The sequence below is a fragment of the Methanococcoides seepicolus genome (assembly GCF_023684405.1).
In the GTDB taxonomy this organism is placed as follows: Archaea; Halobacteriota; Methanosarcinia; order Methanosarcinales; family Methanosarcinaceae; genus Methanococcoides; species Methanococcoides seepicolus.
On record NZ_JAGSOI010000003.1, the window covers coordinates 1 to 57316 of the forward strand.

At 44.1% G+C, this 57316-nt stretch carries 62 protein-coding genes (1 of these 62 cut by a window edge); 29 read left to right on the forward strand and 33 right to left on the reverse strand.

The window, feature by feature from the left end; translation table 11 throughout:
• Nucleotides 1-1209, forward strand: a 1209-nt coding sequence (locus KDK67_RS01085) for a ferrous iron transporter B (protein WP_250866997.1), incomplete at its 5' end; no start/stop codon positions are given.
• Nucleotides 1210-1282: 73 nt separating this feature from the next.
• A complete protein-coding gene (locus tag KDK67_RS01090; RefSeq protein WP_250866998.1) occupies nt 1283-1501 on the forward strand; it encodes a hypothetical protein in 219 nt (72 codons plus the stop codon).
• Nucleotides 1502-1511: 10 nt separating this feature from the next.
• Here KDK67_RS01090 and KDK67_RS01095 read toward each other — a convergent pair whose 3' ends face one another.
• The 7 genes from KDK67_RS01095 to KDK67_RS01125 all read right to left on the reverse strand — a co-directional run bounded on the left by KDK67_RS01095 (nt 1512) and on the right by KDK67_RS01125 (nt 6633).
• Nucleotides 1512-2297 carry a C15orf41 family protein gene (locus KDK67_RS01095; protein WP_250866999.1) on the reverse strand — a complete coding sequence of 262 codons (786 nt, stop codon included), beginning with the start codon at nt 2295-2297 and terminating at the stop codon, nt 1512-1514.
• 2 nt (nt 2298-2299) lie between these two features.
• Nucleotides 2300-2932 (reverse strand): endonuclease III domain-containing protein, encoded by a 633-nt coding sequence (locus KDK67_RS01100; protein WP_250867000.1) that lies wholly within the window; start codon nt 2930-2932, stop codon nt 2300-2302.
• 122 nt (nt 2933-3054) lie between these two features.
• Nucleotides 3055-3537 carry a hypothetical protein gene (locus KDK67_RS01105; protein ID WP_250867001.1) on the reverse strand — a complete coding sequence of 161 codons (483 nt, stop codon included), beginning with the start codon at nt 3535-3537 and terminating at the stop codon, nt 3055-3057.
• A gap of 29 nt (nt 3538-3566) precedes the next feature.
• Nucleotides 3567-4415 carry a ribose-phosphate diphosphokinase gene (locus KDK67_RS01110; protein WP_250867002.1) on the reverse strand — a complete coding sequence of 283 codons (849 nt, stop codon included), beginning with the start codon at nt 4413-4415 and terminating at the stop codon, nt 3567-3569.
• An 82-nt stretch (nt 4416-4497) separates the two neighbouring features.
• Nucleotides 4498-4977, reverse strand: coding sequence for a cyclic pyranopterin monophosphate synthase MoaC (moaC, locus tag KDK67_RS01115; protein ID WP_420846914.1), 480 nt, complete (start codon nt 4975-4977; stop codon nt 4498-4500).
• A 17-nt stretch (nt 4978-4994) separates the two neighbouring features.
• Nucleotides 4995-5174 carry a hypothetical protein gene (locus KDK67_RS01120; protein WP_250867004.1) on the reverse strand — a complete coding sequence of 60 codons (180 nt, stop codon included), beginning with the start codon at nt 5172-5174 and terminating at the stop codon, nt 4995-4997.
• A gap of 13 nt (nt 5175-5187) precedes the next feature.
• Nucleotides 5188-6633: an NAD(P)H-hydrate dehydratase gene (locus KDK67_RS01125; RefSeq protein WP_250867090.1), complete on the reverse strand. Its 1446-nt coding sequence runs from the start codon at nt 6631-6633 to the stop codon at nt 5188-5190.
• 197 nt (nt 6634-6830) lie between these two features.
• On the opposite strand from KDK67_RS01125, the gene KDK67_RS01130 reads away from it, so the two are divergent.
• Genes KDK67_RS01130 through KDK67_RS01140 form a run of 3 tightly spaced genes read left to right on the forward strand, consistent with a single transcriptional unit; the run spans nt 6831 to nt 10355 of the window.
• Entirely contained in the window at nt 6831-8279 is a 1449-nt protein-coding gene (locus KDK67_RS01130) for a DHH family phosphoesterase (RefSeq protein ID WP_250867091.1), read from the forward strand.
• A 24-nt stretch (nt 8280-8303) separates the two neighbouring features.
• A complete protein-coding gene (locus KDK67_RS01135) occupies nt 8304-9014 on the forward strand; it encodes a YkgJ family cysteine cluster protein (RefSeq protein ID WP_250867005.1) in 711 nt (236 codons plus the stop codon).
• A gap of 54 nt (nt 9015-9068) precedes the next feature.
• Entirely contained in the window at nt 9069-10355 is a 1287-nt protein-coding gene (locus KDK67_RS01140; RefSeq protein WP_250867006.1) for a 3-isopropylmalate dehydratase large subunit, read from the forward strand.
• A 175-nt stretch (nt 10356-10530) separates the two neighbouring features.
• Here KDK67_RS01140 and KDK67_RS01145 read toward each other — a convergent pair whose 3' ends face one another.
• Complete coding sequence (locus KDK67_RS01145; protein ID WP_250867007.1) at nt 10531-10935, reverse strand: CBS domain-containing protein; 405 nt, start codon at nt 10933-10935, stop codon at nt 10531-10533.
• A 268-nt stretch (nt 10936-11203) separates the two neighbouring features.
• Here KDK67_RS01145 and hisE point away from each other — a divergent pair, with 268 nt between their 5' ends.
• A complete protein-coding gene (gene hisE / locus KDK67_RS01150; protein ID WP_250867008.1) occupies nt 11204-11503 on the forward strand; it encodes a phosphoribosyl-ATP diphosphatase in 300 nt (99 codons plus the stop codon).
• Nucleotides 11504-11510: 7 nt separating this feature from the next.
• On the opposite strand, the gene KDK67_RS01155 is transcribed toward hisE, so the two are convergent.
• Nucleotides 11511-12386: a CBS domain-containing protein gene (locus KDK67_RS01155; RefSeq protein ID WP_250867009.1), complete on the reverse strand. Its 876-nt coding sequence runs from the start codon at nt 12384-12386 to the stop codon at nt 11511-11513.
• A 177-nt stretch (nt 12387-12563) separates the two neighbouring features.
• Between KDK67_RS01155 and KDK67_RS01160 the strand changes: the two genes are divergently transcribed.
• Nucleotides 12564-13646, forward strand: coding sequence for an NOG1 family protein (locus KDK67_RS01160; RefSeq protein ID WP_250867010.1), 1083 nt, complete (start codon nt 12564-12566; stop codon nt 13644-13646).
• Nucleotides 13647-13690: 44 nt separating this feature from the next.
• On the opposite strand, the gene KDK67_RS01165 is transcribed toward KDK67_RS01160, so the two are convergent.
• The 12 genes from KDK67_RS01165 to KDK67_RS01220 form a co-directional block, all read right to left on the reverse strand.
• Entirely contained in the window at nt 13691-14803 is a 1113-nt protein-coding gene (locus KDK67_RS01165; RefSeq protein WP_250867011.1) for a pyridoxal phosphate-dependent aminotransferase, read from the reverse strand.
• A gap of 12 nt (nt 14804-14815) precedes the next feature.
• Nucleotides 14816-15424 carry a 6-phospho-3-hexuloisomerase gene (hxlB, locus tag KDK67_RS01170; protein WP_250867012.1) on the reverse strand — a complete coding sequence of 203 codons (609 nt, stop codon included), beginning with the start codon at nt 15422-15424 and terminating at the stop codon, nt 14816-14818.
• Between the two features lie 15 nt (nt 15425-15439).
• A complete protein-coding gene (locus tag KDK67_RS01175) occupies nt 15440-15955 on the reverse strand; it encodes a hypothetical protein (RefSeq protein ID WP_250867013.1) in 516 nt (171 codons plus the stop codon).
• Nucleotides 15956-15973: 18 nt separating this feature from the next.
• Nucleotides 15974-16333, reverse strand: coding sequence for a DUF2073 domain-containing protein (locus tag KDK67_RS01180; protein ID WP_250867014.1), 360 nt, complete (start codon nt 16331-16333; stop codon nt 15974-15976).
• Nucleotides 16334-16338: 5 nt separating this feature from the next.
• Entirely contained in the window at nt 16339-16962 is a 624-nt protein-coding gene (locus tag KDK67_RS01185) for an Era-like GTP-binding protein (RefSeq protein ID WP_250867015.1), read from the reverse strand.
• 141 nt (nt 16963-17103) lie between these two features.
• Nucleotides 17104-18117: a phosphate uptake regulator PhoU gene (locus tag KDK67_RS01190; RefSeq protein ID WP_250867016.1), complete on the reverse strand. Its 1014-nt coding sequence runs from the start codon at nt 18115-18117 to the stop codon at nt 17104-17106.
• 98 nt (nt 18118-18215) lie between these two features.
• Complete coding sequence (locus KDK67_RS01195) at nt 18216-18872, reverse strand: protein-L-isoaspartate O-methyltransferase (RefSeq protein WP_250867017.1); 657 nt, start codon at nt 18870-18872, stop codon at nt 18216-18218.
• Nucleotides 18824-19471 carry an HVO_0476 family zinc finger protein gene (locus tag KDK67_RS01200; protein ID WP_250867018.1) on the reverse strand — a complete coding sequence of 216 codons (648 nt, stop codon included), beginning with the start codon at nt 19469-19471 and terminating at the stop codon, nt 18824-18826. Before KDK67_RS01200 ends, KDK67_RS01195 begins: the two co-directional genes overlap by 49 nt.
• A gap of 53 nt (nt 19472-19524) precedes the next feature.
• Nucleotides 19525-20394, reverse strand: coding sequence for an agmatinase (speB, locus tag KDK67_RS01205; RefSeq protein ID WP_250867019.1), 870 nt, complete (start codon nt 20392-20394; stop codon nt 19525-19527).
• A gap of 15 nt (nt 20395-20409) precedes the next feature.
• Nucleotides 20410-20793 (reverse strand): translation initiation factor IF-5A, encoded by a 384-nt coding sequence (locus KDK67_RS01210; protein ID WP_250867020.1) that lies wholly within the window; start codon nt 20791-20793, stop codon nt 20410-20412.
• 171 nt (nt 20794-20964) lie between these two features.
• Nucleotides 20965-21660 carry a matrixin family metalloprotease gene (locus KDK67_RS01215; RefSeq protein WP_250867021.1) on the reverse strand — a complete coding sequence of 232 codons (696 nt, stop codon included), beginning with the start codon at nt 21658-21660 and terminating at the stop codon, nt 20965-20967.
• 19 nt (nt 21661-21679) lie between these two features.
• On the reverse strand, nt 21680-23080 hold the full coding sequence (locus tag KDK67_RS01220; protein WP_250867022.1) for a sensor histidine kinase: 1401 nt from the start codon (nt 23078-23080) through the stop codon (nt 21680-21682).
• Nucleotides 23081-23223: 143 nt separating this feature from the next.
• Between KDK67_RS01220 and KDK67_RS01225 the strand changes: the two genes are divergently transcribed.
• From KDK67_RS01225 to KDK67_RS01270, 10 genes are all read left to right on the forward strand, one after another.
• Nucleotides 23224-24000, forward strand: coding sequence for a thermonuclease family protein (locus tag KDK67_RS01225; protein WP_250867023.1), 777 nt, complete (start codon nt 23224-23226; stop codon nt 23998-24000).
• 88 nt (nt 24001-24088) lie between these two features.
• Nucleotides 24089-24889 (forward strand): HAD family hydrolase, encoded by an 801-nt coding sequence (locus tag KDK67_RS01230; protein ID WP_250867024.1) that lies wholly within the window; start codon nt 24089-24091, stop codon nt 24887-24889.
• A 265-nt stretch (nt 24890-25154) separates the two neighbouring features.
• Entirely contained in the window at nt 25155-26771 is a 1617-nt protein-coding gene (atwA, locus tag KDK67_RS01235) for a methyl coenzyme M reductase system, component A2 (protein WP_250867025.1), read from the forward strand.
• Between the two features lie 29 nt (nt 26772-26800).
• Complete coding sequence (gene mmp3 / locus KDK67_RS01240; protein WP_250867026.1) at nt 26801-28372, forward strand: methyl-coenzyme M reductase-associated protein Mmp3; 1572 nt, start codon at nt 26801-26803, stop codon at nt 28370-28372.
• Nucleotides 28365-28799: a methanogenesis marker 6 protein gene (locus KDK67_RS01245; RefSeq protein ID WP_250867027.1), complete on the forward strand. Its 435-nt coding sequence runs from the start codon at nt 28365-28367 to the stop codon at nt 28797-28799. Before mmp3 ends, KDK67_RS01245 begins: the two co-directional genes overlap by 8 nt.
• Before the next feature lie 9 nt (nt 28800-28808).
• The gene (locus tag KDK67_RS01250; RefSeq protein ID WP_250867028.1) at nt 28809-29264 is read left to right on the forward strand and encodes a methanogenesis marker 5 protein; all 456 of its coding nucleotides are present in this window, start codon (nt 28809-28811) and stop codon (nt 29262-29264) included.
• Entirely contained in the window at nt 29261-30505 is a 1245-nt protein-coding gene (locus KDK67_RS01255; RefSeq protein ID WP_250867029.1) for a methanogenesis marker 15 protein, read from the forward strand. The genes KDK67_RS01250 and KDK67_RS01255 overlap by 4 nt, the downstream gene beginning before the upstream one ends.
• 5 nt (nt 30506-30510) lie before the next feature.
• A complete protein-coding gene (locus KDK67_RS01260) occupies nt 30511-31104 on the forward strand; it encodes a methanogenesis marker 17 protein (RefSeq protein ID WP_250867030.1) in 594 nt (197 codons plus the stop codon).
• Complete coding sequence (locus tag KDK67_RS01265; protein ID WP_250867031.1) at nt 31104-32036, forward strand: methanogenesis marker 7 protein; 933 nt, start codon at nt 31104-31106, stop codon at nt 32034-32036. Before KDK67_RS01260 ends, KDK67_RS01265 begins: the two co-directional genes overlap by 1 nt.
• Before the next feature lie 27 nt (nt 32037-32063).
• Nucleotides 32064-32513, forward strand: coding sequence for a carboxymuconolactone decarboxylase family protein (locus tag KDK67_RS01270; RefSeq protein WP_250867032.1), 450 nt, complete (start codon nt 32064-32066; stop codon nt 32511-32513).
• A 120-nt stretch (nt 32514-32633) separates the two neighbouring features.
• On the opposite strand, the gene KDK67_RS01275 is transcribed toward KDK67_RS01270, so the two are convergent.
• Complete coding sequence (locus tag KDK67_RS01275) at nt 32634-33512, reverse strand: presenilin family intramembrane aspartyl protease PSH (RefSeq protein ID WP_250867033.1); 879 nt, start codon at nt 33510-33512, stop codon at nt 32634-32636.
• A gap of 163 nt (nt 33513-33675) precedes the next feature.
• On the opposite strand from KDK67_RS01275, the gene KDK67_RS01280 reads away from it, so the two are divergent.
• The 3 genes from KDK67_RS01280 (at nt 33676) to fen (ending at nt 35503) form a co-directional block, all read left to right on the forward strand.
• Complete coding sequence (locus KDK67_RS01280) at nt 33676-34002, forward strand: hypothetical protein (RefSeq protein ID WP_338101220.1); 327 nt, start codon at nt 33676-33678, stop codon at nt 34000-34002.
• A gap of 151 nt (nt 34003-34153) precedes the next feature.
• Nucleotides 34154-34468, forward strand: a complete 315-nt coding sequence (locus KDK67_RS01285) for a hypothetical protein (RefSeq protein ID WP_250867034.1) — start codon at nt 34154-34156, stop codon at nt 34466-34468.
• 18 nt (nt 34469-34486) lie between these two features.
• Nucleotides 34487-35503 carry a flap endonuclease-1 gene (gene fen, locus KDK67_RS01290; RefSeq protein WP_250867035.1) on the forward strand — a complete coding sequence of 339 codons (1017 nt, stop codon included), beginning with the start codon at nt 34487-34489 and terminating at the stop codon, nt 35501-35503.
• Here fen and gpmI read toward each other — a convergent pair.
• The 6 genes from gpmI to KDK67_RS01320 all read right to left on the reverse strand — a co-directional run bounded on the left by gpmI (nt 35500) and on the right by KDK67_RS01320 (nt 42584).
• Nucleotides 35500-37056, reverse strand: coding sequence for a 2,3-bisphosphoglycerate-independent phosphoglycerate mutase (gpmI, locus tag KDK67_RS01295; protein WP_250867036.1), 1557 nt, complete (start codon nt 37054-37056; stop codon nt 35500-35502). The two genes, fen and gpmI, sit on opposite strands and share 4 nt — an antisense overlap.
• A 126-nt stretch (nt 37057-37182) precedes the next feature.
• Nucleotides 37183-38427 (reverse strand): ABC transporter permease, encoded by a 1245-nt coding sequence (locus tag KDK67_RS01300; protein WP_250867037.1) that lies wholly within the window; start codon nt 38425-38427, stop codon nt 37183-37185.
• Nucleotides 38424-39725 carry a COG1361 S-layer family protein gene (locus KDK67_RS01305; RefSeq protein WP_250867038.1) on the reverse strand — a complete coding sequence of 434 codons (1302 nt, stop codon included), beginning with the start codon at nt 39723-39725 and terminating at the stop codon, nt 38424-38426. The genes KDK67_RS01300 and KDK67_RS01305 overlap by 4 nt, the downstream gene beginning before the upstream one ends.
• A 1-nt stretch (nt 39726) precedes the next feature.
• Nucleotides 39727-40464, reverse strand: a complete 738-nt coding sequence (locus tag KDK67_RS01310) for an ABC transporter ATP-binding protein (RefSeq protein ID WP_250867039.1) — start codon at nt 40462-40464, stop codon at nt 39727-39729.
• Nucleotides 40465-40861: 397 nt separating this feature from the next.
• Entirely contained in the window at nt 40862-41653 is a 792-nt protein-coding gene (locus KDK67_RS01315; protein WP_250867040.1) for a helix-turn-helix transcriptional regulator, read from the reverse strand.
• 7 nt (nt 41654-41660) lie between these two features.
• Nucleotides 41661-42584 carry a hypothetical protein gene (locus KDK67_RS01320; protein ID WP_250867041.1) on the reverse strand — a complete coding sequence of 308 codons (924 nt, stop codon included), beginning with the start codon at nt 42582-42584 and terminating at the stop codon, nt 41661-41663.
• A 467-nt stretch (nt 42585-43051) separates the two neighbouring features.
• On the opposite strand from KDK67_RS01320, the gene KDK67_RS01325 reads away from it, so the two are divergent.
• The 3 genes from KDK67_RS01325 (at nt 43052) to KDK67_RS01335 (ending at nt 45267) form a co-directional block, all read left to right on the forward strand.
• Nucleotides 43052-43636, forward strand: a complete 585-nt coding sequence (locus tag KDK67_RS01325; protein WP_250867042.1) for a hypothetical protein — start codon at nt 43052-43054, stop codon at nt 43634-43636.
• A 123-nt stretch (nt 43637-43759) separates the two neighbouring features.
• Complete coding sequence (locus KDK67_RS01330) at nt 43760-44362, forward strand: hypothetical protein (RefSeq protein ID WP_250867043.1); 603 nt, start codon at nt 43760-43762, stop codon at nt 44360-44362.
• 56 nt (nt 44363-44418) lie between these two features.
• On the forward strand, nt 44419-45267 hold the full coding sequence (locus tag KDK67_RS01335; protein ID WP_250867044.1) for a class I SAM-dependent methyltransferase: 849 nt from the start codon (nt 44419-44421) through the stop codon (nt 45265-45267).
• Nucleotides 45268-45274: 7 nt separating this feature from the next.
• On the opposite strand, the gene KDK67_RS01340 is transcribed toward KDK67_RS01335, so the two are convergent.
• Entirely contained in the window at nt 45275-46642 is a 1368-nt protein-coding gene (locus tag KDK67_RS01340; RefSeq protein ID WP_250867045.1) for an MATE family efflux transporter, read from the reverse strand.
• A gap of 180 nt (nt 46643-46822) precedes the next feature.
• On the opposite strand from KDK67_RS01340, the gene KDK67_RS01345 reads away from it, so the two are divergent.
• Nucleotides 46823-47746, forward strand: coding sequence for a UbiA family prenyltransferase (locus KDK67_RS01345; protein ID WP_250867046.1), 924 nt, complete (start codon nt 46823-46825; stop codon nt 47744-47746).
• Between the two features lie 16 nt (nt 47747-47762).
• Here KDK67_RS01345 and KDK67_RS01350 read toward each other — a convergent pair whose 3' ends face one another.
• The 4 genes from KDK67_RS01350 to KDK67_RS01365 form a co-directional block, all read right to left on the reverse strand.
• On the reverse strand, nt 47763-48548 hold the full coding sequence (locus tag KDK67_RS01350) for a helix-turn-helix transcriptional regulator (RefSeq protein WP_250867047.1): 786 nt from the start codon (nt 48546-48548) through the stop codon (nt 47763-47765).
• Nucleotides 48549-48842: 294 nt separating this feature from the next.
• The gene (purH, locus tag KDK67_RS01355; protein WP_250867048.1) at nt 48843-50459 is read right to left on the reverse strand and encodes a bifunctional phosphoribosylaminoimidazolecarboxamide formyltransferase/IMP cyclohydrolase; all 1617 of its coding nucleotides are present in this window, start codon (nt 50457-50459) and stop codon (nt 48843-48845) included.
• A gap of 75 nt (nt 50460-50534) precedes the next feature.
• The gene (locus KDK67_RS01360) at nt 50535-52436 is read right to left on the reverse strand and encodes a phosphoadenosine phosphosulfate reductase domain-containing protein (RefSeq protein ID WP_250867049.1); all 1902 of its coding nucleotides are present in this window, start codon (nt 52434-52436) and stop codon (nt 50535-50537) included.
• Between the two features lie 52 nt (nt 52437-52488).
• Nucleotides 52489-53307 carry a CRISPR-associated protein Cas4 gene (locus tag KDK67_RS01365; RefSeq protein ID WP_250867050.1) on the reverse strand — a complete coding sequence of 273 codons (819 nt, stop codon included), beginning with the start codon at nt 53305-53307 and terminating at the stop codon, nt 52489-52491.
• 122 nt (nt 53308-53429) lie between these two features.
• On the opposite strand from KDK67_RS01365, the gene KDK67_RS01370 reads away from it, so the two are divergent.
• The 5 genes in view from KDK67_RS01370 to cyaB are tightly spaced (at most 56 nt apart) and all read left to right on the forward strand, a layout consistent with a single transcriptional unit that may run on beyond the window.
• Nucleotides 53430-54170 (forward strand): helix-turn-helix domain-containing protein, encoded by a 741-nt coding sequence (locus KDK67_RS01370; RefSeq protein ID WP_250867051.1) that lies wholly within the window; start codon nt 53430-53432, stop codon nt 54168-54170.
• 56 nt (nt 54171-54226) lie between these two features.
• On the forward strand, nt 54227-55276 hold the full coding sequence (locus KDK67_RS01375) for a hydroxymethylglutaryl-CoA synthase (protein ID WP_250867052.1): 1050 nt from the start codon (nt 54227-54229) through the stop codon (nt 55274-55276).
• A 10-nt stretch (nt 55277-55286) separates the two neighbouring features.
• A complete protein-coding gene (locus KDK67_RS01380) occupies nt 55287-56459 on the forward strand; it encodes an acetyl-CoA acetyltransferase (protein WP_250867053.1) in 1173 nt (390 codons plus the stop codon).
• Between the two features lie 6 nt (nt 56460-56465).
• On the forward strand, nt 56466-56867 hold the full coding sequence (locus tag KDK67_RS01385; protein ID WP_250867054.1) for a Zn-ribbon domain-containing OB-fold protein: 402 nt from the start codon (nt 56466-56468) through the stop codon (nt 56865-56867).
• A protein-coding gene (gene cyaB, locus KDK67_RS01390; protein ID WP_250867055.1) for a class IV adenylate cyclase crosses the window boundary here: on the forward strand, nt 56854-57316 show its 5' portion. It continues 53 nt past the right edge of the window; 463 of the gene's 516 nt are visible here — the first part of the coding sequence; its start codon is at nt 56854-56856; its stop codon lies beyond the right edge, outside the window. The genes KDK67_RS01385 and cyaB overlap by 14 nt, the downstream gene beginning before the upstream one ends.

A 57316-nucleotide genomic window follows, 5' to 3' on the forward strand; every position in this document is an offset into this window, starting at 1 on the left:
ATGTCCATTTCGGATACCATCGTGCGTGACCTTTACGGTGAAGCAGGTTATATCGTTGACAGGCTGACCACTCAGGTCGAACATAAGGTCACATTTAAAGAAAGGATCGATTCAGTACTCACTTCAGAATATGTGGGTATTACCGGACTTGTTGCTGCACTTCTATTGACGTTCTTTGTAGTTTTTACTGTGGGCGGTTTTCTCGAAGAGGGCATCGTTTCTCTGTTCGAGATATTTCTTATCTCTCCTGCAGAAAATCTGCTTGCAGGTTCACACCCTGTTCTCAGTAACGTTATCATCTATTCTCTTCTGGGGGTCGAGGCAGGGTTCGCTATCGCTATTCCCTACATTGCGGTGTTCTACGTGATACTGTCACTGTTCGAGGATTCCGGTTATTTGACAAGGGCAGCTTTCCTGCTTGATAACTGGACGCACAAGGTAGGGCTTCACGGCAGGGCCATCATTCCTCTGGTACTTGGTATGGGTTGTAATGTCCCGGCAATAATGTCTACACGCACCCTGAATACGATCCGTGAGAAAAGGATAGCATCTGTGCTGATAGCACTGACCCCATGTTCTGCAAGGACCGTGATCATAATTGGACTTGTGGGCACCTTTGTGGGATATTGGGCAGCTATTTCCATCTACGTGCTTGAGCTTGTGATCATCTTTGCTACCGGCTGGGTGCTCGGCAAAGGGCTTTCGGGAGAAAAGACCGGTCTTATAATGGAAATGGCCCCATTACGCAAGCCAGACCCAAGGGCTACTTTCCAGAAGACCTGGTTGCGTGTCCGTGAGTTCATGTATATTGCGTTTCCGTTGCTCGTAGCTGGAAGTGCATTACTTGGTCTGATCGATTCCCTTGGTGTTCTGGATGTGTTCCAGAATGCAGTGGAGCCGATCTCAGTAGGGATCTTTGGATTACCGGCATTTGCAGCAACTGCGCTTATCTTCGGTATCCTCAGGAAAGAAATGGCGTTGCAGATACTGGCGGTGCTTGCCGGAACTGCAAATTTTGCCATGGTACTCACGCCATTGCAAATGTACTCTTTCGCGGTCATTAGCACCATCTATATCCCATGCATTGCAACCATTGCAATACTAAAGCACGAGCTTGGATGGAAAGACACAACTGTGATATCTCTTTTCACCATTACACTCGCACTGGTCATCGGTGCATTGATAAACATGATCGGAATGAACTTTTAAGGCTTACATTTTGCATGTATCTATAATATTTACATCTCGGTAGGTTTTAATAGTACAAAACAAACTTATCTATATGACCCGTATCACAGCCACTACTGAAAAGCCAGCAATATCCGCGCTGATGGACATTTTCGAGATGAGCAACCTGCGTGCGCCGGGGTTCGACGAAGTATCTGACATGCTTGAGATGATGGGTACGCATGCCTCAATAATGGATGGTGCCGTGTCATATGAGGAAGAAGAGGTTGCCCACGTTCATACACTGAGCATCATGGACGTAAAAAGAAAGTGAGTTATTTTGTTCAAAGGGTCGAACTCAGAAGTTCGTCTATTTCTGCATCAATTTTTGCATCCAGGTCCATGTAAAAAGTGTGGTCACGTATAAGGTTGCCTTCAAATTCTATGGTATCAAGGTGGCCGTACCAGTAGATCACCATTCCTGTGCCATAGTCCCTTTCATAATGCTGGAACTGCTTTTTAAAATAGTAGGTGTGCTCCTTTTCATCCCCGAACATTGCCTTACTTTCTATCCACTCGATCTCAGTGCCATCAACATAGAGGGTCTTGTCAAGAAAAAAATCAGGTGTCTTCTGCATTCCTAGTTCTCTCAGGTCTTCTTCAGTGCTGTAACCTAACTTGTAGTGGTCAAGCCATTTGCCTATAATGTCCTCTCCCATCTTCCCTTTTACAACCTGAAGTGCATGGGCTTTGGGGGAGAAGAAATGGTCAGAGTTGGTCGCATCTTCTATTTCGATCGCAAGTCTTCTGTTGTCCAGTGTGGACAGATTCTTGAGGACATGCTTTTTAGAGTAACCCAGTTCCTTGATGATCACACTTGCCATTAAAGTAGCTGGGACATCATTATTCTGTGCCAGCGTATTGATGGTCATGCCCTTTTCCCAGAGGTATCGGAAGTTCTTTGCTTTATTCTGAAGCTGCCCCATCTTCCTTTTGACCTTTGAGACCGTTTTCTGATTGAGGATCGCTGCAATGACCCCTGTGCTTTCTTCAAATTCAATAGCTAATATATCTACATCTTCAAGGGTGTTCGCCCGCTGATATATCTGGAGGTAGGTCTCTTTTTCCATTTTCAGTCCTCTCCTTTTGATCCTTTGGTCAGTACACAGTCGTCACACTGTTTCTTTCCGCAGTAGCTCTTAGCATACTCCACTATCAATGCGTGGTATTCCTTATATAGCGACACATCTTCAGGAAGGTTCTTTTCAAACATCTCCTGAAGTTGCATATAATTGCCTTCAATACCGATACATTTCATGATGCGTGTCGTGTAAGCATCGATCACGAACTTCGGTTTATCAGCAGCGTAAAGAACAATACTATCAGCAGTCTCATTTCCCACACCATTGAGGGAAAGCATGAGGTTGCGCAACTGGGTTGTCGGCAAGGAAAATACATTATCTATTCCTTCCCTGGCAAAGAAGCCTGCAATACCTTTCAGACGTTTTGCTTTCTGTCGGTAAAAACCGCAACATCTGACAAGTTCTTCAATAAGTTCCAGTTCAGCTCTCGCAAGTTTTTCAGGTTCTATCAGATCATATTTCTTCAGACCTTCTATGGCCTTCTCGACATTGGTCCATTTTGTCTGTTGTGTCAGTATTGTGCCGATCACAACTTCAAAAGGAGTGTCAGCAGGCCACCATTGAAGATGTCCTATCTTTTCGAGGAGTGCCTCGTAGATATCACTGACATGTTCGTTTTTCATCTCATTTTATAGATGTTCTCCTATTATATAATCATTAAAGCTCTCTTCAATAAAGGCATAATGGAGGAAATATCCCTGTGAGATGAAGTTAATAATGAAGAAAAAATTAAGGTGGTAGATGTTTATTTCCAAAAATCCTTCTCATAATCTTCGGAAATATCTCCCAAGTCCATCATCTTGCTTAGCTTATCCTTTTTGTCGGCATCTTCTTTCGAAGGTGTGATCTCCCTGACCATTTCGGTTTTTGGGTCAGAAACATGTGATTCGATCACTGTGGTATTCTCTGATTCCATCACAATGGTTTCTCTTATCTCACTAATATGAGGGGCCATCTCTTTCTTCTCTTCAATGGTCTCTTTTTCTATAGTGAAAAGTTCTGGCGTATGCCTGTCGATCGTTGCTTCAGAGATACTCCCAAGTCGTCTGCGAGTCTCTTCCGCATAGGTGTCGCGAGTAGTTCCTATCTGATCGCTTTGTTTGTGAGTCCCGCGGTATCCGATGGAACAGTTCTCCTCGCCTGTACGCCAGTCTATGTGGTAGAGGTAGCATTGCTCTTTCTTACATCGGTGCTCGTTGTCCTGTGGGCATATATCGGGTAACGCCATGGTAAACCACTTCGGTATGATTATATTTCTCAGATGTTCTTCAGGAAATCAGCGATAAGCGGAGCAACACTGATGCTGCTTTGTGCTTTTTCAAGAGTGTCCGATGCGATGATCTCATGGACGCCAGCATTGTAAAGCCTTAAGACACCGTTCTTGGTAAGCACAGGATGCACGCATGCGATGTAAACATCTTTGGCGCCCTGGCTACGAAGCAGTTTTATGGACTCTGCCATAGTGCCTCCTGTGGCAATCATATCGTCTATGAGAATGATCTCTTTCCCTGTGACATCGATGTTCTTCGTCTTGATAGTTACAGTGTCCCCGGAATGTCTGGTCTTTTCAAGGTAATCGTACTCGATCCCTACATCCGCTGCGGCACTTTCTGCAAGGGCAATAGCTCCTTTGTCAGGTGCGATGATAAGCGGATCTTCCAGACCCAGTGATCTGATGTAATTCCCTATCAAATGGGATGCGTCAAGGTCAAAGGAATCCGCATTGAAATGTTCTAGTACGCTCTTCTCATGAATATTGACCGTGATGACCCTGTCAGCATGGATAGTCCGTGCAATAGCACGTGCACTGATAGCTTCTCCAGACCTGAACGCCTTATCCTGTCTTGCATAACCCATGTAAGGTATAACCACTGTGATCGTGGGTGCATCCTCACAGGCATCGATAAGCTGTAACAGAGATACAAGGTCTGCGTCTGTGGGTGTGCTCTGTATAATGGTCACATCATCGACAATATCTTCGAGTATCCTTGTATAGACCTCTCCGTCGGGGAAACGGTTGAATTCGCAAAGGGTTGGTTCCATATTTAGTTCTCTTGCCACACGTGATGCAAGTAACTGTGATGCAGGTCCTGCTATGATCTTCAAATGATGTACCTCTCTTGTCTCGTTTTGTAGTAATCGAATTATCAGCCAATGAACTTTCCTATCTACATTGAACCATTAAAAGTCATTGGTTTGTAATGATCTCTTTCACTTTCCTTACAACATGGATGTTCTCAATTGCAGTTGATGGGTAATTGCCGGTATTGTCCTTTTCAGCAGACTTTACCATGTCCCATACCGTGAGAAGTGCAACTGAAACCCCTGTAAGTGCTTCCATTTCAACACCTGTTCTGCCCACGGACCTTACTTCAACATTGGCAGTAACATCACCTTCGCCGATCTCAAATTCCACATCTACGGAAGTTATCGGTATCTGGTGGCACATCGGAATCAGGTCCGGCGTTCTCTTTACTGCAAGTATGGCAGCGGTCCTCGCTGTGGCAAGGACGTTTCCTTTTTCCACACTTCCACTGCGTATCTTCTCGGCAGTTTCTCCATGAAGTTTTATTTTTCCGGAAGCTGTCGCATACCTGACAACCGTGTCTTTGTTACTTATGTCGACCATGTAAGCACGGTCATCTTTAATGTGACTGAATTCCTGCATTAACATTTCTCCAATATTTAATCGATACGCACCTGTTTCCTCTGGTCATAATCAAGAATTGCATCCTGCATTTTTGACATGAGTTCCCGTGCTTCAGGGATCGAGAGCTTGACAATTTCCTCGTCCTCTCCATGACTTACTACTACACGAAGCCGGTTCCTTTCGATATCGACTATTATTTTTCTTTCTGTATCCATATTCCCACTCCCTTTATTTCATTACTTCTGTTATCATATCAATAATATCTGTTGCAAGCAACCCGTGCCCCCACCTTTCAAAAGCAAGGTCTCCGGCTACTCCATTGATATAAGCTGCACCACATGCCGCATCCATCGCAGGCGCAATTGCAAAAAGAGCCCCTGTTATTCCGGCAAGAACATCTCCTGTGCCGCCGACCGTCATTCCCGGATTTCCGGTATGATTGATGGCGACCCGCTCTCCGTTGCTTATGTGGTCCTCTTTACCCTTAAGCAGGACAGTTACATTGTTCTTCTTTGAGAACTCAAGTGCGTCCTCTTTACCATTTCCGCCCAGTGCAGTAAATTCTCCTGCATGTGGCGTGATGATCATCTCAATGTCTTCTGGCACAGGAAGGGCTATCCCGTAAAGTCCGTCTGCATCGACAACCACTTTTTTGCAAAGGGGAACGATCTTCGAGACAGTATCTTTCGTCCGCTCGTCCCTTCCGAGTCCCATTCCCATGACCACTACGTCATGGCCTTCTATGAGTTTGGCAACGGTGTCAATATCCTTCTCACACAGGATATTGGAAGAAAGAGCTTTCACAATGATGTTCGGTGAGAAGGAAGCTATGATGTCTGCAACATTTGCAGGGGCTGCCACTGTCACTATGTCTGCACCGGTACGCAATGCTGCCATGGCAGTGAGTGCAGGAGCACCGGAGTAAGGCCCGCCTCCGATAATGAGCATCCTTCCATGTTGCCCTTTGTGGCTATCCCTGGATCTTGTTCGGAATGCAGCGATATCCCCTTTTCCAACGTATGTCTCAGCATCCTCACAAACTCCTATGTTGATGACCTTGACCTCGGATGTGTATTCTTTAGCATGGTCTGATGCCAGTCCCTTTTTCATCCTGTGAAAAGTGAGAGTAATATCCGCACGTACCGATCTATCGAATTTCCCTCCCTCGGGATCGAATCCTGAAGGTACATCAACAGCAACTACCGGGACCTTTGAATCGTTGATAAGGTCTATCACTGTTGCTTCAGTTTCCCTTAACTTTCCGGTGATGCCTGTTCCCAGTAATGCATCCACTATCAGGTCTGCGTCGTCAAGCCATCTAGTTGCTTTAAGCTGTTGGGGATCTGTTATCTCAATGAACCCCTCAATTCTACAATGTTCAAGAAGAGCGAAATTGTGCATTGAATCCTGGGTCCTTATTCCCGAAGCCGATCCAATGAGTGCAATATTGACTGTAATTGCAGGGTCGTATACCAGATGTCTGGCAGCAACAAAAGCATCGCCTCCGTTATTCCCCCTTCCTGCAACGATGAGCACATTTCCTTTTTGAATGCGTTCCTTCACTTCATGGGCAATGGCAGCTCCGGCATTTTCCATAAGCTGGAGTCCTTTTAATCCCAAGTGCTCGCAATTCTCATCGATCGTTTTCATTCTTGAAGTTGTGATCCCCTTCATGTTCTTCATATATTCTTCTGTTTGCATCGTATTTAGTTCTATCAATCTGGTTATTTTGACTTCAATGAGTACGGATTGGGTATGTCTTCATTTCCGGTGGAAGCGTTCATGTATATATACGTTTTCCGAAAGACGCTTAATAGCGAACAATTAATTATAGCTTACGAGGAGGTATCAATATACCCACTTTGAAAGAAATAGATGTCCCGGACAAGAAGTGGCAAAATCCCACTTATCTGATCTTGGGAAGTGGCAGTATCGGTTTTGCTGTCGCAAAGGAGCTCCGTGAGCTCGATAAAGACCTTATAATCGTTGATAAGGATTCGCAAAAAGTTGAAACGTTACGCGAAGATGCGTATGAGGCCATTGCAGGGGATATTTCTGACCCTGAGGTCTACAAACAATTGAACCTCAAAGAGCTTACAGGCGTTCTTGTTCTTAGTTCTGACAATGAGGCCAACAAAAAGGCACTTGAGATAATACCCACTTTGGGTATAAATGATGCTTATTGTGTGGCAAGGGCATCTGATGCCATCAATCTGCAGGAGATGGAAGCTCTCGGTGCAGACCTTGTGTTGATGCCATCCCGATTGGTTGCAAAATCGCTTGCAAGATCGCTTGGACGTGCAGAGGTTGTTCACCGTGGGAACAAGCTGTCCCAATGGTTCAAGGATATGTCCGGCAATGCACTTGCTATCGTAGTTCATGACAATCCCGATCCGGATGCTATTTCCAGTGCACTTGCACTGCAAAAGATCGCGGATTCATTTGATGTTAAGTCCTCTATATTGTATCATGGTGAGATCGGACATCAGGAGAACAAGGCATTCGTGAATCTACTGGGTATCGACCTTAACAGAATGGAAGAGCATAGCCTTTCTGATTTTTCTGATATCGCAATGGTGGATTGTGCGGTTCCGGGAGCTAATAATATGTTATCTCCTGGAATGCATCTCGGTATCGTTCTGGACCATCATCCACTGGGGGACTCGGATATCGATGCTGATTTTGTGGATATTCGTCCTAATGTGGGAGCATCTGCAACGATCCTTACCAAATATCTGCAGGAATTGAACATCGAGATCGAACAGGTTCTTGCAACTGCTTTGCTTTACGGTATCAGGACCGATACCTTGGATTTCAAGAGGAATACCGATTCAGCAGATCTTTCTGCAGCTGCTTACCTTTACCCATTGGCGGACCATGAAATACTTGACCAGCTCGAACGCCCTTCAATGTCGATCGAGACGCTTGATATTCTGGGAAAGGCTATTCTTAACAAGCAGGTCATTGGTAGCTATCTGTTGTCGAACGTTGGTGTCATAAGGGACCGCGATGCCCTTCCGCAGGCATCGGATTACCTTCTCAGCCTTGAAGGCATCTCCACGTCTATTGTTTTCGGTGTGTCCGATGACCGTATCTTCATCTCAGGTCGAAGCAATGACATCAGGATAAATCTCGGGGAGGTCCTTAGGCGTGCGTTCGGAGAAAAGGCTGCTGGAGGTCACTCCAATGCAGCAGGGGCCCAGATCCCGCTTGGTGTGTTCAGTGATATAAAGGATAGGCAGACACTTCTCAGACTTGTCAATGAGGCGGTTGTTAAGAAATTCCTTAACGCGGTCGGTGTTGATGAGAATACGGAATGAGCTTGAATAATTTGTAGGCTGATCATGTTCTCGGATTATAGGCAGCGTCTTGTCAATGAACTCAAAGAAGAGCTTGAAGCTGCCGAAAATATTTCTTGTGAAGATCTGGCATCGCAGATACGTAGTATCGGTTTTACCTGTTCCATGTGTGGTAAATGCTGTAGGCGTTCCTGTGGGGACAATCGCGTTTTTTTGACATCTTCTGACATTCGTTCATTGCAGGACTGCTCCCTTGACGATGCGGTCTTCCCAATGTTGCCTGATATGTCTGATGTTTCTTTTGCAGATGCTGTGAATGAGTATTCACATGAGTTAGAAGTGGACTCTCAGGGCCGGTATCATACGTTTGGATGGATGCTGAAAAGGAAGGCGAATGGCAATTGTTCTTTTATTGGTGAGGATGGTAGCAACAGGTGTGGCATCTATGGTAGCAGGCCGATGCTTTGTGGGACCTATCCTTTCTATGTCGAGTGTGGCAAGTTGCTGACCTCTGAATGTGAGGGGTTGGGAAAGCCTATTTCCGATGAGGATGCTGTTTTGCTCGCAAAGGGCCTGCTGGACAGGTATGTTACTGAGCTGAAAGATACTGTTCTCCTTTATGAGAAATTCGAGGCCAATGATGCCTCTTCTCATACTATCGCCATCTCTAAGGGTTCTTCAGATGTCGATGAGGTCCTTTTTATTGTGCACGATCATAATGGGAACTCGGAGTTTGCAATTAAATTGAATAAGTGAAGCTGCTAATCGATTGTTTTATTTATAAGGTACTCATTAAATGCAGTGATTACCATGTCCAATACTAATGATCATCCAATGACGATCTCTGAGAAGATCTTTTCAAAAGCTTCAGGAAAAACGGTTAAAGCCGGGGATTTCGTACTTGCGAACATCGACCGTGCAATGACTCACGATATCACTGGTCCCCTTGCAGTAGATGGTTTTTATGACATCATGCGTGACAAGGAAGAGAAAAAGGTGTGGGACCCAAGCAAGATCGTGATAGTCTTTGACCATCAGGTTCCTGCTGATTCTCTCAATGCTTCTGCAAACCATATCATGCTCAGGAAGTTTGCAAAGGAACAGGGAATTCTGAACTATGATGTCTATGAGGGCGTATGCCATCAGGTCATGCCTGAAATGGGTCATGTAAGGCCTGGTGACCTTATTGTGGGGTCTGATTCCCATACTTGTGCATACGGGTCTCTTGGTGCATTCTCTACAGGTGTCGGTTCTACTGATATGGCAGCGGTGTTTGCATCAGGTAAGCTCTGGTTCAGGGTCCCTGAGACCATCAGGTTCGAAGCCAATGGAAAGCTTCCAAAACACGTCTATTCAAAGGACCTTATACTGCACATGATAGGTGATGTCGGTGCAGAAGGTGCAAGATATATGGCTGCTGAGTATGCGGGTTCCACCATTGAAGGCCTTACGATGTCCGAGCGTATGACCATTTCCAATATGGCAATTGAAATGGGCGGTAAAGCAGGTATCATTGAAGCTGACAAGACCACAGAGGCATATCTTAAGGAGCGCATTCCTGACTATGAGTTCGATCCATACTGGAAGTCCGATGAGGATGCCGAATATGCTGAGTTCCATGATTATGATGTTTCCGATCTTGAGCCACAGGTGGCATGTCCTCACAACGTGGACAATGTAAAACCGGTCTCTGAAGTGGAAGGTACAAAGGTCGATCAGGTATTCGTAGGTTCATGTACCAACGGTCGCTTTGAGGACATCAAGATCGTGGCTGAGATGATGGGTGACGAGCCTGTTGCAAAGGATGTACGTCTTTTGATCATCCCTGCATCAAGGACCGAGTATATGAAAGTGCTGCGTGCAGGATACGTGGAGCAGTTCATGGAAGCCGGTGCAATTGTGGAATCACCATGCTGTGGACCATGTATGGGCGGTTCCTTTGGTCTGCTTGGTGACGGTGAAGTGGGACTTGCAACATCCAACCGTAACTTCAGAGGAAGGGAAGGCAGCCCTGAATCATTCGTATATCTTAGTTCACCTGCAACAGCTGCAGCATCTGCACTGACCGGTGTGATAACTGACCCAAGAAATATCTGAGATATCTCTCAGTTCTTTTTTATAAGTTGACCAAAAAAGATATATTAGAATATTGATAATTGGGGGTTCGACGTTGGTATAAACCAACAACAATTCCGTCATATTGTGTTCGGATTACACACCAACGTCAATACACCTTATTTTATTTCTTCATTATTTTAGCGAGCTGTTTCTTTTATTTCCAGAACAGCTCTTTTATGATATCGCTGGAGCTGATGATGCCTATTGGTCTGTAGGATGCTCCAACAGTCTCTTCTGACATGACTATCAGGCGGTGTACTCTTTTATCGACCATCATGTCAGCAACATCGTGAACGGTTGCATTTGGACTGACGGTTTCAACCGAATCTGACATCAGGTCTTCCACAGATGATAGTTCCCAGTTCTTATCCTTCATCCGTCCTAAGATGTCAATATCAGATATGATCCCAAAGGTCTCACCGCCGTCCTCTATGGCCACAACTGTGGATACGTTCTGGTCAGCCATCACCTTTGCTATCTCTACCGCATTCGACTCAAAAGGTACCGTCACTACTCCCCTTGTCATTACGTCCTTAACCTGTATACTTTCTGCTATCAAGATATCTTCCTCCCTTGTGTCTAAAAACGATTTGTCTGCCAATACGGGTGGCTTCAAAAATACTACAATATTTATTTTGAGAGTTTAGCTATAAATAAACATCGGATAGTTGCATGATGTCTTCAATGGCATATTGGGGAATATTATATGTGGGAGGGGGATGATATGCGTAAATATCATTGAAATCCTTTTTAATGATGTAATCCTATTAGCTAAATAGACTGGGTACTACGATCCTAAAATTTATGTTCAATATAGAGGTTTTCCAATGACTGATGCAGATATGTCTGTTCTGAACGAAGTATTCGATGTGATAATGGACCGCAAGAACAATCCTGTGGAGGGTTCTTATGTTTGTTCTCTTCTTGATCACAGGAAAGGTATAAACAAAGTGCTCGAAAAAGTAGGTGAGGAAACTGCTGAAACGATCCTTGCTGTCAAGGATAATGACCGGGCTGAGATAATCTATGAAACCTCTGATCTGTTGTTCCATCTGCTGGTAATGCTTGCAGCTACTGACATTACTCTTGAGGATATTGCTGAAGAAATGAAAAAAAGAAGGCATTAAGGTCATATCAGTATATGACCAGTTCATGCAATACATCTGTTCTTGATATCATTCCTCTTGGAACTCCATCAATGGTTACGATAAGCCTTCCAATGTTGTGTTCATCGAACATATGAGCTGCATCACTAAGGGATGATTCGCCATCTATTGTAATGACATTCTTTGTCATTATGTCCTTTATTTTCAGGGTCATCTTCCCGCTTGCAAGGGTTTCTCCTATGTCCATGAAAGTTACTATTCCAACTATCTTTCCATTATCTTCCACTGGGGCGCCGTGTATCTTGTTCGTTATAAAGATCCGGGCAGCTTCTTGTATAGTGGAATTCGGTTCTACCGAAATGGTGTCTTTTTTAATATAATGTTTGATGGATTTCTTTGGTAGGGATACCATTTCCGTTATTTCAAAAAGAAGTAAGTTCTCAGTATCGTCCCGGCCAACTACATCTCCCCTTACTATAAGTCGGTTCACAGGGGTTGGTCCTACTTGGACTCGATCTCCACTGTTGAATGCCTTGATGTTCCCAAGCACTTTTATCCTGCCATTGCACAGGTCAGGATGCCTCACTGTTGTAAAACTGATCTCTGCAACAGTGGCACCTTTTACTATCGTTTCATTTTTGTAGATGGGAACTTCTGCTTCCTTGTCCATTGCAGTGACGTTCAGGGCTTCGTATGCATCACCGGTTGCTCTGTATCCACCTTTTGGACCCGGAACTCCCTCTACAAGTCCCAGCATTTTTAGTGATTGCATCTGATTCCTGACAGTCCCCGGATTCCTGTCTATTAACTCGGCGATCTCCTCACCTTTAACTGCTGATGCCTTCTGACGCTGAAGGTTGATCAATTCAATGATTATCTCTTTTTGAATGGGGGTTAATTCCATAAGCTCACCGTTATCTCCTAGTGGATTTATCTGAATAGGACTATATATACATGTTGTAAGAATTGCAATGAATGATAATTAATAATCTTTTTATTTAGAGGGCTATACTTCGAGGAACACTAATATATAGCTTATGCGAGTTTGAAGCTGATTATAGCTAATTATAGGTAAAAGATCATGATATTTGAGAAGATTCACACGGTTCCGACTTCGGACGAGCTTATTGATAAAGCATTTCGGAGAGCAGCGCGTGCAAAGGCAGGAAAGACGGTAAGGGATAGGGACGGTGCAATGAAAGCACATGAGTCTATGATAATGACCTCTGGGAATATCCTATCTGATAATCTTGCAAATACTGTCAGGCGTTTTCCAAACTTTGATGATCTTTCGGATTTTTATTATGAACTTACTGATATCGTAGTAGGTATCGATGACCTTCGTATCGCTCTTGGTTCTGCTGACTGGGCAAGTAACAAGATCCATGAGATCTCAAGGGAATATGTGGGTAAGATAAGAAAAAGCAAGGACCCGGTTAAGACCCGAAAAGAGGCATTTGGCCGTATGAGTTCTGTGATAGGTTCTATTAGTAAGCATCTTATTTTCCTGAACGAAGCCCGTAATATCATGAGGAAGTTCCCGGATGTACGGGAGGAACCTACAATTGTAGTCGCAGGTTATCCTAACGTTGGGAAATCAAGCTTTGTTGCAATGGTCACCGGTGCAAAGCCGGAAATAGCTTCCTATCCTTTTACGACAAAGGGTGTTCTTATCGGACATTTCGAAAGGAACCATGACAGGTATCAGGTAATTGATACTCCTGGTCTTCTTGACAGGCCGATGTCTGAAAGGAACGAGGTGGAACTTCAGGCGATCACTGCGATAAAACATCTTGATGCAGTTGTACTTTTCATTCTCGATGCAAGTGAGACATGCGGTTACGAGATCGCTGATCAGAAACGTCTTCTTGATGAAGTCGTGGCAAACTTTGAAATGCCGGTCTATGTTGTTGCGAACAAGTGTGACCATGATCTCTTCAAAATACCTGATTTCGTTGATGTGAAAATGTCAACCGCAACAGGTGAGAATCTCGATTCTATCGTCGACAGGCTAGTTGAGATGATCGAAGAGACCAAAAATGAGAAGGAAGCAAAAGAAGCGGCTGAAGAAGCAGCTAGAGAACTAAGCGAAGAAATGGCTGAAGAAGCAGCTAAATTAAGCGAAGAATTGGGTGAAGAACTCGATAAAGCCGATCTTAAATGAACTTCAAGATCTAATAAAAATGAACAGGTCCTTTATAGGACTGTTCAGAGTACTTTTTCCATTATCTGTAAAGCTCTTTTTATCTCATCCATTGATGTTGCATAAGACATTCGTATGTAGCCATCTCCGTTCTCACCAAAAGCTGTTCCTGGTACGACAACTACTCCGTTAGCTACCAGCTTAGTGGCAACTTCGGTGCTGTTCTCCACTTTTGGGAATATGTAGAATGCGCCTTTTGGGGGTTCACATTCCATTCCCAGTGCATTGACGCCTTCAACAAGGAAATCCCTGCGTCTTTTGAACTCATCGCGCATTGTATAAACAAAGTCCTGCGGGCCGGTAATGGCGGCAAGAGCTGCTTTTTGTGCAATGGAGTTCGCGCATGCCTGCACGTATTGATGGACCTTTAGCATCTGCTCGGTATATTCTTGGTTCGCAGCAGTGTATCCGACACGCCATCCGGTCATTGCATATGTCTTTGAGACCGCATTGACCGTTATGACATTGTCAGTGAACTTTGCAGGGCTGACGTGCTCTCCTTCGTAAAGGAAATGCTCGTAGACCTCATCGGAGATCAGCGTGATGTCATTATCGTCTGCTATCTCGGCATAGGCCTTGATGTCGTTTTTTGAAAGCACTCCTCCGGTGGGATTGCAAGGGGAGTTCACGATGACCGCCTTTGTTCTGGGGGTGATCTTCTCCATTACATCTTCCGGTCTCATGGTAAGACCTTCTCCCAGCGGGACTCCGATTACCTTTCCGCCCATGAAGCCTGCAAGGGCATTATAGGATACGAATCCCGGGTCGGAGATGATTATCTCATCTCCCGGATCAACGAGTGCTGCGATGGCTATTTCCAGCGCTTCGGATGCACCTGAGGTAACGATAATACCGTCAGTACTCACCTCGAAACCATTCTCTTCCCGGAACTTCTGGCTTAACGCTTCCCTTAGTTCAATGATCCCGGCACCGTACGTGTATCCGGTAAATCCTTCGTTAATGGCATCGATGGCCGCTTGCCGAATATGGTCGGGCGTATCAAAATCCGGTTGCCCAAGTCCCAGATTGACCGCATCTGAACCGGCAGCCTCGAACATCTTTCTGATACCTGATATATCAACATCGAGAACACGTTGTGCAAATCCTCTGCCGCTCATGATGTCTTCCCCTTACTCAAGTTTAGCATGACGTGACTTAAGATCGTCCTCGGATGCTCCGGTAATGGAGATAAGCTCTGCAATAACGGCATCAAGGAATACCATGGATGATATCTCAAAAGAAGTTCCCAGGGGCGTGAGATTTGAATAGTCTCCGCGCATATGCCTTTCAAGGTATCCGCCAGTATCTTCCTTTGTCCTCCCCTTGATTTCCATGGTGACATCTGAAAGATTGCCGAGTGTGGAATCGCTGTTGGATGTAATGGTGATGAGCTTTGATCCGATATCCTTTGTGATCTTTCCAAGATTGGAGATCGATTTCGTTTCTCCTGATCCGGATATTGTGACAACTACGTCTCCTGGGTGAACCGCAGGTGTAGTGGATTCTCCGACCACGTAGGACTTCAGACCAAGATGCATCAGACGCATTGCAAATGCCTTTCCTACAAGACCTGATCTTCCCGCACCCATCACGAATATGCCGTCCGCATCAAGGATGGTTGCTATCATATTTCTGATACTTTCCTTGTCAAGGTCGCTGGCAACACTTTCGAGGTGGTGTGCCATAAGCTGCATGGATGAGACCAAATGCTCACATTTTATTGAAGATACGTCTTTCATAAATATTCATTCCTTTCATGGTTTAGGGGCATCTCTGTGCTTGCCCTCATCTTTATATGTAATATCCTTTACTTTCCATCCCTCGATATTCTTGAATTCCTCAGATAATCGATCGATGTCTGAATCGTCACCGTTCCAGTAAATGTCAAGGTGCACATCATCCTTCTTCAAATCTTCGATGATGGACTCTGCCAGATGGTAAAGTGCTTTGTTACTGTAAAATGGGATGTTGAACATGGCCCGATATCCATTATGTGTCTTCGCATAGGATACCAGGATATAGCCACTACTTTCATATTCAGTGATCTTATCGAAGTCACATACGAGCTCAGTTTCATGGACCGCTGTTTTGTCTATCTTTGAGATGCTGATGAGGGTTTGCCCTACAATGACAGCGGCTGTCTGGCGTCCGTACCAGATGGATATCTTTCCATAGGTGCAGACAATGTTGACCTCATCTGTCCCCATGGCATAAGAAGACAATGAATGAGTGGCTTCTATTGCTTTTTGTTTTTTTTCAGCGTTATCCATTCGGTGTCCCACTTATGATTATTTGCTTGAGACGAGTGCACTTATCATGTCACGGTCTTTCTTCAAGGTTTTCAGCTTGTTGGCAGGCCCTATCACAGTAAGTCGGGTTCGAACTACGTTCTTCTTGAGCAGCTTTCCAAGCAATGATTTATCTGTCTGGCTCGGATAACTTTCCATCTCGATCCCTGCAAAATCATCAGGCTCGATCTGTGTCATCGTCATTTCGATAAGCGTTGCTTCTTCTTCAGGGGTAAGCCCCTTTTCAAGAACGAGGATCTTCCCATCCTTAACTTCATCAATAATAAATCGAATCTTTTCCACAGGTTGCATTTTTGCGAGTTTGTCCTCTGAGACCAGGTCCATTTGAATTCCCTGCATATCGATCACCCAAACCTTTTTGCAACTTCATCGTAGAAAGTATCGATGTTCTTTCCCTCAAGGGCAGATATGGCTACCATTGGATGCTGTGGGAATGCTTCTCTTATTGAAGTAGCTGAGGATTCCGGAAGGTCTGTCTTGTTAGCAACGATAAGTAGCGGTAAGTTCCTTGCTTCCATATTCCCAATGACCGTAACATTGACCTGGGTATATGGGTCTTCAGTTGCATCCATTACCAGTATGACCCCGTCAAGGTTCTCCAGCCACTTTACTGCTTCAATGACCCCTTCGGTTGCTTCCTTTGCCCTTCTTTTGGATTCTGCTTCGTTCATTCCCAGTTCCATGAACTCATGGAAATCGATCTTTGTTGCAAGTCCGGGTGTATCAATGATATCAAGACTTATCGATCCACCGTTTGATTGGATGGTAACTCCTTCTCGTCGTCTTGCACGGCGGGTTTCGTGAGCAATGTGGGATACTGAGCCCATGGCATCGCCTGTCCAGTCTCTGAGTATCCGGTTTGCAAGTGTGGTCTTTCCTGCATTGGGCGGACCATAAATACCGATTCGTGCATTCTTTTTGTTAAACATCCTTTTGAAGAATTTCTTAAATGATCCCATTACGCCCATAAGTTCCCTCCGATGTGATACGGGAATTCCATTCAAATATATACGTTTTGATATTACTCATGCCTTATAAATAATAGCCTGAGTACCATTATTCTAATTATGGATTATTAAATACGTCATAATAAATAATCATTCTGGATTTCATTTGTTTTGAATGAGTGCCATTGATAGATTTATTGCGAGTTCTGCAATGTTGGACCCATAATCCCCTATCCTGTCAAGACTGTCTGCCACAGTGCCAAGTGCAACAATGGATTCAGGTGACTCAAGCGTTAAAAGGGATGCATCAAGTGCATTGATCTTAACCTTTGTATCATCTGCCCTTGAGATGACCATATTTGCAAGTCCCGTGTTCTGGGTGTACAATGCCTCGATGGCATCCTCTACCATTTTACTTGAGGCTTCTGTTGAGGCCTCTATAAGGTCCATTGTTTCCGCAGGGATCTGGATCTCCAATGTCGGTACTATCGCTGCTATCTTTGCAGCGTGGTCAGCAATACGCTCAAGAGAACTTGCAGCGAGTCTCAGATCGTGATACTCATCGATCGTTGTCTCGGATGCATCGGGGACACGCTTTCCACGGAGCACTGATCTGAACTGCTTTGATATCAACAGGAATAAACGGTCAACTTCATCATCACGCTCTACTACATCAATGGCGAGGTCATCGTCCTGTGTCTTTAATGCCTGTATGGCATCCTTTAGCATGGAATTGGAGATAAGGAATATTCGGCGAACACTCTTTTTAATGGATACTTCGTTCGGGTTCAAAAGGTCCTGAATGAGTACCGTTTTTGCGGTCTCTTCGATTATCTCCGGTCCGATCAGCTTATAACAAACATTTCGGATGGTCTTCTTCTGTTCCGCCTGTATCCTGTTTGCACGAAGTTCAATAAGGTCAGACCCGGACAGGTATGCAGCAATAAGGGTGCGTATAAGCTCGTCTCCAGTGTGGCCGCTAACATCTATCACATTCTTTTTCTGGGCAGGTGTCTCACTGTCCATTGGAGCGATCGTAAGCGAACCGTCCGATCGTGGCAGAAGTGTCACCTGTGACCCGGTCTTTATTCCAGCCCCTTCAGCCCATTTTTTTGGGAGTGATACGATGTATGTGGACCCGCCCGTCTGCTGTATCTTTCTCGTTTCTATGTTCATCTCTCCTTTCTGCACATTTCTATGTAGTGCTATATACGAAGGGGCATGTATATAGTTTTATTCAGGAGATATAAATATATTTATGCATTATCCATAGTTCAAAAGCCGTATTTTCCAATAAGGGGTACAAATATGACCTCTCCCCATGTTCTATAATTGATGTTGCCTTCGTTGTCTTTCCTTACGATGACAAGGTTTTGATGCCGTGTTCCTACTGGGACCACCATTATCCCGTTGTTTGCTAACTGTTCCCTGAGCGGCTGTGGTACTTCGGGGGCTGCGGAAGTCACAGTGATGCGTTCGTATGGGGCGTGTTCAGGTAGGCCGCAGGAACCGTCATCATGTATCACAGTGACGTTTGAATATCCTGCTCTTTCAAGATTGCTTCTGGCAAGCTCGGCAAGTTCTGGAATTCGCTCTATTGTGTAGATATTCCCGTTCTTACCTACAAGTTCAGCCATCACAGCAGCATTATATCCAGATCCGCTTCCAATCTCCAGAATGGTCATACCTTCGGTAATTTCCAGAAGATCGCACATTATGGCAACCATATGAGGTGCGGAGATCGTCTGATCATGTCCGATGGGTAACGGAGTGTCTGCATAAGCAACACTTTGCATATCCTCCGGAACAAAAAGGTGTCGCGGGACCTTTTTCATGGCATTGAGCACTCGCTTGCCAGTCCCGTTCAATTCCAGTGCTCTTATTAATATCTCTTGTCCCTTTGGCTCCATGAGGTTTTCCCTTCTCCCCATCCTGTCCTGCGCTTTTCGATCGAATAGATACGTTTGATATACTTGGCAGCAACACTATCTCCCTTTCGTGATCGGAATCCGCCATCTCTGATCTTTATCTTGGTGATGTGGAACGACTTTCCGCCGGCGTTATAGTCTCCACCGACAACGAACTCAAATTCTCCCGGGACTTTCTTTTCCAGAGATGTTGAGCCGTTCCTTACCTTCAATGATATCTTTGCAGTAACCTCGTCTGTGGCACGTCCCCAGACCACATCGATCTTCTCGACTTGCTGGCGGTCCACACGGCGACCTTCGGATTCAATGGCAGTGACAATTATTGGATATACTTCGTCAGAGTGCTCATCATCGACCACAAGTTCATCATCGATATATAGCATATCCTCTGAGTCGATAGGTGCGTGAAGGGTAAATGAAATATCATCCTTGCTAACAATTATTTTTGTAATGATCGGCTTTTTCTCTTCAATTATGGTTGTGTGGACTGCTCCACATTCCTGACATTGTACGACGGGATTCTGTCCCGCTCTCATTATCTCGTGTTCTACTGGCTCTTCAGGTGAGCATACAGGACACTCGACTATTACTTCTTCGTTCATGGTATCTGAGCATATGATTGTTAGATGTGTGTATAAACTTAACCATGAACGTTTCATCTAATTGAGGCAGCATGTGCAGCGATGAACTCGCGGATATATTTTGCACCAAGTATTGCAGTCTGCCCGTTATCATATTCCGGAGAGATCTCCACCACATCAAAACCTCTGGCAATGGGTGCTAATTTCCTTATGATGTCTCTCACTTGTACCGATGAAAGTCCAAATGGTTCAGGTGTTCCCAGTCCAGGTGCAAACGCGGGGTCAAGTGCATCCATATCAAGGGAGATGTAAATATTCTCACAATCAAGATATTCATTGATCTCCTCAGTGAGTCCCTTTATCCCCTTCTCTGTAACATCTTCGGGAGTATAATAACGGACGTTGTTCTCTTTGGCATAGTCCCATTCTTCCTTTGGACCGCTTCGAATGCCTATGCTGACATAGTTCTCAGTGACCTCTTCGAGAATATGGCGGGAAACACATGCATGATTGTACTTCATTCCCTCAAACTCATCCCGAAGGTCAAAATGTGCATCCAGTACAACGATTCCGAGATCCTCTCCTGCATGTTTTGCACAGGCTTTCACACATGGCAGTGTCAGTGAGTGTTCCCCGCCCATCATTATCGGGATCTTTCCGTCATCAACGATGTTAAGGATATCGAGATAAAGCTCATCAAGGACATCGTCCACAAGAGCCCCTGCTTCGAAATTTCCTGCATCATGGGCCGGAACGTCTGATATATCAATATCAAAAAAAGAGTTATAACTTTCAAAATTTGCAGTGGCGCTCCTTATGGCATCAGGAGCCCATCTGCTTCCAGCCCTGAACGATGATGTGCGGTCAAATGGTACTCCAAATATGACATAACTGGCAGAATCGTAGTCTGCCAGTGCATCCATCATGCCGGGCTGATAGAACATAATATTCCTAAGGGTTTATCTAAGGTCTATCTTCATCTTACCCATGGCTTCAAGGTATGTGATATCTTTACCTTCAGTGACCCTGTCCTTGTAGTCTTCAGGGATGGTAAGTTCGAATGTAGCGTAGGTTTCCATGTCCATGAGCTGTGCGATGTTGCCGGAAATGGATAATACCTGTGCACTCTTACGCTCGACGATAGGTACGTAGGTCTTAGCGGAAACTGAGCTTATGATGGAACGTTTCTGGCCATCGAATATGCCAACTGCCTCTATCCTTGCTTTTGCTGATCCGTGCTTACCTGGCTTTGATTTTTGTATGCTCTTGATGACACATGGCTCATCATCGGCAAGGACGTATTTACCTTCTTTAAGTTCTTTAACCTCTACCTGCTGTTTCATTTATAATCCTCCTGTAATCGCAAAAATGTAATGTTTTTTATTAATGGATGAATGTGTGGTTATAAATCTTTATTCTATATATCAATCTAACGAACAAAGAAATTCATGGGCATGGATGTTTCAAAACTATTTAAATGCATATCCTATGGATATATTCCAATGTTCTGCAATTCACTTTTTAAAGTGTTTATCCTCAAGGCTCTTTATCTTTTTGTGATAGCGCAGCCATCCTGTTCCCAAATATCCCAGAACGCCTATGGCTATCAATACAATTGCAATTATTATCGGATACGTCTTTTCCAGAAGCAAGGGATTCACATTCTCCCTCTGTTCATACGAGGGATACATTATGTCCTTCTTGTCATTACTATGGTCAAGCCCAAGGGCATGTCCGAACTCATGTATGGCGATCTGTTCCATGTTCGCATCTCCATATTGCTGCCAGGAAAATCCTCTTTTATCGCCGACTTCCAGAACTATACTGACACGAACGAATCTGCCAGCAGCTATTTCCGGTCGGCAGTATCCTGCAACACCATCCTCTGCACCGGTGGCCTCTTCCATGGTCTCGACCCACATGACGTAAATATCTGCATTAGGGTTATCAACTATCTCGAAATCGGGGTTATAATACAGTTTACCGTTCCCTCCGTTTTCCCAATACTTCGTTGCATCCACAATTGCTGTCCGATATGTATGGCTGTAGTGGAGGGGGGTATTCACATCATCTATATACACTGTTATGGGAGAATGGTCCCAGGGTTCGTCAAAGAATCTCGGATATTCCTTTTCTCCAAGAGCTCCGAATGCAGGAGTCACAAGGGTGCATATCAGAAGAATGCTGATAATCGTAAATTTGAGCTTCATTTCATCTCACTTGGGAATGTTATCTATCTTTGAATGTGATAGTTATTTCTGTTCCATTACTTCTGTTAAGATGTACATTTCCACCGATCTGGTCCACCAGTTCGTTCACCAGTTGCATGCCTAAGGTATTTGTTTTGCCTATCTCTATCCCTTTCGGGATGCCTATCCCATCATCGGCAACAATGAAAGTGAACTGCTCTTCCTTTTTGTGGAAAGCAATGGATATGTTCCCTTTTCCTTCTGGGAATGCATATTTGAAAGAGTTCACAATAAGTTCATTAAGAATAAGCCCGAGGTGGATGGCTTTGTCAACGTTCAAAAGAATATCCTCGACATCCATACTTAGTTCAATATCTTTTCCCTGCAGGTCATTCATCTGGTACAGATAATTTGTAACGTCATTCACATAATCCCGGAAAGCAACGTTTGTCATATCTCTTGAACGGTACAGTTCTTCATGTGCAATGGATATTGAATGGACGCGGTTCCTGCTTTCTTCAAATGCATCTATCACACGGGGGTCTGTGAAATTGCTGGCCTCAAGGTCCAGCAGACTGGCGATTATCTGAAGATTGTTCTTTATACGATGGTGTATCTCTTTTTCATGTGTCTCTTCAGCCTTCGCAAGTGCTTCTTCTGCTCTCTTTTTCTCAGTAATATCTTCCCCGGAAGATAACATCCCTGTTATTTTTCCATCCTTATCTTTTAACAGGGTGTTGTGCCAATTTATGATCCTTTCTTCTCCATCCGGTCTTAGCAGTGGGGATTCAAAGTTATCAAGGCCGTCCACTTTTCCAGAGATAAAGGTGTCAAAGTCTGAGATCTCCTTTTCCCTAAATCTTTCCGGTATAAGCGTTTTGAAGAAATCAGTTCCTATAAAGTCCACTTCCTCGCAACCTATGATCTTACAACCTTTCTTGTTGATCAGCTTGAGCTTATGGTCGGGGTCTATCACTGTGAGCATGACATCGGCGGTTTCAAGATATTTTTTGGCAAGATCCTTTTCCGCGATGTTCTTATCGTAAAGCTCTTTGAGTCTCAACAGGGATTTGACCCTTGTTTTCAGTTCGATCTGATCGATCGGCTTTGTCAGGAATTCATCTGCGCCGGCTTCAAGGCCCTGGATGCGGTCCTTTCTTCTGGAAAGGGCTGAAACAATGATGATGGGTATGAATTGAGTATTCTCATTTTCTTTGAGTTTAACACACACTTCATAACCTTTCATATCCGGCATCATCACATCAAGTAGAACAAGATCTATCTCCTCTTTTTCAAGGATCTCAAGTGCTTCTTTTCCCCGGTATGCAGGAATCATCTCATAATCGGGAGAGAGGTACGCTTCCATTAGTTCTACATTTTTTTGGTCATCATCCACGACCAAAATTCTTGGTAAAGCATTTTCCTGCACTTTGGATCCCATTCCTTGAGAATTGACTTGTTTGAAGACAAATATTGTCAATCACATCCATCTTGATACTCTTCTATATAAAATGACCCATCTTTTCATTCATTTATATAATTCATTCAGAAAATGTTATAATGTTCTTCTATAGTCTTCCCTCCATGAATAAATATGTGGCTCTTCTTTTGGTCATTTTATGCCTTGTCGGATCTTCAGGTTGTGTGGGGTCGGACATCGATTCATCGGCTCATACCCTTGAGTTTGTGAATGTGACGGAGGTTATAGATGGTGATACGATCGTGATCTCTTCAGGTGAAAGAGTAAGGCTTATAGGAGTTGATACTCCTGAGGTCGGAGAACCTTATTATTCCGAAGCGAAGCAATATATGGTGCAAAGGGTCCTTGGCAAGGTAGTCGGGCTCGAAAAGGATGTTAGTGAGACCGATCATTATGGCAGACTTTTAAGGTATGTCTGGGTGGACGGTGAAATGGTGAACAAAGAACTTGTCCTTTCAGGACTTGCTTTCTCAAAGACCTATAGGCCGGATATTTATTATCAGGACATTTTTGACAGTGCGGAGATAATGGCAAAAGAGAATGGTGTCGGGCTCTGGTCGGTTCCTGCCATGGCGGAGGATGCTGTCACTATCTCATATCTGGAAGCAGGACGCTACATCGACCAGGTCGTTACAGTTGAAGGCACGATAGTACGGACCACAAAAAAAGATGATTCGGGGATAGTCTTCCTTAATTTCCATGACCCTTATGAGGGATATTTCACTGTGGTCATATGGAGTGATGACTGGGATCGTTTTTCACAGGACCCTGATATCATGTATGGGGGAAAACACGTGTTAGTGACCGGAAAGGTGATCGAGTACAAAGGAAGTCCTGAGATCATCGTTGAAGACCCTTCACAGATCGTTATCATTCAATGAAGGGGGTCCTTTTGTTCTTTAGCCTTCTTCCTCTTCTTCTTTTTTGAGAACACAAGTTTAATAATCTGGTAAGCTGAATCATATCATTATGCAAAAGAACGTAGCTGTGGTCTTTGATAGTGCTGGAACTCTACTGCATATGTATCGCGTTGCAAAGGATATGGGGACCGGTCAGATCATTACGGGCATAGATAGTACCGGACTTGTTGCACAACGAAAGGGGCGGGCACTTATCGTTCTTCATACTGAACCCAGTGTGGTATTGAGTGCCGACCATAGCATGCGTGTTAGTGATTTTATCGATGAGTATGGTATAACTATTGCTATCAGTTGTGCCAGCGATCCGTTCTCTGTTGATGAAGCCTATGATATTATTAAAGGAAGCGAACTGAGGATCTCTGATATACTTCAGGTAGTTGACAGGGTAAAAGCACGGTGTCCAAACATCTTCTATGTCGCAGCCGGGATCATAGTGGACAGGAACGATTATTCGGTCCCTTATGTATTGAGTACGGGGGGACGTTTGTTCCACGATACAAAAGATACCATCGAAAAACTTGAAGAGCGCGGGGCTGATATCTATATTGCTTCGGGTGACAGTATGCGCAATCTCGAACAGCTTGCAAAATGTCTTGCTATTCCTATGGATAGGGTATTTGATATTGCCACCACCCGTGAAAAAGAGCGGATCATCCTTGAGCTGAAAGATAAGTATGAAAAAGTTCTCATGGTGGGCGATGGGATGAATGATATTCTTGCTCTCAGGGCAGCTGATGTCGGGGTGATGACCATACAACAGGGGGATGAACGCCCGGAAAAGTTGATGAAGTCTGCAAACGTTATTATCAATTATATTAAAGAAGTAGTTGACCTCATTGACAGGGATTGAATCCTAATCATCTGGCGGTTGGTCACCTTTTGGGTCGATGGTATCTGTTTTTTAATGTTAACACTGATACGGCAATACGTTATATTTATGTACTGCATTATGTAACTCTGTGTATCTACTGAGGATAAATTCTTGGTGATGTTATGCACAAAATGAAGTTAATTCGGTTTTGATATTTATATACAAAACCATTAAGTAATATTGAAAATCAATATATCAATATATAAAAATGGGTACTTACGCTAACCATATCGGAGGAAAGCAAATGTCATTGTTCATCGAGGTCAAAGATCTAACTATCACTTACGACGGTGTTAATGTTCTGAAGAATATCAATCTTAACATCAATGAAGGTGAGGTTATTGGAATTCTGGGGCGCAGTGGTGCTGGGAAAACAATTTTGATGCACGCTCTGCGAGGTGCTGAAGAATACGAGAACATTTCCGGTTCCATCATTTATCATCTTGCGAGATGCGATAAATGTGGTCATATCGACCCGCCAAGTAAAGTAGGCAAGCCTTGCCGTCTCTGTAATCATGAGGATATGAAGGCATTTGATGCGGATTTTGTAGCTCTGTCTCAGCATGATCATGAGCGCAGGAGCGTTTCCATGAGAATTGCCATTATGTTGCAGCGTACATTCGCCCTTTATGGCGATGATCAGGTAGTTGCAAATGTGATGAACTCTCTGAAAGAGATCGGATATACAGGTCCTGATGCGATGTCAAGGGCTATGGAACTTCTTGAAGATGTCTGTCTGTCTCACAGGTTGATGCACGTTGCGCGTGATCTGAGTGGTGGGGAGAAACAAAGGGTGGTTCTTGCAAGGCAACTTGTGAGAAATCCAATGTTTTTGCTTGCGGATGAACCTACCGGCACGCTCGATCCAAGGACTGCCGATATCGTCCATGATGTTATTGAAAAGGCCGTGAAAGATTATAATATGACCATGGTCATCACATCTCACTGGTCTGAGGTCATCGAGAAGCTTGCAGATAAGGCTATCATCCTTGAAGATGGTGCGATAATCAGTGAAGGTGAGCCTTGCAAGGTTGCTAAAGAGTTCATGGGCATGGTGTCCAGCATTGAGAAGAATGTCAAAGTTCCTCTTGGTGCTCCGATAATCGATGTCAAGAACCTTGTCAAGAAATATATCTCTGTAACAAGGGGCGTTATACATGCGGTAAATGATATCTCCTTTGATGTGAAGGAAGGTGAGATATTTGGTCTTGCAGGCACAAGTGGTGCAGGAAAGACAACTACCTCCGAGATGCTCATGGGAATCGTTGCACCTACAAAAGGGGATATTCAGGTCCGTGTGGGCGATGAATGGGTGGACATGACCAAACCGGGTCCTGATAACAGGGGACGTGCCACTAAATATATGGGTATTCTGCATCAGGAATATGGGCTTTACACTCACAGGACGATCATTGACAACCTGACGGAGTCAATAGGTATCGACCTGCCTTATGAGCTTGCAGTACGCAAGGCCATTAAGACGCTTGTAACTACTGGTTTTAGCGAGGATAAGGCAAAATCCATTCTTCCAAAGATGGCAGATGATATCAGTGAAGGTGAAAGGCACAGGGTTGCTCTTGCTCAGATATTGATGAAGGAACCTAACATCATTATCATGGACGAACCTACCGGTACCATGGACCCTATCACAAAGATAGAGGTCACAAGGTCCATTCTCAAAGCACGTGAAGAAATGGGTGATACGTTCGTTATCGTATCTCACGACATGGACTTCCTGCATGAAGTATGTGACCGTGTTGCACTGATGAGAGATGCTAAGATCGTGTCGATCGGTGAGCCGGCAGAGGTGCTTTCTCAACTTACTGAAGAAGAACGTTTGCTTGTTGCTCAGGGAGCATAAGTTTAACATTTAGCTTCTTATATTATGTAATGGAGGCGATAGGCCTGAGCGGCGAGATTAGTGTAGAGGTCAATGATCATCGCATAGCAATGCCCCCAAATTCTACATTGGGGGATGCTATACAAGCATCTGAAACTCCTTATAGGGAAGGTTCTGCCATAGGTCTTCTCAAGAAAGATGAGGGCGGTAGAAGCGGTGCTATTATCGATTATGTCGTTAAGACCTCTAAAGGTGAATTTAAAATAGAACTCAATGGTGGGTCTGTATCCTCAGGGATATGGGCAGACCGTTTTAAAGATTATGAAGGTGTCAGTGTACGCTGGGATTCCAGGGATGCAATAGCTTTTGGTCCTTTCGAGGCGGATATTGTTCCTGGTAAAGGCTCAGTATCACTTGAGAAATATGATGTGATCTTCGGTGCGGGTGGTCTTGATCCCGGTAATACTCATTTGATCATCGCATTGGATGATCACTCCTCGGAATACGGTGCACCTGAAGATGGTTCCTTTGGAAAGGTGATCAGTGGTATCAATGTCCTGAAAGAACTTGGAAGCGGGGATAGTATCCTTTCCATCGAACCTGTTCTGGAGTGGGAAGAGACAGGGGAGCATATCTGTACTTCCGATCTCTCCACAGTACTTGAGGACGGATACCGTATATTCACTTATGTGGAAGTGGAGCTTAATCCGGAAACTCCTGAGGGGGCAGAACACTTTTTTGCTTTGATCCGGGATGGGACCTTCGAGGTGGACTTTGTTTCCAGCTCTTTTATTTCGGATAGTTCCTTGCACGGTGAGATGTGCAAGTATGAAGGTTTTGACCCGCGGGATAAAGGTTCAGTATGGGTAAGGACAGTAGGGTATGGTTCCGGCAAGGTCTTCATTGCCCGCGATGACCGTCCGGCAAGTGTCATGCATTCCGTTATAGGACATTTGTCGCATGGCATGGAGCTTGTGCAGATGGCGGAAGCCGGTCAGAAATTGATGGTAAAGACTGATCCGGAACCGATCTGGTTATTGGGTCTGTCTTTCAAAGCTGCAGAGGAAAAGCTTTCTGCACTTGGTATCGAGATTGTTAAGAAAGGATACGTGGAAGAAGATGCTGTTGTTGTGAAACAGGATCCCCCGCACAGCATCGATGTTATGCGACAGGGATCTGTGGAAGTTATCGGTGTTCCGGATTCAAAGCTTGTTAGCATTGAACTTTATGATGATCTGGCTCCAAAAACGCTTGATTTCTTCAGACATGCTATCGATCTCCAGTTCAAACCCGTTGGGGCATTGCCGGTCATGATGACCTACGAGAACACGTATATATTCAAGGCGGAAAAGGCTGCGGAAAAATATAAGGAGATCATGCCTGAGAACGTTCCCGTAGGCAAGGTAAATGCAGGTGATATCGGTGTCACCAACCAGGCGGCTAAAAGGCATGGTATGGTTGGTGTAAAACTGGACGATGATGATATGTTCGGTCCTACGGGTGAGAAGTTCCTGAGCACAAATATCATTGGTCATATCCTTGAACCTGAGAAACTTAAAGGGCTTAAGGATGGGGATGTTATGTACGTTATTGAAGTAAGGGGAGTGATAATTGATGGCTGAAGAAACTGAGGATAACATCACGAAGATAGTTGTCATAAGTTCGGACAGCATCCTGCCCACGGACGCAGCTATGAAGGTTTACGAATCGGAAGATTCCATCACCATCAAGGAGACCTGTTTTGGTACGATGGTGAATGGTCCGAGAGAGGCTGTGCTCAAAGTGGTCGAAACCCTTCGTTCAATGGACCGTAATCATATATTTGTAAAGGAAAGGGGCTTTAAGCCAGGCGCAGAGGTTCGATGCCGGGCGGGAAGAGGAGGCGGTCCAAGACCAGGTTTCCATTTCCTGAGGGAAGAGGTGAATATGCTTCCCATGATAGGCAGAGCATTGGACAAATATGAGGCTGGCGAACCCCTTGAAGAGCATGAGGCTCCGAAAAAACTTGATATATCGAAGTTGAAGAAGATAATTGATTCAGAATTATGAGGTGTTACATTGGCAAAAGTTATCATTTATCCTACGAACAGCCTGATACTTTCCGATATGGTGGAAAGGTTCGGACATGAACCTCTTGCTATGATGGAGAAGATCAAGGAGATAATAAACACGGTTGGTGTTGATTCCCCTCCTTTGAACATTACTCCGGAAGGCCCAAAACACGGTTTGAAATATGCTGCGGTGGAAGTGCCTGCAGGAGTTCGCGGAAGGATGTCCCTTATTGGTCCCATGATCGATCTTGCAGAAGCTGGCATAATCGTTGGCGATTCATCTATCAGTTTTGGATGTATGGGCTGTGCCCGTACCAACGAACTGACAAAGTTCCTTATCAGGGAAAAGGACATCCCCATACTTGAGATCCAGTATCCTCATACCGAGGAAGAAGGGCAGGATTTCGTTTACAAGATAGCAGAGTTCTTGAAGTCCCTGCCATCCGGGAGTGATGAAAAATGAGCGATAAAGGAGATCCGGTACTGATAGCCCTTGTTTCCTGTGGAAGTGAGTATGCTGGTGTCCAGAGCGAGCTGGAAAAAGCCGCAAGTATGTTGAATGCCAAGCTTGTTTATCCTGAGATGGATGTTGCGACCCTCGATACCATCGGTATGGAGTTCGGGTTGGAAGTGGCAAGTCCTGACCTCAGACTTATGATGGCAAGGGCGAAAGCGGTCGTTGAAGGCGTTGCAAAAGTGGACGGTGTTTTCGTGACATCATGTTTCCGTTGCGCTGAAGCTGCAATCGTGAGGAATGAGTTGAGGAGGTACATCTTCGAGAAATCCGGTTTGCCTGTGATAAGCTATTCTTTCACTGAGCGTACCACTGCCGCAACTCTGCTTACACGTCTGGAGGCTCTGACGACCATTGCTAGACGGAAACACCTGCTTGCGAGAGTGAAACAGTCCGGTATCACCGCAGGTGTCGATTCCGGTTCAACTACTACCAAAGCGGTCGTTATGAAGGACAACGAGATCGTCGGGGAGGGCTGGGTACCGACCATAAAAGTTATTGAAAGTGCAGAGACTGCATTACAGCAGGCACTTGATCAAGCTGGTCTCAAAAGAGAGGACATTCAGGCGATCGGTACTACCGGGTATGGTCGTTTCCTGATAGGCGAACATTTCAAGGCGGACCTGGTGCAGGAAGAGATCACAGTGAACTCAAAAGGAGCTGTCTACCTTGCAGATAAACAAAAAGGCAGTGCCACTGTTATTGATATTGGCGGAATGGACAATAAAGCTATTTCCGTACAGGACGGTATTCCCGGAATGTTCACCATGGGCGGTATCTGTGCCGGAGCATCAGGTCGTTTCCTTGAAATGACCGCTAAACGCCTCGGTGTGGAGATCACGGACCTTGGCGATCTTGCTATAAAAGGCATGGAGAAGAACGTTGAAATGAACAGTTACTGTATCGTTTTCGGTATTCAGTCACTGGTCAATTCGCTTGCAAAAGGTTCCTCGCCGGAAGATGTTGCAGCAGCAGCTTGTCATAGTGTTGTCGAGCAGATATTCGAGCAACAGCTGCAGGAAGTCGAGGTAAAGGAACCTCTGATCCTCGTTGGAGGTTCATCCCTTATTGCAGGGGTTCCAAAGGCCCTTGGTGACCTCCTGAAAATAGATGTCATAGTGCCACCGCATTCACAGCTTATTGGTGCTGTGGGTGCAGCCCTCCTCGCATCAGGCTATGTGTCGGAGTGATTCTCATGGAACCTCTTGAGATATTCACTGTTGAAACTACGGAACCTTCCGAGGCTGCAGCTTATGAGAGCATCCTTAAGGATATCATCTCCGAGCTTGCATTCTCCCGCACCATAGGCAGGATAAAAGTGAGGATAAGGCCGGAGGATTCGCTGTTCATGATGGTCATACTCCTTCGCAGAGGTCTTCCTCCTATTAAGGCAGGTGAGATCTCGGATACTGAGTTCGACAGGGAACACGCAAAGGTGGTCATCACTGTCAGGGATGAGAAGACCATTCCTCAGTTTCTGGACAGGCTCTGGGAACAGTTTGGAAGGCAGAACGTTATACAGCCAGAACGGAACATTATCGAGGTTGCTTCAGATCTTGAGACCGTGGATAAGTTCATCGCTGAACTTATCGTGGATGATCCTGAGAAAACGATCCGGGAAAGGCTTGCCGACATGGCCATACGTGCCACCCCGGAAGGGTTCAGGATACGTTACCATTCCCTTGATAGCGGCAAATTCGTTTTCGTGGCATCGGAGGATACGATGCAGCAGGATTGGATCGATGAGGCCAATGTTATGTTGAAAGAACTGGAAGGGGATGATTCCTGATGGCAGCAGTACTTGAACCTTATATCTATGAAGGAGGTATTCACAAACACAGTCTGATCCTTGAGCTTCTGGAAGACCTTGGCGGTTATCTCGTTCAGAAGACCTCTGCTTCAACAGAGGTCACTCTTGTTATGCTCATTCCGAAAAAGGATGTCCATCTTGTCGAGGATCTCTGCAAAAAGCTTCTTGGTAAGCTGACCTCGGCACCGCTTACTGGTACTGAAGTAGCGGTAGTGTCTCCTACACTCGCATCCCATCATCTTCCACATTCAGCATGTGATATTGCGGAATATCTCCGTCGCGGAGGGGCGAATACCAATATGATCGGGCTTGCAAGGGGAATGGGGCGAAGGGTCGCATTGTCTGCTGATTATGAGAGAAGGCTCATTAATGAGCATGATGTTGCTGTTTTCTCGTTCGGCACTTTCAAGGATTGTATCATTAACAAGAAGCCAAAGCTCTTCGAAGGCATCGAGATACCTATCGTGGTGACCGGTGGGCCTAACATCAGAACTGAGGAAATTTCCGGAGCTGACATATATGTTGGTGGCATCGGGCGTATTGCTCACAGGATGAGGAAAGGTTCTGAACTGGATGCAATGGACGTTCTGAATGAAAAGGTGGGTGAGATCGTGAATCTCAAGAGGGAAAATATCGCAAAGGACCCGCTTGCAGTTCTTCCTGCAAGGCTCATGAAAGAGGTTCAGGAACAGGTTCCTGATATTCTTAATGTGCTGACACCTGCTCCGATCACGCTTCAGCTTGACGGCATGAGGATAAAACTGCCTTATGATAGATACCATGAAGCTGTTGGAAATATCGAATTCGATGAAGGCTTCCTCCTTTCGGATGCGGCGAACATACTTCCTTCCAAGATGAAGGATTACATTCTTGTAAAGATAAAACGCAGGTCTGAGGTAGTAAATATTTAAAATATCTGTATTTAAGTGAGGATTATTATGGACATTGAGAAGATCCGAGAGATCATCGAAAAAGAGCCTGATGAGGCAGTTTCTGATGTACTGGAGGGTGTGAAGGAGCGTTACGGTGAGATCCCATATATTCTGGAGTTCATGCGTGATATGCCGGATCTCCTTCTCCCTAAGGTAATGTATGACAATTCGATCATGCGTGAATTCGAAAGGCTTGATCCGAAAACGATCGAGCTGATCTGTATAGGTGTTTCATCTGCCCTTCGGTGCGACCATTGTATGAATATGCACATCCGTGTGGCAAACAGGCTTGGGCTTACCAAGGAAGAGATCTTTGATGCTGTTCTGATCGCTGGTGCTATTTCCAATGCATCCGTACTTGCGGAAGGCACACGTGCTCTCGATGCAGAGTTCAATGGTCGGAAATGTGATGGCAACGATGATTGTGATGTTTGCAAGATCGCGAATCACGATTAAAAAAAGCATGATGATGCTGTTTTAAGCATCATCTATATTTAATTCAATTTGTTTTTTACAATTTTATCTTATTGGCATCTATATTCAATCTAGCCTATCTTATCCCAGAAGCGGGGTTCCCTAAAGAAGTGCACCTGCAAGGTATCCAAGGATCACTCCACTGTTCAGGAATGGAAGTCCTGCCTGTGGTTTTCCTTTCATGACGAATATTGTAAGCCCGATGAATCCGGTAAGTGTTCCTATTATTGCTCCAAGGGCGGGGTATGATATGAACCCTGTGTGGGCAATGAAAACGTTTGCAGATACCACCAGGACGGTTGGCATGACCGCATCCCCAAGTCCCATGAAGAACGCATCTCTTTCGCCTTCCTTTTTCATGCCGTCCTTTATGAATGAATAGTTCAGCTTTTTCGGGATGATAAAAAGTATTGGCAATCTGAGGTCCATCACACCTTCTGCAAGATCGATCATGTGCTTTGTCTTATAGACCGATATGGCATCGTATATTGCAAGAAGTGATAACAGGACGATTGCTGGCAGGATCCCAAAGGATATTCCGAATATTGAACTGGCAGCAGCTCCGATTATTATGCCGATGGTATCTATGACATACCATTCAGGGAACTTGTAAAGGACGATGCTGAGTGCAATTGCCAGTATAATTGCCAGTGTACTGCTCAATGTCTCACTTATTCCAAGCATATACAAGATCGGATAGAATCCGTAGAATATGGTGGCACCTACTGCAAGCAATATCGTTAGTTGTATTACCCATTTCATGTTACGTTTGATAGCAAGCAGTAACAGGAATGTGAATGCGAGGATGAATCCTATGTAATAGAACGAATTGGCAGTCGATTCGGGATTCTCTACGGCTTGCATTCCAAGTTCATCCATTGGGGATGCCAGCACTAATGCGAGAACCTGTACTATTAGGATCAACCCGGCCATTGCGACCATTGGAAAATAATCTTTGAATGTGTCTTTTTCGGAACTCAATATAATTCTCCCTGTGCCCAAAATATCTATGTAGTGCAAATTTGAAATATCGGCACAGTATTTAATAGTATGTAATTGTTATAATAGTTATAATAGGTGTTATCAGTTAATATATCGATGTTGTTATCGATAGGATTGCTGTACGTTTAATAAATGAGGTAAAATGATGGATCCCCGGGACATTGTATTTTCGATCGTGATGGTTGTATCTTCTTTTGTGCTGACCTATGAATGGCTTGGCAGGTTCAAACCCAACTCCGCTAATTCTTTGATCATACTTTCTGCTATTGTAATGGTAGGTGCATTAGCTGCGATGATCCTTTCTCTGGATATCAGGCTTCGGAGGATCGAAAAGACGCTGGATGATAAGGAACGTTCTCTTCGTATCAATATACAGAGCATTGAGAGTTCAATGGACAGGAAGATGAACGAAGTTATCACTGTAGTGGATGAGGCAATGGACGTAGTTAATAGGAAATCATATCGTTAATTCCCTCTCTTTTTTTCTTTGAAATAAGCAGAATCGCATTCATTGTGAACTGTTACATCAAATTCGGCCTGTCGACATCTGCCGAAACCAATATATGTGTACCAGTATATGTGGAACTTGTAATATTGCTAAGATTCAAGGGAGTGCGTATATGCGCATCAATTTAGAACCAATTGGCATAATTAAAAAGGCTGGAAAGTATTCAGAAATATTAATATATTCTGAATTTGAGCAGATCATAAAAAATCTGGTCTCAATGGTGGGAAAAGGCTCTGTTGGTGGTCAGGAGCTCCTAGTGGTGCATAAGAACTATACTAGTAGCGATGGACACCAGGTTGAGGTGACCAAGACAGAAGTAGTTGAAAGGGATGGTAATGTCCTTAAAGTTGGGAAAATGAATGCAAACGATGATTCTGTCATCGATATCAGACTTTCCATTACCGATGGTCTCTCTGGAGATCTATAATATTTACATCATTTGAACATGGGTACGGATATTGGGGATCTACTTCTTAAAGATGCGATCGAGTTAGCTGGGCTTTCAAATAAAGTAGTGGCTATCGATGCGTATAATACTCTTTATCAGTTCTTAAGTATAATCAGGCAACGTGACGGAACCCCTTTAAAGGATTCCAGCGGTCAGATCACTTCTCATCTTTCGGGTATCCTTTATAGGCTTACCAGTCTCATCGAAGCAGGTGTCAAACCTATTTTTGTCTTTGATGGTAAACCTCCTGATTTCAAATCAGATACTCTGGCAAAACGCCATGAGGTCCGGGAAAGTGCAACTGCTAAATGGGAAGATGCAAAAGCACAGGGACTTGAGGAAGAAGCCTACAAGTATGCACAGGCCTCCTCAAAAGTGACCCGTGAGATGATTGATGATTCTGTCAGACTATTGGAATTGATGGGTATCCCTTATGTGAAAGCACCATCCGAGGGGGAGGCACAGGCCTCATACATGGTCCAAAAAGGGGATGCTGATTATATCGGTTCACAGGACTATGATTCATTTCTTTTCGGCGCACCACGAGTGGTTCGAAATCTCACTATTACCGGTAAGCGAAAGCTTCCGAAAAAGAACATCTATGTGGATGTTAAACCTGAGATCTTATCCCTTGAGGATTCCCTTGGGGAACTTGGCATTACAAGACAGCAATTGATCGATATTGCTATGTGTGTAGGCACAGATTATAATACCGGTCTCGAGAACATCGGTCCGAAAAGGGCGCTTAAACTGGTGAAGGAACACGGCGATATAAAAGCTGTACTCGAAGAACTTGGAAAAGAGATCGAAGACCTTGACGCTAAAAGGGATTTCTTCATGAACCCGCCGGTAACAGATGATTATGAACTGAAATGGATCAAGCCTGACCGTGCCGGGGTAATTGATCTTCTCTGCAAAAAACATGATTTTTCAGAGGACCGGGTCAATAAAGCACTTGACCGCCTTGAAGCGAACATGGGTGGCAGTCAAAGCACTCTTGATCAGTGGTTTTAACTGTTCTTTATTAAAGGAACACCGGTCATTTCCGGTGGCTTTTCAATGCCTATTATCTTCAGTATGGTGGGTGCAACATCTGAAAGCCTTCCTTTTTGAAGTTCAACTCCCTTTTCCTGTGTCACATAGATACAGCGGACCGGATTTGGCGTATGGGCCGTGTGGCATTGCCTGTCCGTATTGTTGCAGAACTCTACCATCTTTTCGGCATTGCCATGGTCTGCCATTATCATGGCTTCGCCACCTGCTTCCTTTATTGCAGTAATTATCTTTCCTACACAATCATCAACGACCTCGACCGCTTTCACGGCCGCTTCCATTATGCCGCTATGTCCTACCATGTCCATGTTGGCAAGATTGAGTACGATCACATCATACTTTCCAGATCCTATCCTCTCTATCAGCTCTTCGGTGACCTCATAGGCACTCATTTCCGGTTTCAGGTCATAGGTTGCCACCTTTGGGGATGGGATAAGACACCTGTCCTCTCCTTCGTTCTGCTTTTCAACACCGCCATTGAAAAAGAATGTCACATGTGCATATTTTTCGGTCTCAGCTATACGCAACTGCTTAATTCCCTCTTTGCTGAGCACCTCTCCCAATGTGTTCTTCAGTTCTTCCGAAGGGAATGCTATGGGGACATCCAGCTTCTCATCGTATTCGGTCATGCATAAAAAATGCACTTTTGGATGACTTTTGCGTTCAAAATTGTCAAATTCATCATTCACGAAAGCATAGGTCAATTGCCTTGCACGGTCAGGGCGGAAATTGAAGAAAATGACCGTATCTTTTTCATTCACAGTTCCTATGGGTCTACCATTTTCATCGACGATCACCGTAGGTTTGATGAATTCATCATTCTCGTCTCTCTCATAACCTTCAGAAATGGCATCAATGGGCTCCTTTGAATAATATAATCCCTCTCCCAGGGTGATCGCATTGTATGCATCTTCGGTCCGGTCCCAGCGGTTATCCCGGTCCATGGCATAATAACGCCCTGAAACCGTGGCTATCTTTCCGACCCCCAGGTTGTTGCAGTATTCCACATGTTCCTTCATATCCTCAAGTGCCGCTCTTGGGGGAACGTCCCGGCCGTCAAGGAATGCATGGACGAATATATCGGTAATACCTTCATCCTTTGCAAATTCAATAAGTGCACGAAGATGCTTCATGTGGCTGTGAACACCTCCGTAAGAGAACAACCCCATAAGGTGTAGTGCAGAACCCTGTGCTTTTGCATTTTCAATTGCTTGCTTCAATACAGGGTTCTTGAAAAAGTCCCCGTTTCCGATATCCCGGTTGATGCGTGTAAGGTCCTGATAGACAACACGTCCTGCACCTATGTTCAAGTGTCCGACCTCTGAGTTCCCCATCTGTCCTTCAGGAAGTCCCACATCCTCTCCTGAAGCGCTGAGGAGTGTATTCGGATATGTCTCCAGCAAATCATCAAGGTTCGGGGTGTTGGCTGCACTGATGGCATTACCTTCCACTTCGGGGGAATATCCCCAGCCATCAAGTATGGTCAACAGAAAAGGTCTTTTGGTAAAATTCATGCGAAGTAGATTATCCTGATGGTTATTAAATACGCTGATTTGCAGGTAGTAAGAAAATAGTGACAAATAAAAGAGTAGTGTTCCTGCCAGTTTTTTGGCAGGGACTATGTAATGTCTACAGTCTGTTCATTCATATCTCAAAGCATCTACCGGCTTCATCTTGGATGCACTGTATGCAGGGATAACGCCGGAAATAACTCCTATCAACATTGCAAGTCCTATTCCAAGGATCATTAGTTCTGGGGACAGGCCGGTTGCTGAACTCGTGGCAGTACGTCCGATCTGCAATCCGCTCATGGGTATGACAACTCGTGAAACGATCTCTCCAAGAACGATTCCTAAAAAGCCACCTACAAAACCCACAAGTGCGGAATTCATAACGAATATCCTCATGATGTCCCTGTTCTTCGCACCAATGGCTTTCATTGTGCCGATCTCTTTTGTCTTTTCCATTACGGAAGTGAACATTGTATTTGCAATTCCCACTGCGCCTACTAAAAGAGACACTCCTGCAATTGCACCAAGGAAGAACGTCATTGATGATACCATATCAGATACTCCGTCCATCTGTGATTTTGAATCTGTTACTGAAAAATCCCTATCCTTTTCATCAACATGACGTGAGATAAGAAGGGTACTCTCTATCTCTTCAACAGCCGATTCCACGACCTCTTCATCTTCAACCTTTATCACAATTGATCCGTACACGTCCTTTTCTGCATCTTCGATAACATTTATTGCAGCATCTATCGGCATTATTACTGCATTATTGCTCTCGCCGTCTTCCAGTATTCCTACCACTCTTACAGATCTATCTTCTATGGTGATAACTCGGTTCACTCCAATTGGCTGGTCGAACAATTCATTTGCGACATTGTATCCGATCATCGCTACATACTTGTCCGATGGCTCAAGGGCACGGCCCGAATCGTAGTCCATATTAGATGTGTACTTCCATACTTGTGTATCCACGCCGGTAACTGACAGGGATGCGGTCTCTCCCGTGAATTCCACGTCGGCTTTCCCACTGATCTGGCCGTACATATACTCAATCTCTTCGATCGATCGGAGTGCCATTATATCCTTATCTGTAAGCTCGTCTTCATCAATAGTAGCAGTAGTACCTCCGCCTCCGCCTCTGCCTGGTCCCATTGAGGACTGAGCACCGGAATAACCGGGAGTGACGGTGATTATCGTAAGGTCCATATCCTCAAAGCTGCTCTCAACACTTTCCGTCATTGCATCTCCAAGAGCAACTATACTAACCACTGATGCAACACCTATGACGATGCCAATGATAGTCAGCCAACTTCTGATCTTACTGTGCAGAAGGATGTTGGTCGCAAGTTTAAGAGATGTTTTGTACCTCATTGTTCCCTTTCCTTGTCCTTTCTCTTTTTATATACTGCAGCAGCTCCTACAACGATTGCGGCGAGGATCAGAAGGTATGTAGTAGTGCTGGTCCCACTACTTGCATTCCTGTTCTTGGCGTATGCCACATCATTTTCTCCAGTTGCACCCGAGGTAAATGAAATATCAACGTTTTTCTCAACTGAAAGCCTCTGACCCGTTGAATCAGTATATTCGATAATGGCTGTCAGTTCATTACCTGAACTTCTGCTGGCAGATCGGCCTGCAGGTATATTTTCTCCAGTACCAGTTTTTTCATCATCACTATTTTCGTCGATTGCAACATTTGCGGATTGAACAATGTTGAAAGAAGTGATCGTGTAATCTCCTTTTTCCAGGTTTCCTACAATGGTCGAGGAACTTCCTGTCACTTTGTATCCATCCTGCTCAGGAATTGATACTTTCACAGAATATGCTTCATTGTTGCCCACATTGGCAACAGAAAGTGAGACTTCCCCACTTGCACTCTCGGAGAACGAAACATCAAAATCGGTTTCTCCTCCTACAAAAAGCCCGGCTTTCGTAGTTATCTCATTTATATTTGAGTCATAATCCTCAAAACTCAGGCAGATATCCAGCTGATAAAGCCCGGGAATCGCATTCACATCAGCCATAACGGTGTAGCTTACAGTTGCAGATTCACCGGCATCGAGGTATGCGATATATTTGGTGTTATCTGAATATACCGGGAGGACAACTCCACTTTCTTCATCCCATGATATTACCATGTTCTTCAGGGGTGAGTTTCCAGTGTTGGTCACAATGAACTCAAGCGGTTCTTCGGTTGCTATGTCGATGTTTGATTTAGTAATAGTGACGATCTGTGCGTATTCCTTTCCACGGACGTCAATATTGACGGTTGTTGTGATCGTACCACCGTTCTCACTGTCAGTTACAACTATATCCAGTTCATACAGGTCTTCTGGCGCATCATTATCTATAAATAGTTTATATTTGAGTATGGCAGCATCATCTTCGTCCTGCCGTGAGTTCAGATATGGTATTGTCTGGGTCAGGGATTCACCGGTCACTTTTGAGAATGGATACTCCGGTCCAATGGTAACTGTAACGTCCTCAAGGTCTGAATTTCCATCGTTCATCACGCTAAGGGTGATCTCCATAGTCTCTCCCGGCCTTGCAGGATCAGGGTTTTGATTTAACATATTAACCGTTATCATTGAGGAATCCACATAAACTGCTGCAGAAGCACTTCCAGCGGTCATGCAGACAAGTAGTAGTAATAGTATCATTTTTTTCATATCAATTCTCCATCTTATTTCTGTATTCTATTTTCTCGACCTGTCCGTCCCTGATGTAGACTATCTTGTCTGCATACTGTACCGGTTCGGTATCATGTGTGACAATAATGATCGTTTTCTTCTCTTTCTGGTGCATCTCGTTCAGGAATTCCAGTATGTATGTTCCGGTTTTACTGTCGAGGTTGCCGGTTGGTTCATCGGCAAGAATGATCGGTGGATCAATGGCCAGTGATCGCGCAATGGCCACTCTTTGGCGTTGTCCTCCGGAAAGCTGGGAAGGCAGGTTTGTAAGTTTATCTCCGAGACCCACGATCTCCAGAAGTTCCTGCCCTCTCTTTTTAGCAATATCGGGGTCTACTTCCTGAAACTCGAGGGGTAGTATGACATTTTCTAAAGAATTGAGTGTGGGGATCAGGTTGAACTGCTGAAAAATGAATCCTATGCTTTGCCCCCTGATCTGTGCAAGATCGGACTCCTTTAACTTTGATATGTCTTGATCATCAAGCCGTATGATACCTTTACTTGGAACATCAAGGCAACCTATCAGGTTCATCATTGTACTTTTCCCGCTTCCGCTGGGTCCAAGGATCACAACAAATTCTCCACTGTATATGTCCAGATCCACATTTTTCAATGCATCAAATTCAATTTCTCCCATCTGGTATGTTTTCCAGACATCACTGAGCTTTATCAGCGGGGTATTGTTCTCCTGCATTTCAACACGCTCTGTTCCATTCATATTTTCAATCGTCTCGTCTCTTTTTTTGTTTTCATGGGGGTACCTGTAGGATCGATCGGTGATAGGTTACAGATGCCATTCCTGGGGTGGGTGTGGTACTAATGGCACTGTTTCAATGCCACTTTGTACAACTCTGCACTAGTGGTCTTGAATATAAGTATACTTTATAATCTAAGTGAAAAATATGATTTAAATTTATAATGAAGCTTTTTCAAGGCTTTTAATTCTTAAAAAAACTATTTCATTGCATTAAAATTAGATTATAACTATTATTGTGCATCTAATTCAAAAAAATATGCTGTTTGCGGTATGCTGTAAATCATAAAAAAATGCTGATAATAGAAGGGCGTAAAAAAGTGCAGATCTGTCCAAAAGCAGGCGGATGTAGGACAATTAATTATTCTCGTTCATGCTCATCTTTCAGGAATATGATATTTCCCCTTCCCTGCTTTATTTTTTCAACCCATCCTTTCTTCTCAAGGTCGTTTAGCATCATACTAACCTTTCCTTCTGAATAATCGATCTTGCTTCGAAGCTCCTTTTGTGTAATACTGCCATCATTGGATAGGAGTATTTTCACAATTTCCTGCAGGTCGGAAGGTAGGTCCTTCATATCTTCAGGATATGTCATATTCTCGTCTTCCGATAGAACTTCTTCAGCATGGTCAGGTGCTGAATATTCTGTTATTTCTATTTCCGGTTCAACGTGGTGCCTTTTTTTATCTTTTTTAGCTTTTGATGTCGTTCTCTCAATCGCTACCATTAGTACGATCGCAAGTAACAGGTAGGAGACTATTGAAATGCTGCTGGTCTGTGTAGCTGGCTGTTTCTCATTTTGTTCACTCTCCACAATGTCTGAATAAACAGGCATAAGCAAAAGATCGATCACATAGGTGCCATTGTCAGTGATAGTCAGTGGAACTTCTGTGGAATATTCAAGGTTGTTCTCTTTGTATGAAGTAGCTGTGATCAGGTAATTTCCCGGAGGTAATTCTAATGAGTAGATGCCGTATTGTGGAACTATGGACTGGATGGGCGTGGTGTTTATCTCTATATATGCATTATCAGTCGGTTCGAACGTGTCCCATTCATAAACCACTCCATGTATGGTGGCAGTGCTATCCGCACCTGCTAATGGCATTGATGCCAGGATGATGGCTATCCAGAATATAAGTGTGATGGGCTTCATTTTTTATTTAAGTGGTTTGACGTTTACTGGCAAATCCATGTTTCATCCATTCCATTGGAATTGTTCCATTCCCTTCTTCGTAACTGTAGGTCCCGTTTCCGGATAGTGCTGCAAAGCCATCTCCTATGGCCTTGAAATTAATACTCTGTCCGCGTACCATCACTATGGTGGATGTTCCGGTGATGTCCATTGTGCCGTTTACATTGCGGTAAGCCACGATTTTAGGATCGATATTGCTTTCCGGTTTATATTCTCCATCGATGAAAATGATCTTGTCATTATTTTCATCCCTGATAGTGACCACAGCATTTTGGACCGAAAGGGTCATTTCGATGTTTCCTGAAAGAACCGCAGTTCCATTTCCACTTGCATTCAGGTATACTTTATCCTTTAGTTTAACCTGTCCAGGTTTCATTATTCGTTCGTCATTGAATATCTGTGGCACTATCTCATGAACAATTCGGAGTTCTTCAATTGCGTTGAAAAGATACTCTTTCTGTTCTACGCTAATGGTCGTGTAGCTTTCATTATTTTGCGAAAGTTCATCCGAAAGGGTCTTGTTCATCTTAGCATTTTCGAGATGCTGGTGAAATTCTCCTATTCTATTGGTCAGTAAGTTAACATCCTCTCCTTCATTTTCCAGCCTCTCCACTTCTTTCTCGAAATGGTAAAGTGCACCTTCGGATCTTTCGATATCCCTGTCTATGATATTGACAATATCCTGTTCATCTACAAAAAATAGTGTTTTATGTTTATATGGTGGTTTATGTTCGCTATCAAATGGCCAGTAACTGTTGTCATGGCCTATGTCCGATGTGAACCAGATGGGTTTTACGACCTCGTGTTGTAATTTATCCTGTCTATCAGCACAACTGGAAGTCAGTAGTATGAATGTCAGTAAAGCTAAGGTAATGCCTAATACCTTTTTCATTTTGATAATCCTCTTTCCCAGATAAATGCGATCAATGAATACTTCCAGTTCTGCTATTGAAGATATAAACATACTTTATGAAGGGGATGTATTTTGTTTTTTCGTATAATGAAATATGCATTTTGTGAGCCTCTTTAACTTCACAATCCTTTTTTTATCCTTCATTGATAAAAAGAGAGTTTAAATATGTATAAAATTCATTTTTATATCTGTATTATTTATTTATTCAATTTATATCTCTTTTATTCGTATTTATTAAGTTTCTTCGATGATCGATCAATATGATCTTATTCAAATTATTCTACGCACAAAAATATCGATTTTTTGTATTATATTATAAATTTAAAGGCTTATTAATTCCAAATAAGCTTTTTAGGGCTCTAATAAGCTTATTTTTAAGAATTAAATGCTTTAGATATCTTTTATCTGAAAGTATGCTTATATTCTCGACTGCCAGTGGATGCATTGTGAATACTCGGGTATTGCCGGGACACAGAGATGATAATATGAACAATAAAACATTGAAAACAATTGGTTGCTTTGCAGCTATCCTGATGGTATTCAGTTTGTTTCCAACAGGTGCGCTCGCGGTAGAAGACAGTACGACAAAAGATCTCCCAATGATGAAGTTCGGCGAAAATAATAGGATGGGACATGGGATCGGTGGAGGATTTTTCCTTTCTGATGGCCGTCCTGTATGTCCAGTGGAGTTCGAAAGTGAAGAAGATGCATTTGAGTTTCAAAAAGAACGTTTGATCACTTCCTTTGATAAAAAGATCGAAAGGCTGGAGACTCTAAAAGAGAACCTCGATGACATTGGTAACGAAGAGATCACTGAGGAACTTATAGATGAGCACATAGTTCAGCTTGAAGACGCAAAGGAGCTCATATCTTCTGCTGAGGACAAAGAGGCAATTAACGAAGTAATGGGATCATTGTCTCCTCTATTTGAAGATATGCCTGAAAAACTTAGAAGATCAAATGCCAAAATACATTTTCGTGGACCTATGAACGGTATGCATTCAAGGGGCATGGTTTCAGTTGAAGAATGAGTTTCGTTCATTGAATTAAAAACACTTTTCAGTCAAAAATGGGGCAAATAGCTCCATCTTTATTTTTGTGTGTTTGATGTTTGTTCTATGATACAATAAAGAATTGCTATAATGGTGTTTAATATGAAAAAAGGTCTGGCAACTTTCTCCATACTGCTAATTTTGTTATGTTCAATATCGGGGGGTGCTTATGCAAGGGGGAATATGTCTGATAAAGCCGGATTTGGCCCCAGAGTCAATGGATTTACAAACCTTATAGATTCAAAAATAGAGCTCCTTGAGAACGAGATCGAAAACAGCGATGATCTATCGTTCATTGAAGAAGCTGGGATCATGATATTTGAGCTGGAAAATGTCAGGGATGAAATCCAGGAAGCTTCTAATGAGCACGAATTTGCATCTTCACTTAATAAGTTCAATTCTCTAATGGAAAACTCTTCAGAATCTCTCAAACAAATTTTTATGAGCAACCAAGAAACGTCTGTTGCTCGAATTGATGCTTTAAGAAATGTAAGTGTGTCAATGAATGATGTAAGAAATAAAAGTGTACAAATGAATAATGCAAGTGGCGATATGAAGTCTTCAATTCTGAAGGCCGAAAGAGAGAATCCTATTAAGAACGTTTCCTCGATATCTACAATAGTTAATGGAAATAAAAATAAAGCTTCAAGTTCCAATTCTAATTTCTTAACCAGCTTTGTGAATAAAATAATGTCTTTCTTCTAACTTACATTTTTTCGATTTAAGAACATTTATGCAATATGAGTTCAATTCAATTTCTTATGAAACTGAATAAAATTGACTGGAACGATGTCTGGAAAGAACAGATGAGGATTTATAATGAGGTGGAGGGAACTCTGGAAAAAGTTGATATCTGGGAAAGTAAGGAAAATGCCAGAAGATACTGGGAAATGTCACAGAACAAGGGTGCTGACCGCATTGAACAGACTTTGAGTGAGCTCGATCTTAAAGCTGATTCGCGCGTTCTTGATATTGGTTCCGGGCCAGGTGCTCTTGCAATCCCGATCTCAAAACGTGTTCGGGAAGTGGTTGCAGTTGAACCCTCGGACGGGATGATGTCAGTATTGCAGGAAAATCTCGAGGAGCTGGGGATCAGCAATGTCAAGTGCATTCACAAAGGCTGGGAAGATCTCGATATTGATGAACTTGGTGGAAAGTTCGATGTCATCATTGCTTCTTATTCGCTGAATGTGCCCGATATAAGGCAAACGTTCGAACAGATACAGGCGGTTTCCAGTGGTTCTGTTTATGTTTACTGGTTTGCAGGGGAAACATCCTGGGATGATCAATACCGTGCCATATGGCCTGCTCTGCATAATGAGGAGTATCACAGTTCCCCGAAATGCAATATCATGTACAATGTCCTTTATAATATGGGTATATTCCCCAATATGGAGGTATTCCCCATGCAGAGAAGTATGACCTTTTCTTCCATGGACGAAGCGGTCAAACACTATGTTCCGCATTATAGGGCATACACTGATGCACAGGTCTCAATACTCAGGGAATATCTGAAAGAGATCCTGCCTGTCAATGAAGATGGTTCTATACTGCACTTTGGGGATACCACGCGGGTCAGGATGTGGTGGGACAACGCTTCTGATGATTGAAAAAGGTTCAGGAAAGATCCGGATGTATATCCTTTTTGAAAAGACTGTATTCCTTTGCCAGCATGACGAAGGTCACCAGAAAAGACAGTCCGTCAGATAATGGGAACGCCATCCATACTCCCTGAAGTTCAAAGAAACGAGGAAGTATAAGGACAAGCGGTATCAGGAAAAGCACCTGTCTGCTGATCGACAGGAAAAATGCTGGTTTCGCTTTTCCCAATGTCTGATATATGGATGCTCCTACTATCTGGAATCCGACCAGGGGTAGTGCAAGTGCCATTATCCTCATTGCTGCTTTTCCTGCCTCTATCAACTGTTGGTCAGTGGTGAATATGCTGAACAACTGGTTTGGGAATATGAAGAGCAGTAAGAACCCTGCAATTGATACCACTGTAGTTATTTTCATGGCCAATGCTGTAGAACTGATGACCCTTTCGTAGTTCTTTGCACCATAATTGAACCCCACTATAGGTTGTAAACCCTGCACAATGCCTATCATTGGCATGAAAGTGAACATGAACAATCTATTAACGACACCAAATACTGCTATCGGGATATCTCCTCCGTAAACAGCAAGCACATTGTTTATCACTATCACCATAAGGCTGCCCGATGCACTTCTTGCAAATGAGGACGTTCCGATGGTGACCATCTCTTTCAGTATCTCGGGGTGGGGTACGAAATACCTTATGTGGAAATGAAAACTGCTCATTCCCTTTGTGAAATAATATAGAATGTAGAGGGCACTTACCACCTGTGAAATAACGGTTGCAATAGCTGCACCTTTTATGCCCATATTCAGTCCAAAGATGAATATGGGGTCAAGGATTATGTTAAGCCCTGCTGATATTACCATTGTAAACATGGCCACTCTTGCATTTCCTTCCGCACGAACAATGTTATTTAGTGTCATGGAAAATGCAAAGAATATCGTGCCGTAGAGGATTATCTTTGTATAATCGTATGCAAAAGGCATGATCGTTTCTGTGGCACCGAACATTCTCAGCAGGGGTTCAATGTAAATGACACCTAATATCGTCATAACGATGCTAAGTGCAAGTATGGCAGTTATGGCGTTTCCGAGTGCGATATCTGCACGTTCGTGTATCCTTGCACCTAAGCTTCTGGAGATAATGGACGCACTTCCTATGCCTATTGTGAGTGCTATTCCCATGATTATCATCTGGATCGGGAATGCAATGGTTATCCCTGCAATACCCTGTACACTTTCCGCTCCAAGTGCCCGTCCTACGAAAATAGTATCTACAAGACTATAGAGGGCCTGGACTATCATTCCAACGGTCGCAGGCAGTGAAAGCTTAAAAAGGACCTTTTTAATGCTATCTTCTGAAAGCATTCTGGATCTCTCGTTCATAGGTATTTCCTCAGAAGTCTGTGGGATGAAATGAAAACACCTTATAAATCAGTTCCGTATTTATCTCTTTTAGTGTGACTTTTAGGATTATGACTTAACCAGTCGGCACTACTAAAGTAGTTCAATGGTATAATAGTATACCAAATTACTAATATCAGGAAGTTGTGCAATTTTATATCCATGGGTGAAAAAACATCTTTCTCATTAGATAATGTCAGATTTCCGAAAAACAACCAAAATTCATACCATTTCCCGGACATTTCAAGTCTGTGGCCAACGCTACACCTTTTGAACAGTTCTACACTGGTGTCGATTTCCGGCGCTTTAAGGATATACCTTGCTTTCCTTTTGCTGCAGTTGCAATTCAATATCCTTTCCTGTATAGGTGGCGGCCTGGTGGTATATTCTGTCTATACTCTCGATCGTGCACTTGATTCTGAGGAAGATGCGGTGAACAGGTCTGAGCTTACTGGGGCAAGAAGGGATATTGCACTTTTTGCATCAGTGCTGACATTCCTTATTGGTGCTTATTTCCTGTTCCTTGACGGTTTATTGCTTCTTGCTTTTTTGCCCCTGGTGACCGGTTTCCTTTACAGTAAAGGGATCAAGGTCGGAACACATCATCTCAAGCTCAAAGGCGGTCTCGGTGTGAAAAATCTGGTTGTCGGCATAACATGGGGTGCATTCATTGCCGGTATTGCAGGTTGGTATGCAGAAAGCATATTGCCGGTGTTTGCTGTATTCCTTTATTTTGGGTGCAAACTTTTCGTAAACTCTTCAGTGTATGATTTCAAAGATCTCAAAGGCGATGCACTGGCAGGAATAAAAACACTTCCTGTAAGTCTTGGCGAACAAAAGACACGTGACATCCTTCTGGGTATCCACTTATTCTCTCATTCACTTCTGTCAATTCTGATAATGTCAGGTCTTATTGCCTATGAGCCGATGGTGCTGGTCTACAGCTTCATTGCTGGTATCGTCTGTATCGATCGCTTTGCAGCACCGGTTGAAAAAGAGTCAAAGAACAGGTTGTACAAACGACTGTTCGTTGTGGATGGCGAATCGAGTATGGTAGTAGGTCTAAGAGCAATTATGGGAGTTTGATTGTATGGAAGGGATGTTAAAGGGATTTGATCTCCTTTGCTTTCTCTTTATAATGCTCAAATAGTTCTTTTCCCCATTTGACGGCAGCTTTGTCGTGTCCTATTAAATCGTTTTGTGGGTCATATGTTCCGTTCTTGAAGAACAATGACATGGAAAAGAACTGGTCGGTTACAACGAATGCGACCTTTGCTTCATCGATCAGGTAGAGCTTTGTATTATCAGAGTTCAGATACGTCTCTAGTGAATCTCTGTATTCGTTCTTCACCTTTTCAAAAACATTTTTTGTCAAAACGAGCTTTGTAGGAACATCATTTTTGGCGAGACTGACAAAGAATTCCGGATATCTTGGGATAAAGATGGTGGAAACCCCATATATCTCGCTTGAGTTATTGATGTCATCAAGAAAATTCTTATGGGAATCATATATGTTTTCCAGACCTTCCTGGTGGACAGAACATTCACCAAGGTCACCGATCCTATCAAGAAGCTTTTGTGGTATTCCATCAAGTAAGTGTTCTTTCCAGAAATCTTCGTTCCTTTCGATGGCATCAAGGGTTTTTATCAGTGGTTTTAGATACTTGGATGCCACTCTTCCGATTGGTGTAATGTAGTACTTTTTTTCATCTTTACATATAAGGTTTGAAGCTTCCATCTCTTTTATTCGGGGTGATATCTCTGGCGAGCTCACCTTGAAATAATCCTTTATTTGTGATAATGTACGAGGTTCTTCTTCTATGAAGAAAAGAAGGTCTTTTCTTTTTTCTGAAAATGTGAGAACGCTTAGCAATCCACTTGATTTCATTTCCCTTAGCTCCATAGTGTTGGGTGTACCGATTGCATATATAATTGGTGGGACACTTTTTAAATATTTACTTTCACATACTTGTATTTTTTAAAACCCTGTCTTCCTTTTTTTCTAAGTTTTGATAAAAATACAACTTATAGGTCCGTATTAATGGCTCCTACTCCCATACTCGCCAAATATACAAATCCAATTAATATTAAATTTATTATAAATATATACTGATATGTGTTGTGGCAGAATAAGTCCTAAAAAAGAAGCGAATGTGTGCAAAAGCACACATCCGGGATCTGATTAGTGTAGGAAGTGTCTCATTCCAGTGAACACCATTGAGATGTTCAGACGATTTGCAGTAGCTATGACCTCATCGTCCCTTATGGAACCGCCTGGTGAAATTATGTATCTTATCTTGCTTTCATCAGAATAGATTATACTGTCATCGAATGGGAAGAACGCATCAGATGCCATGACCGACTCTGAAAGTATTGATTGCCAGTATTCTTCAAAGCTCATATCCGGCTTTTCCCTTTCATAGATGATCTCAAGGTTCTCTTTTGCTTTTGTTGCTGCAAGTTTGCGTATGGAATCAACACGGTTTGGCTGTCCTGCTCCCATTGCTATCATAACGTAGCATCCGTCCTTGTATTCGTATGCAAGTGTCACGGAATTGGATTTTGTGCTCTTGCAGGCGCAAATACAGAATTCGGACAGTCCGCGTTTCTCTTCAGGGTATGCAGTTTCAGTAACACAGTCCCACTTCTCGTAAAGCCCGATGTTCCTTGTCTGTTTCAGCATTCCGCCGATCACATATTTGTATGTGGTCTCGGTATCAAATGCATCATTGAACTGTGGCAATTCAAGAAGGCGAAGATTTGAGCTCTTATCTTTCAGATATTCAAGGGCATCATGCTCGAATCCTGGTGCGAGTATGATCTCCACGAACTTACCCTTGAGGAACTCTGCGGATTCAAGGTCGAAAACGGTATTGGTGCAAATTATACTGCCAAATGCGGATATGGGGTCGCCGTCCCACGCATGCTGCAAAGCTTCGCAAAGAGTGTTACCGGTTGCCAGTCCGCATGGGTTGTTGTGTTTAACAATGGCAACTGCGGGGTTTTTGTTGCCTACCTCTTTGATGGTCTGGAGTGCATTGTCCGCATCTACATAGTTGTTGTACGAAAGTTCCTTTCCATGCAATTGTTTTGCATTTGAGAGTGCAGGACCAATGATCGCCTCATCTTTATAGAATGTAGCTTCCTGATGCCAGTTCTCTCCATATCTGAGCTTTGTACCCTCAGTGAAGTTCATACGCAGGACATCTTCATCGAGGAGGGTCTTGCTCAGGTACGTATCAATATTGCTGTCATAATTTGCAGTGTGCCTGAATACTTTGACCGCAAGTTTCTCGCGGGTGGTGTCAGAGACCACGCCGGCAGACCTCAATTCCTTGAGGACTTCTCCATAGTCTTCAGGGTCTGATATTACTGTTACAGACTTGTAGTTCTTAGCGGCAGAACGAAGTAAGGTTGGTCCTCCGATATCGATGTTCTCGATAGCTTCGTCAAGGTTCACACCCTCTTTCGAGACTGTTATCTCGAAGGGGTAAAGATTGACAGCTACCATGTCGATAAGCTCGATGGATTCCTTCTCAGCTTCTCCCATGTGTTCAAGATTTCCTCTCATACACAGCAATCCGCCGTGTATTCTTGGGTGGAGTGTTTTTACACGTCCTCCCATCATTTCAGGGAAACCGGTAACTTCTGAGACGTCGATCGTCTCAATACCCGCATCGCGAAGCATCTTCGCAGTTCCGCCAGTCGATATAATCTCTATGTTCAGTTGCTCTAGTCCCCGTGCGAAATCCACGATTCCAGTTTTGTCAGAGACGCTTAGCAGTGCCCTTTTTACCAAAAAATCACCAAGTTAGATTGTTATATATGTTGTATAAATGTTCTGGTTGGCCATTATGACCGTCAATTCCAAAGTTCACCCAAATTTCACAACCGGGCAAATTGTAACACAAGCACCACAATGAGTGCATTTACTGCTTATGATCGCCTTTCCGTCTTCTATATTGATACAGTCTTTAGGACACTTTCCTACGCAGACCCCACACCCCATACATTTCAAAGACCGTCTTACAGCTCTTTCGATCTGGGTCATGAACTCTCTTGCGTCTGTTTCGTTATTGCCTCTTGCAGTTACTGTCCCTGATGCGAATATCTGTGCACGGTCATCTTCGTGATGCACAGAAGCAACACCCTCGATATAGGCAACTTTACCTGCTGCACGGAGCAATCCGGTGGTTTCCAGAAGTTCCATGTCCAGTGCAATACCAAAACTGCCTTCAGCTGACATTCCACCTTCGCGGCATGGTCTGTATCCTGAGGTTACACTGAATTTCAGCTCACCTTTAACATCACTCTTTGGTATGATATTGATTCCCTTTTCCTCTGCTACTTTTGCAATAGCGGGTGGGAGGGTCTGCCATCTCCATAGTCCGTGCTCTACCCACTCTTTCGACAGTCCCATCTTCTCCGCATATTCAAGCAGATGGTCATTAAGTCGTTTTTCCAGCTCAGGATGTGTTTCTTTCAGCCTGTACAGGTCTGACAATGAGGACGATGGGCATAACCAGCATCCTATACGGTCGAATCCCCTCTCGTACATTACATTATAGGGTACACCGGTCTTGAAGATATAGAGCCAGACATGCATTGCTGTCCAGTCCTGTATGGGTGACGCTCCGATCTGGTTGCCTACCCACGGGTTCTTCCAGATCCGTTCACTGTTTGCCCTTGCAGCGGATTCGTACTTTCTCTGCCCGATAAAAGTGAGACAACCGTTCTCATAATTGTCATTGATTATCTGTGCGATAGGTCCAAGTTTACAGACCTTGCAACACCAGCGTGCTTCCACTGAAGGAGGTCCGAAGTTCCCGACAGATTCCCAGAACGCTTCTCCTGCATTCTTTGTTCGAAGCGGGCGCTGATAATGATCCACTATGTCCTTCACATTCTCTATGGTTTCAGGGAATTCAAGCCCGGTGTCAGCGAAAAGGAGTTCGTAATCATCAAGGCACTCACTGACAAGCTGTAATACTGCAAGGCTGTCCTTTCCTCCTGAATAGGACACGCTAACCGGCCGTTTCACAGTTTCATTGACCTGTTTGATGAATTGGTGTGCTTTATCCTCGAAGAGCTCAAGTATTTCGGAATTCGCTTTGACCGCATCATCCCATGTCTGTCCGCCTTCAGGCACATCTATCTTTTCGGGTTTGCCTTTCCATCTGTTCTTGACACCAACACCCTTTTTCTGCTCGATCATATCCGCACCGGTCATGCGTGCTCTTCCGACTGCAACGATCTCGCCTTCGGGTGTAAGTACAACGGTCTCGTCCGAGACCTGTATCTGTGGGTCGGCATCTACGATTCCCGGGGCCAGTACGCTTGCCCCTTTCAAGATAAAACTGACCGCACCGCTATCAAGCACTACCCAACCTTTCATCTCTTTCAGGTCCTTGCTTTCAAAAAGGCGTCTTGCACCGGCCAGTCTTGGCAGGAGTACCCACTTCAGGCTGTCCATTTCAAAACGGAAACTTGCAAGGACTTCACCATCAACGATCACTTCTTCCATTCTGTCATCGTAGGGTGCTTTGTTGAGTACCGCTAAGTGCCCTTCAGGTATCAGGGGTGCATTGAACTGTTCCAATGAAACTGTGTTTATATTGTCTATATCATACTGAAATGCTGGTCTGATGTCGCCAGGCGGTGTAACACCCACTTTCGTAGTTGCCTTGCCACAACTGCATTTTTTCCCGAGTACGGGGACATTACAGTCTTTACACCAGTGCAGAAGCAGTTTTCCCAGATATACAGGTTTTGACATTGTAGATGGACACTGGAAGAATACATAAATAGGTGTTGGGTGCTCGGATATCTTAGAAGAATTTAGAGGCAAGAGTGGACTTGGTTGTGCATAAATGTGTGAAATTACAATGTTCGCAGATCTTCCCTTCTTTACGTTCAGGTAGGTTTCCGTCTTTTATTCTGTCGACACGGTCGCGTATCTTAAGCACCTGTCTTCTATCCTCAGGTCTGACCTTCACTTTTCGTATCTTTCCTTCCTTTGCATATTCCACAAAACCGAACTCTACTATTTTCCCGCCGTTTTCCTCTACCAGCATTGAAAGAGCTGCAATATGTATCCTATCGTTTCCCCAAACTCCGTTTTCCGGGCATCTTCCGGTTCTGATGGAAAGGGGTACCATCCTTTCTCCATATTGTACTATGGCAGAAGGAATACCTGTCAGTTTCAATCTGTCAGAATGAAGTACAGGTTCCGTTCGATGAGGCATTATACTTTGTATGATGTCAACTTCGTTGCTCTTGAAGACCGCATCGGAAAGGTTTGTTGCAATATTATCAAGCAGTTCAAATACGTTCTTTTCAGCAGTCTCTATCACATTAAAAGGGACATTTTTTAGCTCAGTGGAGTAGATGAAGTCAAGTTCGCTCTTTACACGTTCGAATTGCGCACTAAGTTCTTCCAAAATGCTTTCTTTTGTGGGCTTTGCTTTTTTGATAACATCTGCATAACCCATGGCTAGCTCCTTTAACATCATATGTTCAATATATCCTGAACTGATGGTTGGCATAAGCTCCTGCTCTCTGTATGTATAATATACTTGTCTGGGACATTTTAAGTACAGAAGAAGTTCCGATACATTAGCATGCAATTTCAGATCTGCCAGGGACATGGTTTATAACAGATTATCGGCATTTTATAAATAGTTGAACCATATAATAGGTTTTATTCGACAATTGTCGAAAGAGCGTTCGGTACATATATATGTGTGACACTCATACAGTTTATTGAAGCATGACCAAAGATATGGCCAATGAAAATATTCGTCAGCGTCTAGCTGAAAAAATGGCAGGCGAGATCACTTTATCCGAGAAACCCGGTGAGGCGCTGAAAAAATGGAGACTTAACTTCGACATTGCCCAGACTGATCTTTCGGGCTATCTAAAAGTATCTCCTTCTGTCATCAGTGATTATGAAAGTGGACGGCGAAAGTCTCCAGGAACTCTCATTGTCAGCAAGATAGTCGATGCTCTTTTGGAGATCGATACTTCAAAGGGCGGACAGAAAATACACAGCTACGAAGGCATGCTTTATGCCAATCCGGGAGCTAAGGCGGTGTATGCGACCTATGAATATACATATCCTATGCAGCTCGCCAAACTTGCAACCCTGATCGAAGCGGATGTTGTGAACAAGGGTGTGGAAAAACCTCTTTACGGTTTTACGGTTGTGGATAGTAAGAAGGCCATCCTTGAGCTTTCTTCCCATGAGTTCCAGAAACTCTATGGGTGGAGTACCGAACGTGCATTGATATTCACCAAGGTATCCACAGGAAAATCACCACTGGTGGCTATTCGCGTGACCAATCTGAAACCGGGAGCGGTTGTCATCCATGGGATTCGTGGCAACCAGGTCGATCCGATGGCAAAGAAGATGGCAGAGATCGACAGGATACCACTTCTCGCAACAACGATGGACATTGATGAACTGGTCGAAGTGCTGAAAAAGTACAGCCAGTATCATGTGATCGAATAATGATCGCTTTGTGATCGATTTTGAAAAACTTGAACATATAAACAGGTGAATGATTAATGAGTGTAGGAATTGTTTCTTACGGTGCTTATATCCCCAAATTCAGGATAAAAGTAGAAGATATTGCCCGCGTATGGGGAGATGATGCGGATATTCTCAGTGCAGGTCTGATGGTATATGAAAAATCAGTTCCTGACCTTGATGAGGATACTGCGACCATTGCAGTGGAAGCTGCAAGGTCTGCGGTTTCACGCCATAATATAGATGCTAAGCGTATAGGGGCTGTTTATACGGGTTCTGAAAGTCATCCGTATGCTGTAAAACCCACCAGTACGATCGTTGCTGAAGCTATTGAAGCAACTCCTGTATTGACCGCTGCAGATTTCGAGTTTGCATGTAAGGCAGGTACTGCTGCTATGCAGGCATGTATGGGATTGGTTGGCAGCAAAATGGTTGATCTTGGAATGGCCATTGGTGCCGATGTATCCCAAGGTGCTCCGGGGGATGCACTGGAATATACTGCAGCTGCAGGTGGGGTGTCCTATATCATCGGTAACAAGGAATCTGAGATGATCGCAGTTATCGAAGACACATTCTCATTTACTACCGACACTCCTGATTTCTGGAGACGTGAAGGTATGCCATATCCGGAACACGGCGGCAGGTTCACAGGCGAGCCCGGTTATTTCAAGCATGTGACCGGTGCTGCAAAGGGTCTGATGGAAAAGATGGGTACAAAACCTTCTGATTATGACTATGCTGTTTTCCACCAGCCAAATGGAAAGTTCCCTTCAAGAGTGGCAAAGATGCTGGGATTCACTAAAGAACAGATCAAGCCCGGTCTGGTTGTTCCAAGACTTGGTAATACATATTCCGGTTCATGCATGATGGGTATTGCCGCAACACTCGACCAGGCAAAACCAGGTGACAGGATATTTGCAACGGCATTCGGTTCCGGTGCAGGCGGAGATGCGTTCAGTTTCAGAGTGACCGATAAGATAGATGAGGTCCGTGATGCTGCGCCAAAGGTTGAAGATCTTTTGAAAGATCCTGTCTATATGGATTATGCAATGTATGCCAAACACAAAGGTAAGATAAGGCTTGCATGAGGGTGTTGATATGAGAGACGTAGCAATTATTGGTGTTAAGAACACAAATTTCGGTGAGATGTGGGATAGATCCTTCAGGGACATCGTTGTCGAAGCAGGTGTCGGAGCTATTGAGGATTCCGGTATATCCGGTGAGAAACTGGACGGCATGTACGTTGGTAACATGAGCGGAGGGCAGTTTGTAGAACAGGAGCATATTGGGGCTCTTATAGCTGATTATTCCGGTCTTTCCTTAGACCTTCACATTCCATCCACACGTGTCGAGGCAGCATGTGCTTCAGGCGGTCTTGCGTTCAGGCAGGCTGTAATGGCAGTAGCTTCCGGTCACGAGGACCTTGTGATGGCAGCGGGTGTGGAGAAGATGACCGATGTTTCATCAACGGCAGCTTCAGCAGCACTGGCGGCAGCAGCAGACCGCGAATGGGAAGGCATCATGGGTGCGACATTCCCCGGTCTTTATGCAATGATAGCAAAGATGCACATGCATCAGTATGGTACCACAAGCGAACAGCTCGCGGCAGTTGCTGTGAAGAACCACAAGAATGGATCAATGAACCCGATAGCACAGTACAAGAATCTTATCACTGTAGATAATGTACTTAACTCCATTATGGTAGCTGACCCATTGCACATATTCGATTGTTCACCTATCACAGATGGTGCATCAGCGTTGGTACTTGCTCCTGCGGATATTGCACACGAGTACACTGACACTCCCATCTATGTGAAAGCGACAGCACAGGCAAGCGATACAATTGCTTTGCATGACCGCCGTGATATCGCAACACTGGATGCATCCGTAGCAGCAGGAAAGCGTGCTTATGAGATGGCGAAGATGACCCCTGCGGACATTGATCTTGTGGAAGTTCACGACTGTTTCACAATTGCAGAGATTTGTGCCATCGAGGATCTTGGCTTTGTAAAGAAAGGTCTGGGTGGTAAGATGACCGAAGATGGTGAGACTGCTATTGGCGGAAAGATCCCTGTGAACACCTCAGGTGGTCTGAAAGCATGTGGTCATCCGGTCGGTGCTACTGGTATCAAACAGCTCGTAGAGGTCACTCAGCAACTTCGTGGAGATTCAGGTCCTCGTCAGGTCGATGGCGCAGAGGTCGGAATGACCCATAATGTCGGAGGGTCCGGCGCGACAGCAGTTGTAAACATCTTAGCGAGGAAGAGGTGATTAAGAATGTCTGTAGCAAGATTTTGGAGAAAGCAGATCAACCGGTATAATATTGTGGGAACACACTGCAAGACCTGTGATACGCACTACTATCCGCCACGCAACGTTTGCCCGAAATGCAGGCGTGATGGCGATATCGAGTCCTACAAGTTCGCTGGTCCGGGCGAGGTCGTGACTTATACTATAATCCACACCGCAGCGGAAGGATTTGAAATGCAGGCACCGTATGCGCTTGCCATTATCGAACTGGATGAAGGTCCAAGGTTCACCAGTCAGGTGGTTTGTGATCCAGTGGAAGTTTCCATTGGTCTGAGGGTCAAGCCTGTGTTCAGAAAGCTCGGCGAGAGCGGTGACAAAGGTATGATCTATTACGGAACGAAGTACGTGCCGGATAATGATCGAAATTGAAGTAAAAGTGCGTGCCGAACACGCTCCTGTAAAGGACAGGGTCATAAAGCTCGGTGCGCAAAAAGTTCGTACGGAAGATCACGTTGATGTGTACTACAATTCACCTCATCGTGATTTTGCCAAAACGGACGAAGCATTGAGGTTGCGTAGTGTCGATGGTGGCACACGAATGACCTATAAGGGTAAGAAACTCGATGAGGTTTCCAAGACGCGGGAGGAATTTGAGACTCCTGTGGATGGTGTGGCCGCCCGGGGCATCCTCAATGCACTTGGTTTTTTTAAGTCAGGTGTCGTGAAAAAGACGCGTGATATCTACAAATACGACGACATAACTATCTGTTTTGATAATGTCGAAGGTCTCGGCGAGTTCGTGGAAGTTGAACTTGTTGCGGATTCGGATGTCCAAGGCCATAGGGAAAAGCTCTTCGGCTTCCTTGAGATGATCGGGT

Bases quoted from the DNA above. Each gene is read 5' to 3' on its own strand.
- KDK67_RS01160 (WP_250867010.1), top strand. From the start codon at position 12,564: ATGATATTTGAGAAGATTCACACGGTTCCGACTTCGGACGAGCTTATT.
- hxlB (WP_250867012.1), bottom strand. From the start codon at position 15,424: ATGAAAGACGTATCTTCAATAAAATGTGAGCATTTGGTCTCATCCATG.
- gpmI (WP_250867036.1), bottom strand. From the start codon at position 37,056: ATGAATTTTACCAAAAGACCTTTTCTGTTGACCATACTTGATGGCTGG.
- KDK67_RS01195 (WP_250867017.1), bottom strand. From the start codon at position 18,872: ATGGGGAGAAGGGAAAACCTCATGGAGCCAAAGGGACAAGAGATATTA.
- KDK67_RS01245 (WP_250867027.1), top strand. From the start codon at position 28,365: ATGGCTGAAGAAACTGAGGATAACATCACGAAGATAGTTGTCATAAGT.
- KDK67_RS01330 (WP_250867043.1), top strand. From the start codon at position 43,760: ATGAAAAAAGGTCTGGCAACTTTCTCCATACTGCTAATTTTGTTATGT.
- KDK67_RS01220 (WP_250867022.1), bottom strand. From the start codon at position 23,080: ATGGGATCCAAAGTGCAGGAAAATGCTTTACCAAGAATTTTGGTCGTG.
- KDK67_RS01165 (WP_250867011.1), bottom strand. From the start codon at position 14,803: ATGAGCGGCAGAGGATTTGCACAACGTGTTCTCGATGTTGATATATCA.
- KDK67_RS01375 (WP_250867052.1), top strand. From the start codon at position 54,227: ATGAGTGTAGGAATTGTTTCTTACGGTGCTTATATCCCCAAATTCAGG.
- KDK67_RS01225 (WP_250867023.1), top strand. From the start codon at position 23,224: ATGAATAAATATGTGGCTCTTCTTTTGGTCATTTTATGCCTTGTCGGA.
- KDK67_RS01230 (WP_250867024.1), top strand. From the start codon at position 24,089: ATGCAAAAGAACGTAGCTGTGGTCTTTGATAGTGCTGGAACTCTACTG.
- atwA (WP_250867025.1), top strand. From the start codon at position 25,155: ATGTCATTGTTCATCGAGGTCAAAGATCTAACTATCACTTACGACGGT.
- KDK67_RS01105 (WP_250867001.1), bottom strand. From the start codon at position 3,537: ATGGCGTTACCCGATATATGCCCACAGGACAACGAGCACCGATGTAAG.
- KDK67_RS01280 (WP_338101220.1), top strand. From the start codon at position 33,676: ATGATGGATCCCCGGGACATTGTATTTTCGATCGTGATGGTTGTATCT.
- KDK67_RS01175 (WP_250867013.1), bottom strand. From the start codon at position 15,955: ATGGATAACGCTGAAAAAAAACAAAAAGCAATAGAAGCCACTCATTCA.
- KDK67_RS01380 (WP_250867053.1), top strand. From the start codon at position 55,287: ATGAGAGACGTAGCAATTATTGGTGTTAAGAACACAAATTTCGGTGAG.
- KDK67_RS01125 (WP_250867090.1), bottom strand. From the start codon at position 6,633: ATGAAGGGGATCACAACTTCAAGAATGAAAACGATCGATGAGAATTGC.
- KDK67_RS01200 (WP_250867018.1), bottom strand. From the start codon at position 19,471: ATGAACGAAGAAGTAATAGTCGAGTGTCCTGTATGCTCACCTGAAGAG.
- KDK67_RS01095 (WP_250866999.1), bottom strand. From the start codon at position 2,297: ATGGAAAAAGAGACCTACCTCCAGATATATCAGCGGGCGAACACCCTT.
- KDK67_RS01320 (WP_250867041.1), bottom strand. From the start codon at position 42,584: ATGAAAAAGGTATTAGGCATTACCTTAGCTTTACTGACATTCATACTA.
- KDK67_RS01120 (WP_250867004.1), bottom strand. From the start codon at position 5,174: ATGGATACAGAAAGAAAAATAATAGTCGATATCGAAAGGAACCGGCTT.
- fen (WP_250867035.1), top strand. From the start codon at position 34,487: ATGGGTACGGATATTGGGGATCTACTTCTTAAAGATGCGATCGAGTTA.
- KDK67_RS01155 (WP_250867009.1), bottom strand. From the start codon at position 12,386: ATGGAATTAACCCCCATTCAAAAAGAGATAATCATTGAATTGATCAAC.
- KDK67_RS01180 (WP_250867014.1), bottom strand. From the start codon at position 16,333: ATGCAGGGAATTCAAATGGACCTGGTCTCAGAGGACAAACTCGCAAAA.
- moaC (WP_420846914.1), bottom strand. From the start codon at position 4,977: ATGCAGGAATTCAGTCACATTAAAGATGACCGTGCTTACATGGTCGAC.
- KDK67_RS01215 (WP_250867021.1), bottom strand. From the start codon at position 21,660: ATGAAGCTCAAATTTACGATTATCAGCATTCTTCTGATATGCACCCTT.
- KDK67_RS01100 (WP_250867000.1), bottom strand. From the start codon at position 2,932: ATGAAAAACGAACATGTCAGTGATATCTACGAGGCACTCCTCGAAAAG.
- KDK67_RS01255 (WP_250867029.1), top strand. From the start codon at position 29,261: ATGAGCGATAAAGGAGATCCGGTACTGATAGCCCTTGTTTCCTGTGGA.
- KDK67_RS01305 (WP_250867038.1), bottom strand. From the start codon at position 39,725: ATGAAAAAAATGATACTATTACTACTACTTGTCTGCATGACCGCTGGA.
- KDK67_RS01335 (WP_250867044.1), top strand. From the start codon at position 44,419: ATGAAACTGAATAAAATTGACTGGAACGATGTCTGGAAAGAACAGATG.
- KDK67_RS01210 (WP_250867020.1), bottom strand. From the start codon at position 20,793: ATGAAACAGCAGGTAGAGGTTAAAGAACTTAAAGAAGGTAAATACGTC.
- KDK67_RS01190 (WP_250867016.1), bottom strand. From the start codon at position 18,117: ATGAACATAGAAACGAGAAAGATACAGCAGACGGGCGGGTCCACATAC.
- KDK67_RS01285 (WP_250867034.1), top strand. From the start codon at position 34,154: ATGCGCATCAATTTAGAACCAATTGGCATAATTAAAAAGGCTGGAAAG.
- KDK67_RS01340 (WP_250867045.1), bottom strand. From the start codon at position 46,642: ATGAACGAGAGATCCAGAATGCTTTCAGAAGATAGCATTAAAAAGGTC.
- KDK67_RS01270 (WP_250867032.1), top strand. From the start codon at position 32,064: ATGGACATTGAGAAGATCCGAGAGATCATCGAAAAAGAGCCTGATGAG.
- KDK67_RS01300 (WP_250867037.1), bottom strand. From the start codon at position 38,427: ATGAGGTACAAAACATCTCTTAAACTTGCGACCAACATCCTTCTGCAC.
- hisE (WP_250867008.1), top strand. From the start codon at position 11,204: ATGACTGATGCAGATATGTCTGTTCTGAACGAAGTATTCGATGTGATA.
- KDK67_RS01315 (WP_250867040.1), bottom strand. From the start codon at position 41,653: ATGAAGCCCATCACACTTATATTCTGGATAGCCATCATCCTGGCATCA.
- KDK67_RS01090 (WP_250866998.1), top strand. From the start codon at position 1,283: ATGACCCGTATCACAGCCACTACTGAAAAGCCAGCAATATCCGCGCTG.
- KDK67_RS01360 (WP_250867049.1), bottom strand. From the start codon at position 52,436: ATGTCAAAACCTGTATATCTGGGAAAACTGCTTCTGCACTGGTGTAAA.
- KDK67_RS01370 (WP_250867051.1), top strand. From the start codon at position 53,430: ATGACCAAAGATATGGCCAATGAAAATATTCGTCAGCGTCTAGCTGAA.
- KDK67_RS01385 (WP_250867054.1), top strand. From the start codon at position 56,466: ATGTCTGTAGCAAGATTTTGGAGAAAGCAGATCAACCGGTATAATATT.
- mmp3 (WP_250867026.1), top strand. From the start codon at position 26,801: ATGGAGGCGATAGGCCTGAGCGGCGAGATTAGTGTAGAGGTCAATGAT.
- KDK67_RS01185 (WP_250867015.1), bottom strand. From the start codon at position 16,962: ATGGGCGTAATGGGATCATTTAAGAAATTCTTCAAAAGGATGTTTAAC.
- KDK67_RS01260 (WP_250867030.1), top strand. From the start codon at position 30,511: ATGGAACCTCTTGAGATATTCACTGTTGAAACTACGGAACCTTCCGAG.
- KDK67_RS01140 (WP_250867006.1), top strand. From the start codon at position 9,069: ATGTCCAATACTAATGATCATCCAATGACGATCTCTGAGAAGATCTTT.
- KDK67_RS01135 (WP_250867005.1), top strand. From the start codon at position 8,304: ATGTTCTCGGATTATAGGCAGCGTCTTGTCAATGAACTCAAAGAAGAG.
- speB (WP_250867019.1), bottom strand. From the start codon at position 20,394: ATGTTCTATCAGCCCGGCATGATGGATGCACTGGCAGACTACGATTCT.
- KDK67_RS01345 (WP_250867046.1), top strand. From the start codon at position 46,823: ATGGGTGAAAAAACATCTTTCTCATTAGATAATGTCAGATTTCCGAAA.
- KDK67_RS01265 (WP_250867031.1), top strand. From the start codon at position 31,104: ATGGCAGCAGTACTTGAACCTTATATCTATGAAGGAGGTATTCACAAA.
- KDK67_RS01310 (WP_250867039.1), bottom strand. From the start codon at position 40,464: ATGAATGGAACAGAGCGTGTTGAAATGCAGGAGAACAATACCCCGCTG.
- KDK67_RS01350 (WP_250867047.1), bottom strand. From the start codon at position 48,548: ATGAAATCAAGTGGATTGCTAAGCGTTCTCACATTTTCAGAAAAAAGA.
- KDK67_RS01365 (WP_250867050.1), bottom strand. From the start codon at position 53,307: ATGTCCCTGGCAGATCTGAAATTGCATGCTAATGTATCGGAACTTCTT.